Origin of the sequence: Sphingobacterium puteale, assembly GCF_003627955.1 — a bacterium.
Lineage (GTDB): Bacteria > Bacteroidota > Bacteroidia > Sphingobacteriales > Sphingobacteriaceae > Sphingobacterium > Sphingobacterium puteale.
Genome location: NZ_RBWS01000009.1, coordinates 173,015 through 230,685, shown reverse-complemented (window position 1 = coordinate 230,685; position 57,671 = coordinate 173,015). Strand labels below are relative to the sequence as shown.

The window sequence follows — 57,671 nt, the reverse complement described above, 5'->3', positions numbered from 1 at the left end:
ACTGCGGTATTATATTTTACACTATGCTTTTGCAGATCCGCTTCATATTGTTTTCGCTTCTCTTCTTCCCTCTTCATGTCGATGTTTCTTTTGTCTTTACCACCATTATAAAGATTAATGTTCAAGTTGTAACCTACTCCGTACCCATAACCTTTTACGGGTACATCCTGTGGAGAAGAGAATAATCCATTGTCGTAAATCAGAAATTTGGAATTGAGTTTTACGTCTCCACCTACCGAAAGTTCCGGTAACAAATGGTCTTTGGCTTCCAATATTTCTATTTTACTCTGCTGATGATTTAGGTCAGAGAGTTTCAGTTGACGGTTGTTCATTTCCGCGACCTTCCAAATTTCTTCCAAACTTAGGGGCTCGGCTTTTTCAGTATACTGGGCATGGATCGAATAGGGAAATAATAGCAAAAGTATGCTCAAAATCCGAGTTGTTTTATATCGTTGCATCAGCTTTCTATTTATAAATGATGATATCTTTCTTTTTCTTTGCTAACCATTGCTTTAGCATCTTTTTCAGCTCATCTAAAACAAAGCTTAAATCTATCATTGGAATAAAGGGACTAGCATAGGCGCAAGCCAGCCAGTAGATGTTTGCTTTATCAATTTCTTCGTCTGAGCGAAGGAATTGATGTTCTGATTTTTTAGCTTGCATTGCAAGTTCAAAATCTTTGTCAGGTTTTATGATTTTACGTTTCATAACGATTCTACTAGTATTAACACAGCAAAATTATTAAGCACGTCATTCTATGCTTTTATATAAATAGCCTAATATTTGCTATATTTGGCCACATGGAAATTCTTAGCCAATTAATACAAATTGTAGATCAAAATTTCGATTCCATCCTTGTAATGCGACAACAGACGGAACAGCGTTTGCCAGCTCATCAGCACGATAAAGCTCAGTTGTTATTGGTTTATGGAGGAATTGCTTACCTACAAACAGACGAAAAGGATCTGTATATTCCGGCTAATCATTATATATGGATACCCAAAAACTACCCGCACAACCTGATGTTTAATACACAGGATTTGTACATCATCAATATTTACTTTCCAGACGAAAAGGCAGACAGTTTTTATGGTGAACTGGGTATTTATCCAGTGAGCAAGCTTTTGGCAGAAATGCTCTCATTTAGTGATAAATGGCAAGGTGATTATTTTAAAGGTTCATGGGAATTTGAGTTTTTAACTACGCTGAAAGGCGTATTATCAAAAGAAAATCTAAAAAAATTTTCCATTCAACTTCCTACAACAGACGATCAACGGCTTAATGCTATAATCGACAGTTTTAGAAATCGGTTAAATGAAGATCTAAGCTTAGACACTGTTGCTCTACAATCGGGGATGAGTGTGAGAAGCTTGACCAGATTATTTCAAACTAAACTGCGCATCACTTTTGTTCAATACTTAAAAATGCTTCGTATTATCAGAGCGATGGAATTGATTAAAGATACGGATTTGAATATGACGGAGATAGCCTATGAAATCGGATATTCGAATGTATCGGCATTTAGTAACAATTTTCATCAACTGACCAATATGAGACCAACTGAATTTAAAATTAAATGAGAGATGCCGCTTCCTTAATTTTACGGTTACGATGTTTCTGATTCTGTAAGAACTACGACTTCAATACTGCACGGGTTTGAACGCTACCGTTGTCTTTAATTTTATAATGCCTTTGTTCTTGAAAGAGATTAATAAAAAAACTTATTCGGTTTAAGATGTTTCAAAAAAATTGATATCCTCAGCAAGCAAGCCGCTTTTTCCAGCATTTTCTAATTGTTTTTTTATTATCTTATAACGTTTATCGTGTCTGTCCATTAATCGCATTTGGGCTTTTTTTAGCGTTTTGATTTTTGCTAGAACTTCGGAAAAAACTTTTGCGGGCACTTTATCTGCGCTTAGCAAGACAAATAAATATTCGATATTTGAACTAATAAGTGTTTCGATTTCGTTTAGTTTGTGCATTGCGTTGATTTGTAATACCCTTAATTTTTTATTTTTACTAAAATCAGGTAACGCCGTTAATGCGAATTCATCTAAATATAACTTTTTTAATCCCGTCGCATTTGAAATAAAATCAATGTTTTGAACTTTTTTAATTCCAGAAAGTTGCAGATACTCTACACCGTTAGATAATAACACCGGAAAATTTTCGCTTGCCTGACAATCACTAACAACTAATACTTTTAAAGAAATGCCATGTAAGACGGAAAAATCAATTTGTTGAAAATCGGATATGCTCAATCCTTTTAAATTTTTTAGCCCACATAATGAAACTATTTCGGTGAATTTCCCTTGCAAATGGAGGTAATTTATATTGGGAAACTTTTCCACTAAACGAAGATCAGATCTTACATCCACATAAATGTACAACTCTGTTACCAACTCAATCCTAGAAAATTCGGTGAAACTTTGTTGAGCCGCAATCGAAAGACCTAGTTTCCTCACATTTGTCAGTTGCGATAATGTTTCAAAATCTTGTTTGGTATATGCATGATATTTATTGGATTTTTTAGGGTCTTGAAAAGGTAAGATAATGAGCTTTACATCGGGGCGCTTTGCGAACAATATTTTGTCTAAACTTTGTAAAGGTTTATCGCTATTGTCATTTAATCGAAAATAAAAAATTCCATCCTTACCAATAGCGTTGCAGGCGTGTGTTTCTGAATAGGATTTGCATAATTTTTCCCATTCCGAATAATTAATTATAGAAAGATATTTAGTTGCTTCCATTCTTTTTTTGTACAAAAGTTCAATTGAAAAAATTAGCGTCCCAAATTTTATACATCATCCCACCTGACTCAAACGTTGCGGCCCTCACGGAAGGCCCCACTTTTGGCGGTAGTTTTTTATCTTTTATAATTCGGTTCTTCAAGTAAAATCGGTATCGGATTAAGGATTACCCATTTTGTTGCTAGCTGGCATAAATAATTAAGTTCGTCCGTTTCTGCATCTCCATTTTTGCGAATGCTTTGTACAAGTGAAGTTAGTTTTTCTAGTTCATCAACTGACAAAGCGTTATTCGAAGCTAAATGCGCAAGAAATGCGTCCAACATTTTTTTGAAATAAAGATTCCAGTTCCCGCCACCGTTTCTGTATATTTCATCTCTTACTTTTCCTGCAATTCGCACAACTTCTCCTTGCACTGTTTTTGCAGATCCTTTTGATGGAATTAAAAGTTCCCACAATTCTTCAAATTGTGTTTGCCAGGTTGTTCCACTTAAAACAATTGGCGATACGCTATCGTGCATAATGCGTTTTCTTACCGGTGGAACATTATATATTTCGTAAAGTTTGCTTAGCGCTTCGTCAGTTTCTTGCAGATAATCTTTGTTGAAATTTTCACGATGAAACTCAAAATTTTCTCCGATACGGGTAATGTTATCTCGCATTTTTGGAGTTATCGCCGCGTTTTTCAGTAGGATACTCGATATTTCTACTAAATTTACGATATCGATATTATTGGCACGGTTCAGAGCTTTTTCAAGGGGTGTCTCTCCATTTGCATTCAGAACATTTGTATCCGCGCCGTATTCAATTAATTTTTTTACCGAAGTAATATTAAAACTACTTCCTGCTGCAAAATGCAAAGGTGTGTCTCCATACTTATCAACTGCATTGATATTTGCCCCAAGTTCTAAAAGTATCGTAACCTTTCCACTTCGGGCCATTGCGTGTTGATGCAGTGCCGTACGTTCGTAATAATCGACAGCCTCAATGTCGGCTCCGTTTTCTACCAGCCAACGAACTAGCTCGTCAGGAATATTGAAGAAACTAAGAGCAGTTGCTTTTCCATAACCGCCTCGTGCATCTAATTCACAGGTATCAAATACCTTTTTGAGATTGTCTATATTATTTTCGTTAATTAATCCGTCAAAATTTTTTGGAAGTGTTTTTTTCTTTTTAGCCATTTTGTTTCTCTTGATTTTGGGGTTCAGTAAAATTGATTAAAACGCTCTGGGGCTCTCTTCTCCGGCTCAAAATCAAAGCACACAAGCCGATAAAATTTCTCAAGTTCAATTGAAAAACTACTGTCGAACTTTGAAGTTTCACCCCCTACTGCAAATTTTTTATTACCAGCAGTAGATTTCTCAATTTTTTATAATTCAGATAATAATGGTAGTTCATTTAAAAGCTTTTCTTTATTTCCATTTTCCAAATATCTTGGTAAAATACGCAGTTTTTGCAATTTTTTAAGTGAACATAAAGCGCTGATGTCGTAACTCTTCGTTTCTACATTTAGTATAAAAGCAAGATATTTCAGATTGGTTAGTTTCGATATTGGCTCCATACTTTTGACGGATTGTCCTGTTCCGCTCATTTTTCCGTGGTCTAAATAAAGTTCTTCTAAGTTCACAAGAGAAGATAATGGTTCTAAATCATACATATTATTTATCTCGTGGATATACAGAGTTTTAAGATTGACTAAACCACTAAGATAATTGATATTATCTACTTTCTTGATACTGGAAAGAATTAGCACCTCCAGATTTTTCAAAGGCGTTAAGTCTGGTATTTCATTTTGTTTGTTTATGCTTATATGAAGATATTTTAGATTTGGTAATGTCGAAAATACACCAACTCGCTCATCGTCAATTTCTCCTAATATTATTGCTTCAATATTTTTATTTCCATTTAACGAAGAAAGGTTTGTATAAGTCAATTTGAACTTTTTTAAGGGTGTTGACATTTCCAAAATCTTTGTGCCAGTAGGAATTGTAGATAAGTCAAAAATTCCGTTCACAGCCCCTTTGAAAACGCCCAGATGTGCATAGTTGGCAACTGGGCTTTTCTGTTCTAATAAATAATTATTCCAATTCATTTGTTTTAGCGGTTTTTCAAAGTTGCAGTTACTCGAAGATTGGCGCAACTTTGTCTTTTTAATTATTTACTGTTGTTTGCTAAATCTTAAAATTAAGATATTTTGTGTATCAAGGGCAAACCATTTACAATTCACTGGGTTTCGTTTATGATTCGTAAAAAACGTATTTTGCACTTAGCCCACCTCTGATGCAGAATCCTTATTGGCGGTAGCTTGTTATCTTTTATAATTCGGTTTGTCAAGCAAATCTGGTGTTAGGTTAAGGAGTAGTTGCTAATAACTGGCTCGACGATAGACCCGCCAACTTAACAGAATAGATGTATATCACATCTGTATTATTTTTTGGCAGCTCATTTATTTTACTTTACTTTGTTTCATAAAAATAATGCATAATTGAACGATATAAATCTATCACATGATGCAAAGACGGAAGATGAGAGTCGTTATCAGGGTAGACACACAAAGTCTGGAAATGCCTTTCTGCATCGTAAGCTGCCTTCGGCAGGCGAAACCAAACGAGTAGTAAAAAAAGAGAGCTTTGGCAAACCTAACAGCAAATATGACCACTACATCGCATGATGTGATTAGCGAAAACTACCTTCGGCTTAACATTAGCTCGGGAGGCCTCCCCATAGGTTCTATTGATTTTATTTCGGAAAAGATCAATTTCAATATTAGTGGTCGATCTTTTTTTAAAGGCATGGCGGCTATAAACCAACTCGAATTAGAATATAGCGATGGAAAATTAATTTTTATATTCAAGAACAAAAAGAATTTAGCGTTAAATTGCAGTTTAAAAGAATTTGAAAAAGTATGTACACATATAAAGACTTATGGATATCGTAAAACATACTAAAAAAAATATAGATTAACAGAAGTAGCTTGAATTGGAAAAACGAAGTTGATCACCCCCATATTGACGGATAAGCACTTTTCTCGTTTTTTAGAAAGGAATTGATAACATGGAACTTGCTTTTAATTGTTGAATAAAATTGGTTTGGAAACGTATAAAAAAGAACTCGTCAGAATCTCGGCTATTTTCGAAAATTTCTATACTGCAAAGTTTGCCAGATATTCAACCTCTAAATTAAGAGTTGATCCTCGCTAATAAGTAATCAAGTAAATTGATCAGATGATGTAAACATTTGTCTACCATTTCAATATGTTAATAACTTTATGCCGATTATTTAATCATTGTTTCACAATAAAAATAATTTTATACGTTATCTTTAATAGTATAATAACGAATCGCATTTATCACATAAAATTTATAATAGAAAAAAATGGGAAAATTTGTAGTGAAAACAAGAAAAGATGGTGAGTTTCAGTTTAATTTAAAAGCAGGAAATGGTCAGGTAATTCTGAGTAGTGAGGGCTATAAAACTAAGGCAAATTGCTTAAACGGCGTTGAATCGGTAAAAAGAAATGCGCAGGACGATGATAAATTTGACAGAAAGACTTCGACAAACGGTAAACATTACTTCAATCTGAAAGCGACCAATGGTCAAGTTATCGGAACAAGTGAAATGTACGAAAGTGCAAATGGAATGGAAAACGGAATTGAATCCGTAAAATCAAATGCACCCAATGCTACCATCGAAGATCTCGATTAAAGTGTAAAACTTGATTTGCATAAGCAAATGATAAAAAGCCCGAAATTTACGCTCGGGTTTTTTTGGTTAATCGGCGGCGCTTTAAGTTTATTGAAAAATCAATACTTTAACATGCATTTAACGTTATCGTATAGTGTTGATTCAAATATAAAATGTAATTTCACATCAGTCAATCACTTTAGATTGCAAATTAAATACGAGAAATATCTCCACTTCAGAAATCACATGTCCCAGTCTGTTAAATTCGACAATGTTAATACATTGTTCTCCAAAGCGTTAAAGCAAAAAATCAATAATTATTTTAATAATTCGTTAAAGCAAAAGACTGGCAACCGAAGGATATTTCTGAAAGCCACTATTCTTTTGGCTACTTTTATCCTTTTATATATTCTCTTGGTCTTCGTTCCACTTCATTGGAGCATTGCTGTCGTGCTATGCCTTATTTTCGGAGCTAACTTAGCTGCTATCGGCTTCAATATCATGCACGATGCCGGACATAATTCGTTTTCGGATAACAAACGTCTGAATACGGTATTGTCCTACACACTCAATCTCTTGGGCGGCAATATCTATTTTTGGAAACTTAAACATAATATCGCCCACCATACGTATACCAATATTGATGGTGAGGACCACGATATTGAAATTAAATTTATGCGTATCCACCATGATCAGAAGCTGAAAAAACACCACCGCTATCAACGGTTTTACTTTCCGCTGTTATACGGTATCTCCTATTTAGCCTGGATTTTTTATCAGGATTATGAAAAATATTTCCGCGGCCGCTTGGGAAATCAAGCCGAGCGTTTTCATTTTCCGGTCAGGGAGCGTGTCATTTTTTGGCTCAGTAAGATCGTACATTTCTCGCTATTTGTGGTTCTTCCCATTATCTTTGTCGGTTGGCTTCCTACCCTCTTTGGTTTGTTAATTGCTGGCGTTGTCTGCGGAATGAGTCTGGCGACGGTATTTCAACTGGCACACGTTGTTTCCGGAACTGAATTTAAAACAGTTGAGGGAGCACGTGTGGAAGAAGAATGGATGATTCATCAGATCCAGTCCACGGCCAATTTCGCTACAAGGAGTAAGGTATTAACCTGGCTGCTCGGCGGACTTAACTTTCAGGTAGAGCATCATCTGTTTCCCAAAATAAGCCATGTGCATTATCCTGCACTCAACCGTATCGTAAAACAAACTTGCAAGGAGTATAAATTGCAATACAACGAATTCAGGACTTTTTGGGCAGCGTTTAGGTCGCATATCGGGGTTATTCATGCCATGTCAAAATAAACTTAGTCGAATGATTCAATATCGTTCTGCAAAGTAAAATTAAAAACTCCTTCTTCATGCGTGATTTCTATTGGAAGAAGGAGCTTTAATGCGATATTAAGGCAGTAAATGAATTTATTCTGAAAATAAAACACAAAATATACTATATACCAATATTTTATACCTATACTTGTATCATAATCAGGTTCCGCCCTTGCTTTTCTGAATCGTCAAGTATCCCTTTCCGCTCAGTTTTTGCATTTCCAGAAGCTAATTTTGTTTTCAAAATAATAGTGAAGTACCTTTTTGAACTTGCATAACACCAAGCCCATTAAATACAAAACATCATTTCTTGCAAACAAATGGATTATTTCTCGTTGTTGGGACAGAATCCTTTATACAACGTGTGTAAACAGAATAATTTAATACTAATATATAATACAATGCAAGAAGGAACAGTAAAATTCTTTAACCAGACAAAAGGTTTCGGTTTTATTACACCAGCTGATGGTGGTGAAGACATTTTCGTACATGTTACCGGTCTGATCAATGAAGTACGCGAAAATGATAGCGTAACATTTGATTTGGAAAATGGAAAAAAAGGCATTAACGCCACAAATGTACGTATCGCTTAATTAAGTAGAATAGTCAATCTGGGAGTTGCATGGCGCATCTTCTAACGACGTGTAGCAGATTTCTGCTACACGTTTTTTTGTCCATCGATTGCCTCCCATCTACGCCAGGTGCTTTAGGTTCAGGCGATTTATCTAAATGACTATCGGATTTCTAATTTTAGCGTATATTTTTTATTAAATTGGCCTTAGAAACTGATGAGCACGGACCAAGAAACATATCAAAGCTACAGGATTCCCGTTCCGGAGGAATTTGAAACAGTGTTTTCTCATTTTTACTTTGCAGCGAATACATCAGAAAACAATATTACAAAAACACTGCTACCATCATTTCAGACAATGATGGTGTTTAATTTCGGGACACCGGCCTTACTGATCTCCAAAGAAAAGGCAAAAATCAGCATTGGTAACTGCATTGTACTCGGCCCAGTTAAACAAGCCTTTTCTTACACTTTACTCCCGGGGACACAGCTATTGATCGCCAATTTCAAAGCTGATGCTTTTTTTCGTTTTTTTGGTAGACCATACCCTTCCGGGGATCAGACCATGGATCCTGACGAGCTCTTGTTGGACAATTGCTTTCACTATTTATGGCAGCAGCTAAATGAAATCGACGATGTGGCAGAGAAAGTAAAGTGTATCTTAAATTTTTGTAAGCCTTATTTGAGGTCGCAGGATGATATTTCTGCTCTACTTTTCCATTTTCAATCCGGGCCACTGAATCCTGTTAAATCTGTTGCCGGGCAAACCGGACACAGTGAAAGAAATATTCAGCTCATCCATAAAAAACATTTTGGATTCAGCGCCAAGGAATTGAGTCGATATGAGCGTTTTATCAAAGCGATTGGATTCATCCAACAGCTAGCCTCTTCAACAGGAAAGGTAAACTGGTTTAAAATAATCGAGGAATGTGGCTATTATGACCAAAGCCAATTGATTCATGACTTCCAACATTTTATCAATACTTCACCTAAAAAATTTTTAAAATTTCAGCGTGATGTCTGCAGGGCATCTGATGGATAGGCCTTTTCGTTTTCTTACAATTTTCCCGATTGCATTCCTGATAAATTTGTTCCATTCAAACAATTAAAAATAAAAACAATGAAACATCTCATCATCTATGCACACCCAATTGACAGCAGTTTAAATAATCACTTTAAGCAAATTGTTAAAGAAACCTTGCTACAAAATGGACAGGAAGTCATCGTAAGAGATCTCTACCAATTAAATTTTAATCCGGTATTGTCCCTTGATGATGTCAACGGCCAACGCCGGGGAATTGTGGATCAGGACGTAAAAAGAGAGCAGGACTATATTATATGGGCCGATTCCATTACTTTTATATACCCCATCTGGTGGACGGGTATGCCTGCCATTATGAAAGGATATATAGACCGTGTATTCAGTTATGGATTTGCCTACAGATATGATGCCGGTGTTCAAAAAGGCCTACTAACCGGAAAATCGGCATACATCATCAATTCTCAGGGTAAATCAATGATGGAATACCAAGAAACCGGAATGGACAAAGCCCTAAAATTGACCTCTGATAAAGGTATATATAGTTATTGTGGTCTTGAAATCAAGCAACACTTTTTCTTTGATCGGGCTGACCGTGCAGAAGATCATACTGTCGAAGCATGGGGATCACAGCTCAGACAGGTCTATTTAGAAAATAAACTAGCTGTTTAAATAAAAAACTACTGTGCTGCCTAGCAATGGACAAAAAATCCGGGAAACGAAACTGTTTCCCGGATTTTCCGGTCAATGGTTTCGATTTAAGCAGAGCCTTTAGGAAAAGAAGCTAATTTTCCCAATCTTTAAACTTGCATTGCTATACGTCCTTTCGATTTTCTGAATTCCGTCAGGCTCACTACGTGTGTCTTTTTAAAAAATTTATTCAGATGGCTCTCATCTGAAAAACCAAATTCGGACACAATTTCATTGATCCGCATATCACTAAAAAGAAGCCTATGCTCGATCAATCGCATTTTATAATTTAATATATAATGCTGGATAGTTTCACCACATTGCTTTTTAAAGTAGCTGCCAAGATAACTTTCAGAGAAGCCGAATTTATGAGCGATTGAAGATACTTTTAACAATGACGGATCATGGATATTTCCCTGGATATAATTAATAATGTCTAACACCCGTTTATCTGTATTGGATGCCACATGTGCTACTCTCATCTTTGAAATATTCCTTGCCGCAATAACAATCAATGCATTCACATAATGTAAGGTCAGCTCCTCCTGAAAGAGGTCCGGATGATTGATGCCATGGAGAAGCGAGGAAACAATCGAATCAACCAGAATAACATCAGGTTTATTCTGTAAAATGCACCCGGACAAATAGGAAGCCCCATATAATAGACATTCCATCGAATTTATGCTATTCCACTTGTAGTCTTTTACATACCGTTCGCTGAACTTAACGAGCAAAAATTCTGTATGTTCGATTACTTCCAAATTATGCTGATCATTTGGTGTAAGGAGTATGAGACTGCCCTTGCTATATGAAGCGGTATTATTGTTAATTTTAAGAAATCCTCCTCCACAAATGACATATATGATTTGAAAAAAGGAAAACTGGTTATCTTTTAAAGGACAGTTTACCACCTGATGGTATTCCACTTTGACCAATTGATCGATATTCTCTCTCCTCATAACGCAAAAATACCTATTTATCATTAATAAATACTGATTTTTCAAAATATTTCTGTTCAAATTTGCTACATCAAAACTTTAGATAGCAATGAAAAAATCAATCTACGTCCTGGCACTTGGTGCATTTGGCATAATTACAACTGAATTTGGAATAGTTGGAATCCTTCCGACAATTAGCCGCGAATTCGGCATATCATTAGATACTGCCGGATGGTTACTCAGTGCTTTTGCGATAACGGTGGCAGTTTCGTCACCTTTTATCACTTCCTTCACGACCAAAATAAATCGGAAACTTCTCCTATGTCTGGTTATGAGCATATTTGTCCTCTCAAACTTAATCTCTGCATTTTCTTCAAATTTCACTATGTTGATGGTGGCTCGCATCCTGCCAGCAATATTACATCCGCTATTTTGGAATATCTCTATCGCTATTGCCTTTAAAAATAGTGGGGCAAAGGGTGTTTCTACGGTCATGTTGGGTCTCAGCTTAGCCACTGTACTTGGAATCCCATTAACTACCTACGCGGTAGATCTATTTAATAATTGGCAGGCTTCATTTTTCCTTAGTAGCGCGATCAGTCTAATTGCTTGTATAGGTCTGTTGGTATTTATACCTTCTATTCCTGCGGACAATACAAAATCCACACAAAATCAGATCGCGGTACTGAAAAGTCCTCTTCTGTGGCTCAACCTGATTTCAACCATTTGTACACTAGCGGCGATGTTTTCCAGTTACACCTATCTTACCGCCTATCTGGAAGAAATTACTAAGATGGATGGCGCACAGATCAGTGTTATGTTACTGCTCTTTGGTGGCATGGGAACGCTAGGAAATTGGCTGATGGGCCTGGCGTTAAACAGAAACGTGCTATTAACAGCAAGATTCTTTTTGGCTTCTTTAATCGCAGTACAGGTGCTCGCTTACTACTTAGGCGGAATATTTGCACCAATGGTCATTATAGTCTCCATCTGGGGAATGATTCATACGGGTGGATTTCTGGTTTCAAATATTCGGACAACTCAGTCGATTCCCCATCACGCCCTTGAATTTGTGAATAGCTTACTTACTTCATCCTTCAATATCGGAATTTCCCTAGGTGCTTTTCTTGGAGGGATAATAAGCGTCTACTATGGTGTACATTATGTTTTATGGGTAAGTATCTTGCTATTAGCGATTACATTTGCGATGAGTTTTGTCACTTTCCCAAAAATGCAAACGCAGGATGAGGAAAGTATAGCGACAAAGCTTGCTCCATCGGTATGTAAACAGGCTTAGGAAATCAGCTCGCATAATAAGCTTAAATAAAAGTATCCCTTTTGTTGGGAAGGGGTATTTTTATTTAAGTACCACTAGCTTCTTGATTTATCACTTCAAAGTTATTCTGTGCAACCGGCAAAAGGTAATTTTAAGCGGCTCCGGTAGCAGTCAAAAATACCAGCACGCCAGCTAAGCCGCAGCCTAAGGCAATGCCAAAGAAAACAGTGGCACCTGCTGCTAAAACAACAGCAAAAAGCATAGCAACCAAAGTTGCTCAGAAAAACAGCCGCAGTACGGACTTATAGAAAAAGATATACCTTGCTAAGGCACAATTCTAAAAATCGGATACAGTAAATGTGATTTTTCATAATAATTCGAATGCTTATATATCCAATCCAATTGGGATTTTCCGTCAGCCGAAAATTTTGGATTACCTGCTTTTTCATTATCAAAGGCAGATTTTAAATCCTTATTTTCTTTTAAAAGTTTGGCTGCCGTATCTTCAAAAACATAGGCAGAATAATATTCTTTCTGCCCAAGAATCGCATCAAAGAAATTCCAGTTGAAATAGGAATCTATCGCTTCGGGTTCCAGCGTCTCCATAAGATACTTTACGCCATCCTGATCCAGCGGAACCAAAAAGTCTCCGGCCCTGAACCTCACTTCCTTCATTTCCCTGAGCACATCGGTATCATAATGAAGATAATGTCCCTCATAAGGAGCAGAAGTTGTCTTGAAATCGTTGATCCGGTATTGTTCCACAATTATGGTCGAATCTTGTTGAATTGGATTCATTCTGATGTGATTGAGCTTTAACAAGTCAATCACTTTCCATTCGGATTGTGGGATTACATAATACTTCGGAATAGTGACTTCCTTGGTTGGACTGTAAGTATTGTACAGCTTAACCCGTTTTGAGAATTTGGAATTTCGGTCATACCACAATCTTTTTTCGGAGGAAACATCACTTGGCTTATATTTTGCCTCAAATCCTTTAAAGTCTATATTTTCATATTTCGTTGTATCAAGTTTCCACGCAATGGAATATTTGCTTCCAATACGATACTGTTTTAAATTGTCGACTCTTTTCTGTTGAATAATCTTATGATTTCGCTCCATAAAATCAAGCGTATTTAGCATATAATGATACGTTGCCTTTACACGATCTTTATAGGGCTTCAACATATGTGTTTCGACCACTGTTCCAATGACATTGAAAAGACTCGTATAACCTGTTGCATATCTTGGTGAATCCATGAAAACAGGAAAACCAAGATCTGGAACATCATTGTGAATATTGACATAGGGGACTGAAATAAATCCATTTTTTTCAAGATCCGTCAACAGTACTTTTTGCATTTCGTTATTAGAATAGTTTCCCAAAATTTTCCCCAAACGTTCCTTATTGGTCGAGATATAAGTAAACGTATATTGATAATCTGCGCCATTGCTGACATGGTTGTCAATAAAAACATCTGGTTTTATCCATTGAAAAATCTGCTGAAAACTCCGCGAATTTTTTGTATCTGTTTTGATAAAATCCCTATTGAGATCATAATTCCTTGCGTTTCCACGAAAGCCATATTCTTCGGGTCCATTTTGATTCGCTCTGGAAAACCCGTTACGATTTAACATTCCGCTGACGTTATAGCTCGCTATCGCAGCTATAATAACATGCTTAGGTGTTTTTATCCTGCCCGTTGCCAGATCTCTCATAAGCATCATGGTTGCATCAATTCCATCGGGCTCTCCGGGGTGAATGCCATTATTAATAAACAGTACCGATTTATTTTCTCTTGCCTCCTCCCGGCTTTGTTGTGATGGATTGAAGATGACAACATCGATCGGGGCCCCGTTGTCATCTTCTCCCTTTGTTTCATAACTGATTGCGGGAAACTGATTCGCCAATCCCTGATAAAATTTGCGCATTTCCTCAAAAGTCGTCGACTGATTACCATTACCTTTCTCGTAAGGTGAGAGATTTTGAGAATAGCCCACATTTGAAATCAATAAAAAGAATAGAACTGGAAGTCTTTTCATAAGATCAATTTAATGTCCTAATTTAAAAAAAACTTATTAAAGTCGGTTTCTTTTGATCAATACCTGTACCAAAACTCTATATGATGCACTTCCCAGTGGGGATATCCACATTTCTACCCTCGAGAATTTTATTGGAACTTTCAAAGGTAGATGAAACAGGGCTCATTTGCCAAGAACTGTTCGCTTATAAGGTTTTAACAAGAGAAAGATCTACACCTAGCCCCTTGAGCGAAGCAAATGTGAGCTTGTCCATCATTGCCCCGTCGAAGCGAATTGTTTGGAGTGTTTTGTAATACCTGTTCGTCAAGGTAGAAGTGGACCGAAATGAGACATTTCTAAATGTCGCTCCCTGAAAAGATGCACCTGTCAGCGCGACACGATCAAACATGACATCAATAAAGATCTGTCCATCGAGGTTGATGCCGCTCATGTCACAGGATTTAAATGTCGCACCTTTAAACGAACAGTTTTCAAATACTGTTTTTCTGAGATCAGTAGATGTGGTCTTAACATTGATCAAGGAAGACTCCGTAAAATTTGCTTTGTTAAGCTCGGAGGCATAGAACTCCGTGTCCGTAAGGATAGTCTTGTTAAAGCTGGTGCCAGTGAGATTGTTTACAGAAAATTTGCAGCCTCTCAAATCGGTTTCCTTGAAATTGGCTCCGGATAGATCACTTCCTTTAAACGAGCTACCGTTGAGATCAGCGTTCGAAAAATCAGCATTCCGCAGATCACTTCCCAGAAATTTGCGTTTGGGGGCATAGACACCCACAAAATCAGTTCCTGCTAAAGCACTGCCGCTGAAATCAGTCAGTAGTGTTCGTTCCGGCTCCGTGCTAGGCTCCACGTCGCGGCTCTTTCCGGCTAATATACCATCAGCATTGTAATCCGTAAGTTTAGGAAGCTCCCTGCCCCGTTCCACCAGAGTGCTGTCAGAAAAATAGTCCAATCCCACGGCAAAAATATCGGCCAGTTGATGGATTGTCATAAAATCAGGGATGGATTCTCCACGCTCCCATTTTCCGACGGCCTGTGGACTAATAAACAAAAGCCCTGCGAGTTGAGCCTGAGACATATTTTGTGATTTTCGCGCATTGGCAATTCTATTGCCTAATATCTTTACGTCCATAATTGTAATTCCGTTTATGTTTGACTCTGCAAAGATACACGGAGCCATGGTCGAATAGAATAAAATAACGACTACTTCTAGTTGTTATTGCACTACTTATAGTTGCAATTATCATCCTATAGTTGCAAAGCAGCATATATTGCATCGGTCAAAGACAAATCGTTGCTACTTGTTGACTTTCTCATCGACAAGCGCAAATTCTTCCCACAACTTGTTGATTGCTGTTGTTGGCAACCTTTTTTTGTTTGATGAAATGAGAATACGATACCGAAATGTAACTGAATTGCCCTTTTCCAGTTTAAAATTCAAGACTTCATTCCCATTACTAAAAACTTTTTGTCCAAGTGGGTTGGCAGCAAATAAGCCGTAGCCCCGTGCGTGCCAATAAGTTGGATAGCCGACATTATCCGGATGGTCCATAATCACTATACCAATGGTATCTTTTCCCTTTTGTCCATAAAGCATACACCATTTCCCCTGGGTGCCCCAAGCATCGTCCCCTGTCTTATTCTCACTGGTCAGGTATTGGCCTGTAACATTATGCTCAGAATTGCGCTTAACTGTTGTTGCGGAACCGTGGATATCTGTAAACTGCCGTTCTTCTTTGGACGGCAGTTCCAGTTCGTGTGCGACACGCAGACCTAATAGCCCATCCTTGACATCGGCAAAAGAAACCGCCTCCATAGCAGTAAATGTTGTTGTCCGGTCGATGATTCTAATATTCGTTGTTGCCGTAAAAGTGAACGCGGTATGTTCTTTCAACAGCACATGTTTTTTGATGTCGCACCAGTCTGCCGTGTATTTTATGACACCGGCTCTACCACTTTTAGTTTCGGAGATAGCCGTTGTTTTGATCCAGCCATATTTGTTTTTCTTAACCTCCGGTATGGCAGATGAGTTATTCCAAAAATCAAGGCCATTGACACTTTCATAGTTCATCCACAAGCCGATATGGTGTGGGTGATCTGTGGGGTCCCCCGCACGTGGAGCCAGTGGAAACCCTCGGGTAATAACTTCGCCATTGGCGGCAAAAATCGGATACAATATCGGTTTTTCCAAATTATCCGGATAGATAAATGCGGTAAAAGGGCTATCATTTGCCGTAACAATAATTTCCTTACGCGCGCTGTCTTGCCGAACAGTTATAAATTGTTTTTTTTGGGCGGACACCAGGGGTATAATGACCGCTAGCGATAGAGTAAGTAAGAGTAGTTTTTTCATTTGTCGGATTGATCTGAATTAAACCTCGTTAATATTTGAATGCTTTCCCCCCTGCAATCACTTCTTGTTGCTTGTCATCGAAAATAATTTTTTCTCCTGTCCTGTACGCTGCATTTGCCATAATAACCGCAATTGAATGGTTATACCCCGCTTCAATTGGCGCATTGGGTTCTTGACGGTTACGGACACATTCCATCCAATTGCGTATATGTGCCATTGTAACAACATCCCCGCCGGTATTCGCCGCCGTACCGACACGGATATTATTCAAGGCGATATCCGGCAACAAATTTGCCTTCATTCCCATTGCACTAGCGTAGGCTTCAGTTAGACCGCCGGTAGCCGATATTTTATTGGTGTCCAAATTGAGCGTCCCACCGTTGCTGTAATAAATTTCCTTCACCTCCTCTCCGTTCAGGACGCCTGAATTTGTCTGCCTGGATTTAAACAATACCTGAAACCCTTTAGTCAGATCGTTTAATGGACCGTAATCAAATACAGCAGTAAAGGTATCCGCATTTTCCCTACCATCTTTCCAAAGGTAATTTCCTCCATTTACCGCTACGCTACGAGGGTGCGGAAGACCTGTAAACCAATGCACTGTATCAATCTGATGGCATAGCCATTGTCCGGGAATGCCAGATGAATAGGGCCAGAATAATCGATATTCCAGATAATGTCTGGCATTGAAAGGTTCTTTCGGGCGATTAAGCAAAAATCGCTTCCAGTCGGTATCTTCTTCTCTTAGTTTGCCCACTAGATCAGGTCTACGCCATCGTCCCGGCTGATTGACGTTCCAGGTGAGTTCTACCATGACGATATCTCCAAATTTTCCGCTTTTAATAAAATCATTTGCCGCAAAGTAATTCAAACCGCTCCGACGTTGTGAACCGATTTGCACAATCTGTTTACTATCTTTCACCGCCTTTAATACCGCACGGGCATCTTCCATTGTTTCGGCCAGTGGTTTTTCGACATAAGCATCTTTACCGGCGTGTACCGCTTCTATCGCATGTAGCGCATGCTGAAAATCAGAGGTCGAAATAAATACCGCGTCGACATCCTTAATGTCGTACAAGGCCTCATTATTCAGGCAAGGTTTAATGGCATGCCCCAGCTTTTGTTTCCAGAAATCCACGCCTTCCTCCCGACGCAGCTTCCAGATATCGCTTACAGCAATAATATCAAAATTCAGCTCTTTATAGGCTGCAAGAAATGAGGGAGCGTGTGCTCCTTTATGTCGATCTGAAAATCCAACCACCCCAATATTGATGCGGTCATTTGCGCCAATAATCCGTCGATAACTTGAAGTACTGAATGCATGTGTTCCTGTATACACACCTGCAGTCAACAGCCCAGCTTTCTTTATAAAATCTCTACGTGAATTAATCATATTTTAAGTTTATCTAAGTTTAGTTACTTAGTAAAAGAATATTTTTGATATTTTGTTTTCTTTTGACTACTTATTATCGGTTCGGCAGTGAACAAAAAGCATTTTTTGCGGCTAAAGATCTTCATTAATATTGCCTCCTTACTTCTGGGAAATATTTGCCTACAAAGCAAGTTAACAACTTCCCGATGACTACGACATGTGCATTTTTTTTATTTCTGCTTTCTAACCAGGGATATTTTACCCAAAAATATATTCCGCAAACCGATTATTTTATGTTAATATAATTTTAGTATTTAACAATATCTGTTTATATTTAACTTGCAATCGCGACAGCAATTAATTAAATGCCAAATGAAAAAAATAATTCAAGAAGAGGAACTAATCACGGTTGGAAGGATGCAAAAAGATCCTTTTATTATGGCCATGGAAGAAAAAACAGCTTGGAAAAAAGAGCTAAAACAGAAAATCCGTAGTTACGTCTTTGCCCGACAGCAACCTTTGATTTACCGGAAAAATGGACAGATGGTCGCTGAATATCAAGATGGAACAATTCAAAGCATCTAAATATGGCAACAATATATATCATAGCCGGCCCACCTAACATCGGTAAAAGTACTTTCGGACCAGACTTTGTTCCTGAGGGTATAAAAATACTTGATCCCGATCTTATCGTGCAGCGTTATCGCGAGCTCGGCATCAGGAGTGGGTACAAACGATTTGAAAAAATGTTACAGCATGAACTTTCCGCCAACCGGGACTTTGCGATAGAAGTCAATTTAGGATTGAGAAAACATTTCGACATGTTGAGAATGGTCAAAGCTTTTCATTCCGATAATAGAATAGAAATATTATTCTTCTACACCGATCATCTCGATATTTGTCTGGCCCGGGCACAGGGTCGAAAAGATCACCAAACCCATCGTAGTATGGAAACTATTGAAGATTTATACGTTCGGGCCCTGCCACTGCTCAAACGAAATCTGGATATTTTTGATACGCTAAAGGGTGTGGACGTAAGAGAAAACTCCATAGAGCCTGAAATCATTTTTCATTATCAACAGTCCTCAGCCACTATCGAGGTCTTTAAAGAACGACCGCGATGGGCAGGTTAATAAAATTAAAAAAATATTTGTACAGCAACTGAATATTATTCTATCTTTGCAATCATCAGATGATATGACTATATGAAAACTGAACACATTGTAAGAAGATCTTTGGCTGAGGAAGTTGCTGCTGCGATTGAAGAAAAAATTAAACTGGGCAATTTCCCGATTGATTCGAAACTCCCCACTGAGCCGGAATTAATGAAACAGTTTGCGGTAGGAAGATCAACAATTCGCGAGGCCGTTAAATATTTAAGTCAATCCGGTTATCTGCATGTACAACAGGGGTTAGGAACTTTTATCAAGAGTGTGACTGGACATCACGCACTTGACGCAAAAATTGAAAAGGGTAATTTTAACGATATTTTTGAGGTAAGACATGTCCTGGAATTGAAAATTATTGAAAAAGCAGCAGTAAATCGAACAGAAAACGGACTGAAAGATATGGGGCTCGCACTTAAAAACAGAACAAAATATGCTACAGAAGGAAATCTTATTGCTTGTGTGGAAGCAGATATCGCTTTTCATAGCGCTATTGCTGAATCTTGCGGCAATAATATTCTGACAGCCTTATATAATACCTTATCGGTTCACGTTAATAAATTTTTCATGGAAATTTATAAGGATACCACACCATTTCTCGCCTCACAAAAGCAGCATGAGGATTTAATGCAAGCAATTAAAGATAAAAATATCCAGCAGGCTGTTGTAGTAGCGAATCAAATTATCCAACATAAATAATTTTATTAACCTTTTATCCTTTATGATCCCGACAATCAAATAACAATAAATCACGAAAGAAAACATCAGATGACCTGATGTATTAATTTATGAAAACAGAATCTTTAAAAGCGGATGGTTCTTGGAATAGTTCCCAGACAGTCTACCCTATCTTGTTTGCAATTAGCATTTCCCATTTGTTGAATGATCTTATTCAATCGGTTATTCCGGCTGTTTATCCCTTACTAAAGTCTAATTATGCGCTTAGTTTTACCCAAATTGGTATTATTACCTTAGTGTTTCAGCTTACAGCTTCCATTCTGCAGCCTTTTGTCGGACTTTATACCGACAAAAACCCCACGCCAAGATCACTAGCTATTGGAATGTTGTTTTCCCTGGCCGGTTTACTTTGTATTGCCTTCGCTTCCAGTTTTATTTATATCCTGCTTTCAGTGAGCCTGATCGGGATGGGCTCCTCAATTTTTCATCCCGAGGCCTCTCGTGTTGCCCATTTGGCTTCCGGCGGCAAAAAGGGATTGGCGCAGTCAATCTTTCAGGTGGGCGGCAATGCCGGTGGTGCGATCGGGCCGCTTCTTGCCGCCCTGATTGTTATCCCCTTTGGTCAACAATATATCGGTGTTTTTGGTGTATTGGCAGTTTTAGCTATCTTAATCCTTACCTATGTGGGAAATTGGTATCAATTGCACCTTAGACCGAAATCTACTGTGGCGACACATGGCAATGCACAGATAAAGTCGAACTTTTCCAAATCCAAAATTATCTTTGCGCTGATTATCTTGCTGATTCTCATATTTTCAAAGTATTTCTACATGGCCTCCATGACCAGCTACTTTACATTTTATCTGATCGATAAGTTTGGTATTAGTGTACAAGAATCTCAAATTTATCTTTTTGTTTTTCTGGCATCGGTTGCGGTCGGAACAATACTCGGCGGCCCCCTGGGCGATCGTTATGGGCGCAAACTGATTATTTGGATTTCAATACTTGGTGCCGCACCTTTTACGTTGCTTTTACCACATGTAGGGCTGACCTTGACCTTGCTACTGTCTGTTATGATCGGACTGATTATATCTTCTGCTTTTTCCGCTATCCTGGTATACGCAACGGAATTGATCCCGGGCAAAGTAGGTATGATCGCAGGGCTCTTCTTTGGACTTGCCTTTGGAATGGGTGGAATAGGCTCCGCCCTTCTGGGATGGCTGGCCGATAAGACCTCCATTGAACATGTGTTCAATATCTGTGCTTACCTTCCCTTAATCGGTGTTGCAACAGGGTTATTACCCAACATTGAACGTCAGAAAAAGGCGCAATAAAAAAAGCAGCTCTCCGGGACTTTTGGAGAGCTACTTTTCATGATCTTTAGTATCCGGGATTCTGGATGAGTTTTGTATTTCTATTTATTTCGTCGCGATGTAGCGATGTAAAATACATCTTATCGTTCCAGCTTCTATTTTCAATTCCGGGATCAATATTGCTTACAACGTAATTGTAGGTATAATTGCTTGGATCGTATTTATACAGTGTTACTTTTTTGTTGTCTTTCAGTGTGCCGGTGATATTGATGATATTGGCTTTACGCCCAATCGTTTCGGCAGCTATCATCCAGCGTCTTGCATCAAAAAAACGATGTTCTTCATAAGCCAGCTCTATCCTGCGTTCATTGCGATAGCGATTTTTAAGCGCGGCTCCTGTTTCTTCAATTGCAGGCATTCCTGCTCTGAACCGAATTTTATTTAACCAGGCTTTTGCTTCCGCCTCTTCCCCCAATTCAATACAAGCCTCCACGTAGTTTAGTACAGCTTCAGTATAACGTAACATGGGCCAAGGGACACGCTGCCTTGTATTCTGATCTTCCTGAGCAGGATCGGGATCAACAAACTTACGCATATAATATCCTGTTCTTGAGCCATTCCAATCCTCAACGGGGCTTTTTCTGGTATCTAAACCAAAATGGGTGACTTTAGCCCCTTCCGCATTGATAATTTCATATTGACCGGTTTGGATCTGGTTAACGGGATCTCTTTTTGTCACATCTGCTGGCCTTGGCTTCCAGTCAGCACCGTCATATAAAATTGTGGCTTTCAGTCTCGGATCACGATTTTGATAAGGAGCCGCCGCCATGGCAGCGTTTGACCAGTCAAACTTTTTACCGTCATTCGTCTCGTAATCATCTACGAGCAATTGTATTGGCGTATTACCCGCCCAGTTATGATATCCGTTGGGTCCGTTGTCACGTCCTACCCAGCCGCCGCGTTCGTCTTTTTCGTCAACAAAATAACGGCCTAAGATCATGTCCCTTGCAGCTACGGCATCTGCCATTTTACTTCCACCGCCGAGGGATAGGGCCATATAGTTTGCTGTACCTTCTTCGGCAGAAACTGCGGACGTCAAATCCAGTTTATAGGCAAAATCGGCCCGGTTCAAAACAGCTTTTGCCGCTTCCTTTGCTTTTGTCCAACGTTCGGTCTGGCTGCCACTGGTATACATCAAATATTCTGGTTTTGTGTAAGCTTTTAAGAGCGCAGATTTGGCCCCCGCCTTATTGGCGTCGTGGAGGTCACTAGCTGCATATAATAGCACACGCGATTTTAATGCTAGGGCAGCGGTTTCACTCGCGCGTCCTTTAGCAGCCTTTGAATCTTTTAAAAGAAGGCTTGCGCTGTCCAGATCATTGACGATGGCATCAACACACTCGGCATAGCTATTTCTCGGCACCATATAATCTTTATCATTCAAGGTATAGATCTTATTATCTATCGGTATACCGCCATAGAAACGTAGGAGCTGCTGATAGTAGTATCCGCGTAGGAAATATGCTTCTCCCAGTAATTTATTTGCCTTTTCCTGATCAAACTTGGCCTGTTTCAAATTTGAGATTGCAATATTCGTGGCGCGAATACGCACATACATTCGTCCATATTCATAGGTATCCATGATACGCCCCTGATCTGCTGGATTGGATCGTGACTCGGTTACGGTATTAATGCCGCGATTGGGATGCGTGAACAAAGCCTCATCTGTCATGGATGCCATTTCTTCTTCATAGAAACCGCCAACACCAAAGCCATTGTAGATATCGACGACGAAGGCCTCAGACAGTCCTGCGTCGGACCATACCAATTCATTGGGAACCTCACTCAGCGGCTTTGTATTCACAAAATCGTCATTACAGGCTTGGAAACCAGTCGATAACACAAGCAAGAGCAGAGATATATTTGCAATTTTTTTCATTTTATTATCTGATTTATATTTCTGAGAATAAGTTTTCATAGGCCTTTCGTTATTTTGGTAACTCGCATATACAGCAAGATTACACTGTAGCCCCTTTTTTATCTTCATCTTCTTTAGCATTTAAAAGGATAGTAACACGCCTGCATTAATTAACCTAGCCTGCGGATAATACTGTCCTAATGCATTTACCGCTTCTGGATCATACATCTTGATCTTGCTCCAGGTGATTAAATTCATACCATTTGCATAGACACGCAATGATCCGATACCGATTTTATCGCAGATCGTCGAGGGTAGGTTGTAACCTAATTCCACATTTTTTAGACGTAGATAATCCGTACTCCGCATCCAATAGGTATTGTTATACGAGTAATATTGGTTACTGCGATCCGTTAGTCGTGGATATACGCTACTCGGATTAGTTATGCTCCAACGCTTATCGTAGAATTCCTCAAGAAAATTACCGATAGAGCCCGATTCATCTGTACCGACGCGGATTTCTCCACCCGTTGCTCCCTGGAATAAAACGGACAAATCAAAATCTTTATAGCTCAAGCTGAAATTGAATCCGCCCTGAAATGTTGGGTCACTATTTTTGTCTCTTCTGACTTTATCATCTGGCGTAATTTTTCCGTCACCATTAACATCCTTATATCTCATGTCTCCGGGGCGCAAATCACCATTTTTTCGTTTTTCGGCCCCAACAATAGCACTATAGTCTAATTTATCATTGTTGATATCATTTACATCGCTAAATACGCCATCATAGATATAGTAGATATCTGTTTTGATCGGTTTGCCCGTGCTTTGTTGCCATGCCGGAGCACCTGGCGCCTCATCCCAGAATATAATTTTGTTCTTCGCATAACCGCCGTTAACACCAACCGTATACCCGAGTTCCCCGGCCTTACCTTTATAACCGAGATTAAATTCCCAGCCCTTGTTATCCACTTTACCAATATTTTCTGCCGGAAGAGTCATACCAGTACTCTGTGGAACAGAAGCATTTTTCCTCCATAAAATGGAGTTCCTGCGGTTTTTGAAGAGATCAAACTCCAGATTTAATTTGCCCTGTAAGAATTGAAAATCGAAACCTAAGTTATAATTATTGGCAACCTCCCAAGTGACCATTTCATTTGGCACACGGCTTTCAAAGAGTGTTTTAGCCAGTTTATCGTCCACAATATAGGTTCCGAATGAATAGGTTGAAAAATATTGATACTCCTGTAATTTATCTTCCCAATAAATATTGTCGTTCCCCATTTGACCATAGGATGCACGAATTTTGAAGTAATTGATGACAGGAATGTTTTCTTTCCAGAAGTTCTCTTCAGATACGACCCAGCCGGCCATTGCTCCAGGGAAAAATCCGAAGCGTTCACTCTCCGGGAACATATAAGAGCCATCATAGCGCCAAAGAAACTCGGCAATATATTTGCTTTTGTAATTATATCCAAAACGACCAAAATAATTCAGGCGCGCGCGCTTCCATGCTGTCCCATCGTTATTTTTCTCTTGCTCTCCCCCCGCAAAAAGGTAATCGATACTGTTCGATAAAAAGTAACGTCTATAGGCGCTAAACTTATCGTTGTCAATAGTTTCCCGGTTTACACCTGCGATCGCATTCACTTGATGATCTCCAAATTTTCGGTCAAAACTTAAAATACCGCCTAACAGGATATTGAGTTGATCTTCGTTGCTTTGGTTTAGGTTCGGGTCCGCAGGACCACGTCGACCGGCCTGTAACAAAGGTGTTTTACCGTCGGCTTCATAGCCTCCCGGCCAGGAATATAAAGTCCAGGGTGTCCCCCATGTTTTTTGATTTTTCACATATTTGTCCACGGAGGCATTTAAGGTTAGCTTAAGGCCGTCGACCCAGGGATTTGTAATATCTACCTGTCCATTTGTCTGGAAGTAATAGCGCTTGTCGTGATCGTACCCAGTGGCATTTGTCGTAATAACGACAGGGTTTTCGCCGTTCTCGATATCAGGTCCGGGTTTACCGTTTGGCCAAATTGCAGGTTGCGTCGGATTTCCGCGCATCAGCATCCGAAAGATCGTACCTGCACTTTTAGTTGGATAATTACGGTTTTCCTGCCTACCTAATACGCCGAATTGGGTTTTGATATACTGACTTATATTGGCGTCCAAGTTGATCCGTAAATCATACTGTTTGTAACCGGTTGCAGAATTTTTGTAATAAGCATCTTGATTTTGGTACCCCAATGACAAAAGGTATTTTACATCCTCAGTACCGCCATTGACCTGGAGATTATGACGTTGCTGGGGAGACCAATCTTTCAATGTGGATTTATACCAGTCTGTATTCGGATGCCCCCAAGGATCTGAACCATCTTTAAATTTTTTAATATCATCCGGTTTGAAAGGTGCTCCCAGAACAGTTCCATCCTTTTTTGTGTAGGATCCTGTCTCATTTAGGGCATTCAATCCAGCTGACCACTCATCTACTGGAAGGTTGTAGATCTCAAGTTCGTTACGGATTTCAGCAAATTGTGTCGCATCCGTCAATTTAGGAATCACCGTTGGTTGGGAATACCCTTGGTTAAAGGTATAAGAAAACTGCGGTTTACCAGTTTTTCCCCGACGTGTGGTCACAAGAATAACACCATTGGCTGCTCTTGCACCATAAATCGCCGCTGAAGCATCTTTTAGGACAGAGATATTCTCGATATCCCTGGGGTTAAGTCGCTCAATCCCACCTTCACGGGCCGGTACGCCATCAATAACTATGAGCGGACTACTATTCCCCAAGGTGTTTGTACCACGGATCTTGATCGTGGACCCATCGTTTCCGGGCTCAGCACTACCATTGGTAGCAATAACCCCCGGTATTCTTCCGGTCATTGCATTGGAAATGTTCAGTGCCGGTGATTGAGCGAGATCACTCCCTTTCACAGTAGCCACAGCTCCCGTTACTGTTTCTTTCCGTTGTTTGCCGTAACCGACCACAACGACTTCATCGAGACTTGACTGGGAGTTTAGAAGTGTTACATCTATGGCTCTTCGTCCATTGACCACTTCGTCCATCGCCTGTTTACCGACCATTCTAAAATTGACCGTGCCATTGGCTGGAACTTTGTCCAATTTGTAACGACCTTCATTGTCCGTCTTGGTGACTAAATTAGTTCCATTGACTGACACGGTAACACCTGATATTGGCGATCCTCCTTCATCCCGTACGACCCCAGTAACACTTAATTCCTGTTGAAAGAGATTTCCATAATGCGCAAAGCTCGCGGCGTCTACAGAGTGAGGACTTAGTGCTACTAAAGAGCACAACGAGCCAGTCCAAAACGCTCTCTTCCATTGATTTGAGAAATAATGGCAATTAATCATAAAAACTGTTTAATGGTTTAAATTGTATGTTTATTAGTTATTTATTTGCTTTTACAAGACACTCGGTTTAGAATCTTATCAAAGGCGGTTTATAATTGAATTTTTAATGATATGAAAATACAAAAATAAATAAACAAAGCAAGTGTTATTTTCACACAATTAACAAGAATAAGTGTAAATAATTGTTTAATAGATAATTACTCTAAAAAAGCACCTTAAACTCTCGCTTTTTTATTCTTTCAATGTTACAATGCCAAGGCAGTCCCAAACATAAGAAACGCGCTAATAAATTATATCCGGAAGTATTTAACAAAATATCGTCCTAATACATGAAATGACAATATTTTACTCAAAATAGAACTGTTATATTCTGAAAATACCAAGCCATTTATTTTAATTATTATGATGACATAATTATATGGAAATACGTGATTTTACGATAAAGGTTTTTTTATTTCATAATTTTAATAGCAATAGTAGCAATAATATAGAAATATAGGTTTCCAAAACAAAACTTCATAACAATGAATATTCAAATCAGACAAGAAAGCAAAGTCGATTATCAGTCAGTTTTTGAGCTTATTCGGAAAGCGTTTGAACATGAAGAATATAGTGACCATCAAGAGCAATTTCTCGTCGAAAGATTACGTCTGTCGAGCGGATTCATTCCGGAGCTTGCCTTAGTGGCAGAAATTCATGGTAAAATCGTTGGCTATATCTTACTGACAAAAATCAAAATTTGCAATGAAGCAAAAAAACGAGAGTATCCTTCTCTTGCTTTGGCGCCGATTGCGGTGTTGCCGGAGTTTAAAGGAAGGGGAATTGGGGGTAGATTAATCGCGGAAGCGCATCGAATCGCTACAGAACTTGATTTTGGATCCATTATTCTATTGGGCCATGCCAGTTATTATCCAAAGTTTGGCTATGTGAGAATGGCCAAATATGGTATTAAAATGCCATTTGAGGTTCCAAATGAACATTGTATGGTCATAGAACTCCGCCAACAGGCATTAGCCGGAGTACAAGGAACAGTCGTGTATCCAAAAGAATTCGAAATAGCCTAAAAAATGGCCGACAGAATGTGTTCGCAATAGTCGACCATTTTATTTTAATATTTAATTGGATAATCTTGCATAAATTCAAATTGATACCCATCTTTTTTAAGTGCATCTATCAAGGCCGACAACTCCTGCTGTCCCTTTTTTGTCTGGAACATATCATCATGCATTAAAAACACCACATTATTAGGAACCATCGAACTCTTATTGTTCATAAAGTTATGGATATGGGATAATGTCGCTTCCTGAGGTTGAACAGGAACTCCCGTAATACTGTTCAAACGCCATTCTACATCCCAACCAAAAATACGATAACCATTTTTGTGAAGCATATCAGCCGTTGTAGAGCCATTTTTCAGATCTATCTTTCGGACATCATCGTACATCCAAATATTTCTGCCCGGGAGTCTAACAATTTTATGCTTAAGGTTAAGATCCTTTTCATTTTTTTCAAAATCAGCAAATGCCTTTTCCGCATTGTTATAAAATCTTGAATATTGATTATTGGCATGTGTATAGCTGTGGTTATAACAAGCAATCAAGGGATTATTTTCATATTTTTCAAGATCCCGCTTTCTACCTTTGCTCATATTGGCATGTTTGCCAATTAAAAATACGCTTACTTTTATATTTTTCTCTTTTGCCAACGAATCAATGGCCGCACTTCCGATCAAAGGACCATCATCAAATGTCAGATAGATATGTTTCGGATGAGCATCAAAAGCTCTCCGCAACGAATCCTTCAGATTACGCTTTTGTTGCTTTACAGAGATAGGGTGCAAACTATCAACTACAAAATGTAGCTGATTTCTTTGGAGAGAATCCCATTTGTTCAACAGAACGGGCACTTTTTCCTTGTGGATCAATTTTTCATTTAGCGTATCCCTATCGCCTTCTTTGCCACTGCCCAATACTTTATTTGAGAAATCTTTACATGACACTGAACATAAGGTCACACTACCCATGAACAATGCAATCAACAACCTTCTACACTTCATAATAACTTAAGTGATTTTTTACGTTTCAAAAATACCATAAAAAGCCACTCTAAAAGTATAATATTTCATAAATCCCTATTTTCCGTGATAATCAGCTACAAAAACGATTAAATTATTTGTCTTAAAGGTTTATTAAACCTATACTGACACCGTTAAAATGGTCCCTCAGCTTTGCCTTCACAAAGTATTATTTCTTCTTAAAGATTAGAGCCCTGTTATATTCGAAATTCATTCGGGCAATGTTTAGCACAGATATCCCCTGTGGACATTCAACCTCGCAAGCTTCGGTATTGGAACAGTGGCCAAAAGATTCGGCATCCATTTGCCTGACCATATTCAGTACACGTTGACTTCTCTCTTCCTTTCCCTGCGGGAGCAACGCCATGTGCGTAATCTTTGCTGAGGTAAACAGGGCTGCACTCCCATTTTTGCAGGTTGCGACACATGCACCACATCCGATACATGCCGCTGAATCGAAAGCTTCTTCTGCCAGTTCATGTGAAATAGGAATAACCGTAGCATCGGGCGCCTGGCCCGTATTGATGGATACAAACCCACCAAGAGAAATAATTCGGTCAAAAGCGGATCGATCCACTTTCAGGTCTTTTTTTACCGGAAACGCCGACGAGCGAAAAGGCTCAATCACAATGGTGTCATTATCCTTGAACGAACGCAGATGCAACTGACAAGTCGTCGTATGTTGTAACGGACCGTGTGCGATACCGTTAATCATTACACCACATTGGCCACAGACCCCTTCCCTGCAGTCATGGTCAAATTCAACAGGCTCCTCTCCATTGACAATGAGCTTCTCATTCAATGTGTCCAGCATTTCAAGAAAAGACATATGTGGGTTAAGCCCCTGTAGATCATAGGCTACGAGCTTACCTGCTGATTGATTATCTTTCTGCCGCCAAATTTTAAGATGTAGATCCATAATTGTTCATTTTATTTGTAGCTTCTTACTGTAGGTTGTATTTCCTCAAAAGTCAATGGTTCTTTGATCAGTTCGGGCTCCTCCCCGTCTCCTTTCCATGCCCAGGCAGATATGAATTGGAAATCAGCATCATTTCGCAAAGCTTCTCCATCTGCTGTTTGGTATTCCTCTCTAAAATGGGCACCGCAGGATTCCTTACGGGTCAATGCATCATAACACATTAATTCACCTATTTCAAAATAGTCTGCGACACGTCCGGCTTTCTCCAATTCAGTATTTAATGAATCTGGCTGACCACTGACCATGACATTGTCATAAAATTCTTGTTTAAGCTTCCTGATTTCTGCTATTGCATATTGAAGCCCCTGTTCACTCCGGGCCAGACCACAATAGTCATACAGCAGTTTGCCCAGTATCTTATGAAAATGATCAACAGTCTTATTCCCTTTAATCTGCAACAATTCTTCAATCTGTCTTTTAACGGCGAGTTCAGCCTTTTCAAATTCTATATGATCTGTAGAAATCTCTCCGGTGTGAATTTCATTCGACAAATAATTGGCGATTGTATAAGGTGCAATAAAATAACCGTCCACCGAGGCCTGAAGCAACGAGTTTGCCCCTAGACGATTGGCGCCATGATCAGCAAAATTAGCCTCACCCAGCGCAAATAGTCCCGGCAAAGTCGTCATCAGTTCATAATCCACCCAGAGTCCACCCATCGAAAAATGGGCCGAGGGTGAAATCATCATCGGTTCGGAATACGCATCATAACCTGTTATCTTATGATACATATCAAAGAGATTACCATATTTTTCCGCAATTTTATGTTTCCCCTGTTCCTTGATTGCTTTAGCAAAGTCAAGGTAAACGGCATTCTTTAAAGGACCTATTCCAAAGCCTGCATCAATCCGTTCCTTAGCGGCTCTCGATGATATATCCCTGGGAGCGAGATTGCCAAATGCAGGGTATCTACGCTCCAGATAATAGTCTCTATCTTCTTCGGGAATATCATTTGGTGCCCTTTTTTCATCCAGTTTTAACGGCACCCAAATGCGTCCATCATTACGTAAGGATTCTGACATCAGAGTCAACTTGGATTGATAATCCCCCGATTGCGGCAAAGAAGTCGGGTGAACCTGAATCCAGCTCGGGGATGCCATCAATGCACCTTTTTTATGTGCCCGCCAAATTGCCGATCCATTGCAGCCCATTGCGAGTGTGGATAAATAATAGATTTTACCGTATCCACCAGTAGCGAGTATAACCGCATGGGCAGCATGTCGTTCAATCACTCCGGTATCTAAATCACGAACAATAATACCGCGCGCCTTCCCGTCGATGACAACAACATCCAGCATTTCGTGGCGGGAAAATAACTGAACAGCCTTTTTACCTACCTGCCGCATCAATGCCTGATAGGCTCCCAATAGCAGTTGCTGTCCTGTCTGCCCCCGTGCATAGAATGTGCGGCTCACTTGGACACCACCAAAAGAGCGGTTATTCAGATAACCGCCATATTCACGTCCAAAGGGAACACCCTGCGCCACGGCTTGGTCTATCAGATTTAAGGAACATTCTGCCATTCGATAGACGTTAGCCTCACGGGCACGAAAATCGCCCCCCTTTAAGGTGTCCACAAACATTCGATAGATACTGTCGCCGTCATTCTTATAATTTTTTGCAGCGTTGACTCCGCCCTGGGCCGCCACGGAATGGGCCCTTCGGGGACTATCCTGAAAACAGAATGATTTGACCCGGTAGCCCATTTCGCCAAGAGATGCAGCGATCGAACTTCCCGCTAATCCCGTTCCCACAACAATGACATCCAATTTTTTTCGGTTCGCTGGGTTTACAAGCTTTGCCGTTTTTTTATAGCGTGTCCATTTTTCTTCCAAAGGTCCCGCTGGTATTTTTGAGTTTAAAATCATGTCTTCGCCTTTAGTTAACAGTAAAAAATATATAAATTGGCATCAATGCAAAACCAATGCTGATAATAATGGAATAAGTAATCCCAATTGCTTTAAACCAACGGACAAATTTTGGATGATACAGGCCCAGGGTCCGCACCGCGCTATGAATTCCATGGATAAGATGATAACATAGGGCCACCATTGATAAGACGTAGATAAGTACGTACCACCATTGTTGAAACACCGCAATAACCAATATATAGAGGTCCTTATTTCCTTTTGCATCCAATGGCGGAGCGCCAAACTTATATACATACCAGAAGTTCTGGAAATGGATCACCAAAAAAATAAGAATAAGTGTCCCCAGAATCCCCATGTTCCGCGAGTACCATTTGCTCGCTCGTCCACGACCGTCTGACTGATAGGTACTGGCCGCTTTCCTATTCTTTATCGTGATGACCAATCCGTCAATAGCATGCAGTATAATACTCAAATAAAGCACATAGGAAACTATTTTTATCAGGATGTTTCCCGACAAAAAATGTGAATACGCATTAAATTGTAAATGCGCTTGCTCCCGGGGTAAAAATAATTGCAGGTTTCCTAAAAAATGGATCAGCAAAAAGAAGGCGAGAAATAACCCCGTTAAACACATGAGCATCTTCTTTGATAAGGTCGATAGCATAAGCTTTTTTCTTTAATAATAACCAATGACTTTCATCCATAATCCTCCTATGCCCATATAGATAATAAGTAGGACGATTCCGATTTCAAGTCCACGCAACCACCAGGACTTGAGATCAACATAACCGCTACCAAAGAATACCGGTGCAGGCCCGTGCCCGTAATGTGTTAATACGCCGTATATGGACCCGAGGAACCCAAGCATCATGGCCAATAACATGGGTGGAATACCTAATGATACCCCAACGCCTAACAAAGCTGCATACATTGCAGCGACATGGGCTGTAGCACTCGCAAAGATGTAATGGCTAAAGAAGTACACCAAAATAATTACCGGAAAAGCAACTTGCCAGCTCAGCCCTCCAATCTGTACCTTGATCAAATCACTAAACCAGCCGATAAATCCAAGTTCATTAAGCGAGCTGGCCATCATCACCAAAACGGCAAACCAGACAATTGTATCCCAGGCCCCTTTCTCCGCCTTTACATCCTCCCAAGTCAGTACCGAAGTCAGCAAGAGCAAAGTCAGGCCGATAAATGCGGTTGTGGTCGCATCAATAGATAGTGATCCGCCGAAAATCCAAAGCACTAGGAGAATAAAAAATGCCAATAACATCAACCATTCATTTCTGGATATTGGTCCCATTTCCCTTAATTTTTCTGCGGCCATTTTAGGTGCATCGCCCGTCTTTTTTAGCTCCGGTGGATAGAGTTTATAGAGTACCAGTGGAACAACAAAAAAGGCTACTATTCCAGGAATAAATCCAGCTACAGCCCAAGACATCCAGGTAATGTCAATTCCAAGATTGGCGGCAAACTTCTGACACATTGGGTTACTCGCCGTTCCGGTTAAAAACATAGAGGATGCAATCAAATTCATGTAGTAGCTGTTCAATGTCAGATAGGAACCTAATTTTCGATGCGTCTCAGGTTTATCAGGTACAGAATCGAAGCTAATGGCCATGGATTTCATAATCGGATAAATGATTCCACCCCCTCTGGCCGTATTGCTGGGTATCGCAGGGGCCAAACATACATCTGCCAACCCCAAACCATAAGCCAGTCCAAGCGAACTTTTTCCAAATACACGAATAAAAAGAAATGCGATACGATTCCCCAAACCCGTTTTGATAAAACCTCTCGCAATGAAAAAAGAAATTCCGATCAACCAGATAACTTTGTCTCCAAAACCGGTCAGTGCTTTGGTAATCGATTTACCGGCATCTCCCGGCGCGAGTACTTGCGTCAGTGCCGTGAAAGCGATAGCCATCATGCACATGGTACCCATTGGCGCTGCCTTCAGAATGATACCGAGTATCGTAGCAGCAAATATGGCAAACAGGTGCCAAGCTTCAGGACTAACGCCCTTCGGGACTGGAATAAACCACAAAATGAGCGCAACAATAAAGGTGATGGCCACATTTCTGATACTAATTTCTTTCATAAGAATTGCGATTTAAAAGATTAGAATCTACTTTGTACTTGAACAATAAATAAATTTCTATTGTATTCATTGGTATTCGGAGTCTGCTTTCTATAGCGGTCGAGCTGCAGACCGAGCTGTATCCGGGCACCGTAATTTTTTAAAAACTCTAGACCAAACATGGGTGTATACGTCTGCCTTCCATTTGCATTTAATTTATAGTTTGGGTCAATATATTCGTAACGACAGGAAAGCTCAAATGCACTGAGATTGTAATAGTTAACCTCGTACCTTAAATTGGGAAGGAAGTAGATACCCCGAACGAGATAATCACTTAGCTTTGATGTCCGCGCTTCCTCATTCTGCGTATAGTATAAGTTATGATTTATGGCCTGTTTCGCTTCCAGTTGCATATCTAGGTTCCATCGCTTTCCAAAATCCACATTCCCGCTCAGATCTATTCCCAGTGCATGAACCTGCTTTTTCATGACCTCACCAATCCCGCCATTTAACCCGAGATTGACGTTATATTTTTTTGAAAGCCCGAATACCAGACGTGTTGAATATTGTTTTCCGTTATCATTATCAGCGACTTGATTTTTACCGTTTCCATTGACAACGGAAAGGGAATAACTGAATGGCATATCTCCTAAATTAACTTCCCCTGTTGCGGCCATCCCGATCTGAAAACTTGCCCAGCCCAACTTGCCAAATTCAAGATATTGATTTGACCAATCCAAGGATTTTATAATATCTATCGGATAGGTTTCTTCAATGCCAAACCAAGGTCGGAATTGACCAACTGTAATGGCCAGCTTAGGGCTAAAAGTATATTTTAGGTAAGCGTTTTCAAGTACCTTGGTTTTTGGGTCGCTTTTAAAATCAGCTAGGTTGGCAAGCACAGCCACTTCAGTGCGCTTGCTAATCTGCGCACGCATCTGCACCCGCATATACTTTACCATAAAATTATTGTCTGTCCCTGTGCCATCGCTGTGATGAAGCCCATTGACATCGACATCTTTCGTTGTGCTCACAAGATACCGTGCCTGAAAAAGTCCCTTGATCTGCAGTTTAGGATAGGTTACCTCTCCTTTGCTTTGCTGTAAAGAATCTTTTTTTGCCGGCTCAACCGACCCCGGCTCCTGCCCATGGACAGTTGTATGGAGCAATAAACACAAGACAAAAATTGGAATATAAAATTTCCTCATATCTAAAATAATTAGCTATTCACTGGTAGCCCAGCACACTTTTCAATGTCAATAATGTATATTAATTATTCTTGCTCTATTAACATATGAATGAATGAATGGTTTTAAATTTTTAATAAAATTTATAACTCAAAGAAAATGATTGCAAATTATATTGGGAAAGGAGTAAATTCCCCGTTTTTGTGTATTTTCACGGTGGATGTAAAATGGATGCTAAATTCTAAACCACGGTCAATATAACCTTAAAGATTTTCATGAATTGGCGGCATCCTGTTGAATAAATTTTAGAATCAATAAATCATATGAAAGAACAATTAATCAGAAAATGCCGTATCTGTCTACTATTAATTATCTGTGGATTTTTAGTCCCTGTTTCCAAAGCCGCAGAGCACGAGAAACCGGCAATGTTTTGGACCTGGCTTGATTATAATCCAAACATAAATTTTGACTCGATCTGTAGGGAGATGAATTATTTGGGAATAGATGGGGTTATGCTAAATGCAGCAAGTCCTGATGAATATCGCGTTGCAATTCCAATTGCAAAAAAATATGGCATACAGGTAATTGCATGGTTGTGGACTATGAACCTGGAACATGATCGCGATAAAATTCTAAAAGAACATCCAGATTGGTTCAGTGTCAATAGAAATGGAAAGAGCCTGGCTGATACCACCGCCTATGTAGGTTACTATAAATTTCTTTCGCCCGTGGTACCAGAAGTTAAAGACTACATTAAACAAAAAATTCAGTCTTATTGTGAAGTTGAAGGTTTAGCAGGAATATCCATAGATTATAACCGCTATGTCGATGTTGTATTGCCGACGACGCTATGGCCAAAGTACAATATCGTCCAAGATCGCGAATATGCCGCGTGGGACTATGGATACCATCCAATTGCGATAGAAAAATTCAAAAAGCAATACGGTTATGATCCAAGAGCTCAAAAAGATCCTTCAAAAGACTTAAAATGGAGGCAGTTTCGTTGCGATCAGATCACTGAAATGGCTAATATGATTGCGGATGTTGTACATGCGTACGGAAAGACAATGGCCGCCTCTCCTTTTCCTACTCCCAAAATGGCTTCAAGAATGGTTCGCCAAGATTGGGGGAAATGGAATCTAGATCTTGTATTTCCTATGGTCTATAGTAACTTTTACACCGAAGATCCAAGCTTCATAAAAGATTGTACCTTGGAAAATGTGCGGGATAAAGCAAACCATACCACCCTTTATTGTGGTTTAATGGCTAAAAACAATGATGAAATGTTTGTCGATATGGATGAGGCATTGAACAATGGTGCCCAGGGTATTTCTATTTTCACCATACATAGTCTTCAAGATCCAAAAATTAAGGAGCGTTTTAGAGCCTATACAGCAGCTGCGAAATTAAAAAAAGAAAAAAATAACGGTACTTTATCTCCAATTCAGGGGCATAAAGTTGAAAACGATCCTTTCAGAAAAGTCGGTATTATGAAATTGATCACGCAAAAAATTCAGGACATGGTAAAGGCTGAAAATCCGGCTGCCCGTCCCGTAGCGTTGTCAAAATACAAACAGGTTGACAACTATGATGTAACAAAAAAATATCTTGTGAAGGATAAGGTCAGTAAAAAGAATTTCTATGTCACCTTCTTCTTCTATGGCGACATTCTTTCAGGCTGGAATGTTGATCCTGTACCGCCGAATAGCTAAAAATAGGCCTACTTTGCTAACTTTGGGATTTCATAAAAAGATTGAAGACATGAATAAAACTTTTGGTTTGATAACAGCGCTGTTTGTCCTGAGCTATACAGGCGTGACAGGCCCCTGCCTTGCGCAACGAACAGCGACTGAATCGACAGTACGGGATACGACAACCTTAGATCAAGCAACTTTAAATACCATTCTCGAAAAGAACCGTCTATATTATAAACAAGGAAAAGTTGCAGATTATATACCCGAACTGGGCAAAACAAATGCGCAATCCCTCGCACTTTCAGTTGTCAATAGCAATGGTACCGTCGTCAGCGCCGGAGATATCCGGCAGAAATTTACAATCCAGAGTATATCGAAGATCATCGCGCTGATGATTGCGGTCCGGGAAAATGGCGAAGAAAATGTTTTTGATAAAATGGGTTATTTTGGTACAGATAAGCCTTTCAATCATTTTGGCAATCTAGAGACAATGGGAAAACCGCTTAATCCGATGATGAATTCGGGTGCCATACTGACCACAGCTCTTATTAAAGGAAAGGGTGAGGAACCATTTATTAAAATCCTTAATATGATCCGTTTCATCACAAACAATGAATATATTGATTATAGCCATGCTGTGTATAACTCAGAACGGGAAATGGGGCATCGAAATCGCGGTATGTTCTATATCATGCGAAACAATGGCTTAATTGATGGCGAAGGAGAAGAAAAACTCAATAACTATTTTAAACAATGTTCGATCGAAATCACCGCCGAAGATCTGGCCAAAATAGGTTATTTTTTTGCCAATCACTGCGTTCGTTATGATGGAAACCGACAATATCGGGACCCAAATCTATCCCAGCTAATTCAGTCACAGATGTTAATTGCAGGCATGTACGAATTCAGTGGTGAATATGCACGTACGGTTGGCTTGCCTAGTAAATCCGGTGTCGGTGGCGGAATCACGGTCAGTGTCCCCGGTAAAATGGGGATAGGTGCCTTTAGTCCCGCTTTAGACCAGCATGGCAATTCGCTTGCAGGTTACCGCATGATCCTTGATCTGGTAAAAACCATGCAACTCAGTCTTTTTGATTAAAAGATTAATATCTGTTAATTAACCCTTTATAAAACCGAATTCCTATTTCACTTGTTTATTCCTCGGCCGACATAGCTATATGAAGGCTAAGGAAATATTAAATACCAAAAATTAAACCAATGGTCAGAACAGAAACAATAATCGCTGTGGAAAGTGTTCCAGCAAGTTCATTATTTTATCAGAAACTACTGGGCTGCAACAGCGCACATGGTGGCGAGACTTTTGAGATACTAACAGTCGATAACCATGTCATTTTATGCCTTCACAAATGGGGTGAACACGCACACCCTACACTACTCCAACCCAAAAATGCCGGAAATGGTCTCATCTTATTCTTTCGGGTAGCCAATCTCCAGGAGGTATTTGAAAATGCCACCAAACTCGATGCTACTTTCGAAAAGGAAATTCATTACAATGAAAACTCCCTAAAAAATCAGTTTATTCTTCGGGATCCGGACAACTATTACCTGATGATATCTGAATAAGAAGATTTGTCCGTGAATAATTCTTATCGACGAAGATGCTAAATGCGGCTTTGACTGGCTTTCTTAAACCAGTTTAAGTTTATTATTCAATCTTTCCTTCAACTTTGTCGTATAAAAATATAACACAATGACAGCACGATTAAATATTGCAAAAGTAGACGCCACAGCGTACAAAGCAATGATGGGTTTAGAAACCTATCTTACCGGGACTTTTTTAACTCCTATCCAAAAAGAGCTTATTAAGATAAGGGCATCGCAAATTAATGGATGTGCTTTTTGCCTGGATATGCATACAAAGGACGCATTAAAATATGGTGAAACTCCACAACGGATATTTTTGCTGAACGCTTGGCGCGAAACCGAATTGTTCAATACCGAAGAACAGGTCTTATTGGAGATGACAGAGGAAATCACATTAATTCATCAAGAGGGCTTAACGGAACAAACCTATCAGAAAGCAAAGAATCTTTTTGATGAAAAACAAATTGCACAGATCATCATCGCTATTATTACGATCAATGCCTGGAACAGAATCGGAATAAGCACACACTTAGAATTATTGAAATAGCGAATAACCCCGTGTAAACATACAAGACATTGACAAAAAAAAGTATTTAGAACGCATTCAAATGTGCTCTAAATACCTTTTTTATTTTTCTTGAAGACAAACCGAATTAACGGCGGCTCATCAGAATACGCAAGATATACCAAAACAGCAACATAATCGAAGAAAATAGCTGCAATGCTGCTCCGACATATTGCTCATTGCCATAGTTATATTTTAGATTTTGTGTCTGGTATAAGATGCTACCGGAAGCGATCAAAACCATGAATACAGAAAACCACAGCCCTAGTTGAAATCCAAATATTGCACCGGCGACAATTGCACCTAAAGCCAGGAAGCCCCCAATAACAAGGATGTTTTTCAGAAAAGAAAAATCCTTATTTGACATAAAGGCCACTGCTGTCAGCGCTGTAAACAGGGCAACAGTCATGATACTTGCCTGATAAAGCATACTCGCTCCATCAGTCATCGCTGCAGCAATGAAAATCATCGGCAGGAAAATAATTGCCTCCAACACGATGTAGAATGCCAGACCCATATACTGAGTCTGTCGGCTTTGGGCTAGGGTCCATCTGGAAGAAAGCGATGCTCCCAGCCAGAAACAACCAAGAAGAAATAACCAGATAAACTTTCCACTGACCATCCATACGATAAAATCATAAGGCACTAATTTTATCAAAAGACTTTCTAAAACGATAAATGCCAAAATGGAAAGGGCAACATGAAGATATGTTTTCTTATAGAAAACGCCCCTTTCGGCCTCATCGTTAACAAGTAAATATTCTTGTGATTCCATAAAACAAATAAAATAAGATACATTAATATAAATTAAAAATAAGCATTAATTCTATTTTTGCAAGAAATAACTTTAGTGGTGAGGACAAAAAAAGAACCCCGCCTAGCGGGGTCCATTCAAACAAACAACTTATTTCCAGCCTCCTCCCAAATCTTTGTAGACATTGACCACAGCATTCAGCTGTTGCTTCTTAGTTTCTATTAATTCAAGTTTTGAATCCAGTACGTCACGTTGTGTCATCAGCACTTCCATATAGTCGGCACGTGCCGATTTAAATAGATCACCTGAAACGGTAACCGAATTATTGAGCACCTCAACTTCTTTGGTCTTAAAATCATAACTCTTTCCAAGATTCTCGATATTGGATAGTTGTGTGGATACTTCGAGATAGGCATTTAGAATCGTCTTCTCGTAGTTATAGACCGCTTGTATCTGTTTTGCATTTGCGGTATTGAATTCTGCTTTCAGCCCATTTTTGTTCAACAGCGGCGCTGCCAGCTCACCTATAATATTGTACAACATGGATTCGGGCATTTTAAATAGGTAGGACGGTTTAAAAGCTTGCAAGCCAAGGGCAGCCGATATCTCCAGAGATGGGTAAAACTCTTTTCTTGCAATCTGTACGTCCAATTTAGCAGCCACCAATTCATATTCTGCCTCACGAATATCAGGTCTATTGCTCAACAATTGACTCGGTATCCCTGCTTGTACTTTGGCCGGTACCATATCTACGAAACTGCTTTTATCACGCTTTATCTCCTGCGGGAAACGTCCTAAAAGGAAATTGATCCGGTTTTCTGTTTCTTTAATCTGTTGCCGTGTCTCGAATTCCATGCCCTTAGTTTTCAATACTTCGGCCTGAAATTTCTGAACAGCAAGTTCCGTTACACGTGCCGCTTGCTTCTGTAGTTTGATTACTTCCAGCGCATTGTCCTGCACCTCGATATTTTGTTTGATGATCGTCAGTTGGTTATCTAACGCCAACAGTTCATAATAAGAGCGGGCAACCTCTGCAATAAGGCTGCTCAGAACAAAGTTTTTACCTTCGACTGTCGCAAGATAACGGTTCAATGCTGCCTGTTCGGAATCTTTTAGCTTCTTCCAGACGTCAATCTCCCAGCTGGCATAAGCCCCTATCGTTAAATCACCCAGTGGATCGGGCATTTCCTTGCCGGGCGTTATCTCTGTGCTGGCATCACCTGCCCCTTGACTGGTATACCGGCCGACTTTTTCCACCCCCCCACCGGCGCGCAAACCTATACTTGGTTTCAATGCTCCTTTTCGCAATAAGATATCGTTTTTGGCGATTGCCAATTCCTGCAAAGTCACATTTAACTCCTGATTATTTTTTAATGCGGTGTCAATTAAGGTGACTAAATTGGGATCGCTGAAAAAATCGCGCCATTTCACGCTCGCCGAATTCATTGTATCCAGTGCCGATGCTTCGGCAAATTGTTGTGGCACCTGCTTATTTTCTTGAATCTGTGTCGCTTTAGGGACTTTACAGCCGGTCACCGCCGCTGACAAAAGAACTCCTATCACCAAGTGTTTATATTTTTGATTAGCCATTGTTATCGATTTCTTCTGTTAATGGATTTTCATCCTCATGTTTGATGAGCTTGCGTTTGGAAGCAATTGTTCCAAAAACAAAGTAAAGACCCGGTATGACAAGGATACCAAACACAGTTCCGAATAACATACCTCCTGCTGCTGCCGTACCGATCGTCCGGTTGCCGATCGCTCCTGGTCCGGAGGCCAACACCAATGGAATCAAACCTGCAATAAATGCAAACGATGTCATTAAGATAGGTCTAAACCTTACTTTGGCACCCTCCAATGCCGCTTCGATAATACTTAGCCCCTGCGCATGCCGCTGTGTGGCAAATTCAACGATTAAGACGGCATTCTTACCGAGCAAACCAATGAGCATAACCAAGGCTACCTGAGCGTAAATATTATTCTCCAGTCCAAGGACCTTCAACAGGAAAAATGCACCGAAAATACCAATTGGCAAGGAAAGCAATACCGCAAACGGCATGATAAAGCTTTCATACTGTGCCGATAAAATAAGGTAGACAAAGCCCAAACAGATCAGAAAGATATAAATAGCCTGGTTACCCCGCCCCACCTGGTCTTTGGAGATACCGGCCCAATCTATGCCATAGCCCTGTGGTAAGCTTTTAGCAGCAACTTCGTTGATTACCTGAATCGCTTCGCCACTGCTATATCCCGGGGCAGCAGAACCCGAAATCTCGGAGGCCATGTACATATTATGCCGTGTGATCTCAGAGAGTCCATATACCTTTTCCATATGCATAAATGCGGAGAAAGGTACCATCTCATCCTTGTCATTTTTCACATATAATTTCAAGATATCTTCAGGAAGAGCTCTATACTGTGGCAACGCCTGCACCATGACCTTATATTGTCGGTCATATTTAATAAAGTTGGTTTCGTAGTTACTGCCCACCAAGGTCGAGAGTGTATTCAGTGCATTATCAATCGTAACACCTTTTAATTGAGCCATATCATTGTCAATATGAAGCATATATTGTGGAAAGCTCGCACTATAAAAGGTAAAAACAGAGGATAGCTCAGGTCGTTTATTCAATTCCCGGACAAAATCCTTACTCACGGTCTCCATTTTCTTGTAGTCACCAGAGCCGGCTTTATCCAAAAGCCGCAATTCAAATCCTCCGGCGGCACCATAGCCCGGTACTGCTGGTGGCTGAAAAAATTCAATGGAAGCACCGGGAATATTTTTTGCGGCGTTTTCCAGCTGTTCGATAATTTCCTGTGAGGATTCCTTACGCTCCTCCCAGCTTTTTAGATTGATCAGACAAGTTCCGGTATTGGCTCCGGTTCCCTCAGTTAATATCTCATAACCTGCCAACGAAGAAACGGACTGTACACCATCAATACCCTCCGCTTCCTTCTGCAAGGTTTGAGCGGCCAAATTTGTCCGCTCTAAAGTCGAACCTGGCGGCGTTTGGATAATAGCATAAATCATTCCTTGATCTTCATTTGGAATAAAACCTGCCGGTACGGCATTATTTAAAAAATAAGCTCCGATACAGAATCCGATCAACACCACAAAAGTAAAGAGACGCCTGTCGACAATGCCTTTCAGCAAGAAGACATATTTGTTTGACATTTTATCGAACATGCGATTGAAGGCGTCCAAAAATTTGTCCACAACGCTTTTTTTGCGTGCCTTTCCATGGTTGTTCTTTAACATAATGGCACAGAGTGCAGGCGTCAGCGTCAGAGCTACTATACCCGATAAGATAATAGAAGTCGCCATTGTAATGGAAAACTGGCGATAAAATATACCGACAGGTCCAGACATAAAAGCAACGGGTATAAATACTGCCGCCATTAAGAAGGTTATCGCAATGATCGCTCCACTGATTTCGTGCATCGCTTTCTTCGTCGCCTGATAAGCGGAAATATGCAATTCCTCCATCTTGGCGTGTACCGCCTCGATAACGACAATAGCATCATCAACCACCACGCCAATGGCCAATACAAGGGCAAACAGAGTAATCAAGTTGATTGTTATACCAAAAAATTGCATAAAAAGAAACGATCCTACTAAGGAAACCGGCACCGCAATAGTCGGAATCAATGTGGAGCGCCAATCCCCCAAAAATAGGAAGACAACGATTGCCACCAAAATAAATGCTTCAACTAGGGTATGAATAACCTTTTCCATTGAGGCGTCCAAAAATTTAGAGACATCATAACTGATCTCATAGTCCAGTCCCTTTGGAAATGAGCTTTTCAGTTCTTTCATTTTGTCTTTAACATCCTGGATAACCTGAGAAGCATTACTGCCATAGGATTGCTTCAGCACGATTGCAGCAGACGGTTTTCCATTTAAGGTTGAATAGATATCATACATTGCCGAACCGAATTTGATGTCCGCAATGTCCCTCAGACGCAACATTTCACCGTTGGCATTTGTACGCAATACGATATTGCCGTAGCCTTCTGTCGTGGTAAAACGTCCGGGATATTTCAGCACATATTCAAAGGACTGTGACGTAATACCCGATGATTCCCCGGCCTTACCCGGAGATGCCTCCAAGCTTTGTTCTGAAAGAGCTTTCATTACCTCCTCCGCTGAAATTTTATATGCTGTCATACGATCAGGTTTCAACCAGATCCGCATGGCCAATTCCCGTGTTCCGAGAATATTTGCCACACCAACGCCATCGACACGCCGCAGCTCAGAAACGATGTTCATATCCGCGTAGTTGTACATAAAATTTCCATCGAGATCTTTATCCTTACTAAACAGGTTGATATACATCAACATATTGGATTCTTCCCGTGTAATCTTTACCCCTTCACGGACAACAATGGGGGGAAGTTTATTGACAACAGAAGCCACACGGTTCTGTACGTTCAAAGATGCTTGATTTGGATCCGTGCCCAGGTTGAACACCACCTGTATGCTAGCCTCGCCGTCGTTACCGGCGTCTGAAGCCATGTATTTCATTCCGGGAACACCATTTATGGCACGTTCAAGTGGAATGATCACTGATTTGATCATCAATTCCCCATTCGCCCCCGGGTATTCCGCTGTAATATTTACTTTAGGTGGCGATATGGACGGAAACTGAGTTACCGGAAGTTGTACCATTGAAAGAATCCCCAGAAACACAATGATCAGTGATATGACGATCGAAAGTACAGGTCTATTTATAAAACGACTAAACATGTTATTTAAGATATGGGGATTTATTCTGTTTTTAACTTCAAATTAGAAATGGCATCTATTGGCTGAACGAAACTATAGTTGATTTTTTCATCCTCTTTCACTTTCTGTATCCCATCCAGTAAGAATTTGTCGTCTTTTTGAAGTCCACTTGCAACCACATAAAGATCAGGAAGGGAATTACCTATGTTAATGTGGCGGGCTTTTAGCTTGCCGTCTTTGTCCACAACATAAACGTATTTACGATCCTGCAATTCATAGGTTGCTTTTTGCGGTATAATTAATGCCTGCTTCAATGGGAAATTCATCACGACCTTTCCGCTTTCACCGTGTTTCAGTAAACGGTTGGGGTTTGGGAAGCGAGCTCTAAACGCAATATTACCTGTTTCACTGTCAAATTCACTCTCGATGGTTTCTACCACGCCATGCGCCGGAAGCAATTCATTATTGGCAAGCAACAATCCGACATGGGTATCCCCCCGTTTACTGACATTCGTTTGATAATTAAGATACTCTGGTTCCGAAACATTGAAGTAGACAAGCATCTGGCTATTGTCAGAAAGGCTCGTCAACAGCTCCCCTTCATCCACCAGACTTCCTAATTTCAATGGAATTCGGTCAATTGTACCATCGAATGGTGCTCTGATCTCTGTAAAAGAAAGGTGCAGTTTAGCAATAGCTGCAGCGGCTTTAGCCTGTTCCAATTTAGCTTTGGCCATGGCAAGTTCATTCGGGGACACCACATTTTTATCCGCTAGACTCTTGGTATTCTGTACTTCGATCTCGGCAACATTCACTTCAGCCATGGATTTTCTAAACTCTGCTTCATACATTTTGGGCATAATGCGGAACAGCAGTTGTCCTTTGTGTACAAATTGTCCTTCGTCCACAAAAATTTGTTCAAGATATCCTTTTTCCTGTGCGCGTAATTCAATATTACGGAAAGACTTAATCTGGGATACAAAATCTTTACGGATAGTTGTATCCATTTGTACCGGAGAAGTCACATTAAATTTTTCTTTCTCTTCTTTTTCTTCCTTTTTGGAAGTACACCCAATTTGGCATAATACGATAGCCAAATTAACGAGCATAAATACTCTTTTCATTTGTAAGCGTCTAATTAAAAATAAGTTTGATTGTTTGTTTGATATGGGAATTGAAACAACCTATCCTAAGCTTGTTGTAAGATGCAAAAACGGTAAAATCATTAACGGAGAAATGAAAATCCGATTGATACAGAAATAAAAAAGAATAAGGCTAAGCTATTTCGGAGGATTGGCCATTAAATTCTCCAGTTTTGCTGGAAGATATACCTTTGGGGATATAAATAAGCAACAAAATTGCAAAAAGGGATTTTCTTTGCAAACCGAAACACAAAAATGAAAAATACGACTGCACAAAGCAATAATGCGACAAAATCAGAGGCTGTCTGAAGATCTTTGGTTAATTGGAAATTCTCACTGTTAAATTCTTCAATGACGGGATTTTCATCGTGTACGCTTCCTGCAATAAGGGGATCAATGCGGGAAGTTAGCGAAGTAATCTTGTCCTTTAAATTTGCCTCATTATGCTGATACATGAAACTGATCGCAGGACGGTCGGACTCGTTTAGCACAGCATGGCTATTACCGCTCCTAATTAATAGGAAGACTATAAAACATAGAATTGTAATAACCGCTTTCATTTGTGAGCAAATATACTAGCGCAGAAATAATTTTAATAAGGTTTAACACAATTTAACAAAATGATTACACCGCCGATCTTACTCAAAAAAGTGAAAGCTGTTTTCCTGTTTCATCAGGAGGTTTTGCGCGAGCAAAGACTGTCCGGCCATTATATCTCCAGGAATTTCTGCGTTCTTCCTCTATTATCTGCTGAATATCAAACTGAGGCATAAAATTATGTTCTGCTTCCAGAACGATCTGATGGAGCTTATTCATCGATTTTAATTTATCCCTATTGCCCAGCTTTGACTTTTCAATACCTTTTTGTAAGATCTGAATACTTTGATCATAAATATCTAGAGGAACAGGAAAGGGATGTCCATCCTTTCCACCATGCGCAAAAGAGAAGCGTGCGGGATCATTAAATCGCGCAGGAGCTCCATGGATCACTTCGCTGACAAGTGCCAGCGATTGTAAGGTGCGGGGTCCCATGCCTTTTAATAACAAAAGATCCTCAAAATTTTTAGGCTGATTTTCCCGTGCAACATATAACATCGCTCCTAACCTTTTGAGATCAACATCCGGAACCCTAACGTCATGATGAGAAGGCATCATCAATCTTTTAAATTCTACTAAGACATCTGAAGAATCTTCATTGAAGAGCGTCATGATACCTGTCCTATTGGGAGCTGCTCCAGATGCCGTTAAATTTAAAATTATTCCTTGTGGACAACCGTTTATACCTGTATGCGGCTCCTCGACGAAGGAACGGACGTTCTCCGAATGCCAATGGTAACGACGGGCAGTTCCATCATGATCGTGCATACCCTGTTGTACCACAGCCCAATGACCGTTCTTAGCGACAATAAAATTATGCAGATACAACTGATAACCGTCTTGTATCGCCGTGTTATCTACTTTTGCGACCAACTTGCTTGTCCGAACCAAGCTATTACCATCCAAACCAGTTTTGTCCGCGAGGTAAAGTAGTTCTTGTGGTGTATCTTTGGAGAATTTACCTTTACCGCCGCATATATAGAGACCAAATGCGTGCGCGCAGGGATTAACGGCGCGTTTTAAAGCCCCCATAACCGACGTGGTAATACCTGATGAATGCCAGTCCATACCCAGTACCGCACCGAAGCTCTGGAACCAAAACGGATCTGCCAATCGTCTGAGCACCTCATCCTGCCCATAGTCCATCAGGATCACCTCTACAATGGACTTGCCCAATGCGCTCATCCGCTCATAGAGCCAGGCAGGCACCTTTCCATAGTGCAGTGGCAAGTCTGCCGTCCCTGAATGCTTCATAAATAAAACTAAATTTATTAGCACAAAGATAACTTTTTTTGTTTAGCAAACGATATTTTCAAAAAAATAGCACAAAAATTAGAACACTTCTTTTGCGCTATATTCAGTGGGAGCTGTCAGTCAATACCTACGACCTAAAAAAGCTCACAACATACAGAATAAATAATAAAAAAATGGCTGGATAATTGGGCAATATCCAGCCATTTTCTATTTCAATATTGAATGTGTAACTCCCGTTCAAATTTAAAGATTTACTTTCCAGTGAAAGCTGATAATAATCCAGCACGGAAAGACGGATCTTTTTCAGAAAATTCAATAGAATGTTTATAAGTATCCACATTAAAAAACAATTCCGCCGGTTCTGCTTTTTTATTTTCTAAAAAGAGTTTAAAGCTATATGCAGTTTTCTTTGATAAATCAACATTCATTTTATTGGATGAGAAAACATTGGGCAGTACTACGTCTTTTGTAAAGCCATCGCTGGTTGGCATTTGAAACAATTCACCCAAAGCTTTGACTAGATTATTGGATTGCGTTCCTAGACTAGTGATTTTAATTTTCCCTTTTGTAAATCCTACGTCGTCACTTGGTTGCCCATCAATAATACCAGCAGGTATAAAATCAATGATTTCAAATTTAGCACCGACCGTATCTTTGTTAAAAAGTGATTTAGTCGTATAAATACGACTCGAATCTGTCTTTACTTCATCGGTGATACGCAAAAAGAAATTCTTTTTTTCAGGTCCGGGAGTGCCGTTCGTAAATTTTTCGATGCGCACCCGCTCAATGGTGTTTGCCGTTGCAGTATCACTTCCATCGTTTTTCTTCTGATTAGAATTTCCACAAGCAGCCAACATCAGCGTAGCTGTTGCGAGAATGGCTATAGATTGAATTTTGTACATGGTGATTTGTTTATTATCAGTAATCATTGAAATATTGCTCTTATAATATTACTATTATTACTGATAACAAACAACCATTGGCAATGTTTTTATTTTATTTCAATAAAGCATCGTATAAAATTTCAACAGGATGGAACGATTTTCTGCCGGCACCATCTTTAATCTGATGCCGGCATGAGGTACCCGCTGCTGCGATTAAAGTTGTGGTATCTGTTTTGCGTACAGCGGGCAATAAAACCAATTCCGCCACTTTCATCGAAACGTCATAATGTTCGGCCTCATAACCAAAGGAACCCGCCATACCACAGCAGCCCGATGGAATGATTTCAACGGAGTAATTTAACGGGAAAGACAATACTTGCTGGGTAACGCCCACCAAATGAAAAGCCTTTTGGTAGCAATGTCCGTGCAATTTAATTTTTCTGTCACCAGCAGTAAACTGTTCCCGAAGAATACGACCTGCCTCAATTTCCGCCAAAAGAAACTCGTCAATCATAAGTGCATTTTTTGCTACCCGAAGGGCATCACTACGCAGATTTTCATCAACTAAGCTTAGGTATTCGTCTCTGAATGTAATTATTCCCGATGGTTCAATACCTAACAGCGGGGTGTCATCTGTGATCAGGTCCTTTAGAAAACTGATGTTCTGGTTAGCAATTTTTTTTGCTTCTTTGACAAATCCTTTGGAAAGAAAAGTCCGCCCACTTTGCACATGTTTTGGAATAACCACCTCGTAACCCAAGGTCGTTAACAGTTTATAGGCCGTGATACCGATCTCAGCATCATTATATTCTGTAAACTCATCAGAGAACAGATAGACACGGCGTTTAGCCCGTGGCACGATCTTTTGCTTCCTGACCCATTGGCTTAATGTCGTTCCGTTAACTGTAGGAAGTGAACGCTTTGCAGCAAATCCGACCGTTTTTTTAACCAAACCGGACAGGAAATCGTTCTTCACGACAAAATTGTAAAGTGGAGCGACCAGCGAACCCAGTTTTTGAGAGTCGGTAAAATTAGCAATCAGTTTCGTTCGGAAGCCAGCGCCGTGTTCATCGTAATAGTGCTGTAAAAATTCTGCTTTCATTTTAGCGACGTCCACACTTGAAGGGCATTCTGTTTTACAGCCTTTGCAGCTCAAACATAGATCCATAACTTCCTTGATTTCCTCATGATCAAAGCGGTTTTTCTTTGTGGAATTGGTCAAAAATTGACGTAGCATATTTGCTCTGGCCCGTGTTGTATCCTTCTCATCACGGGTCGCCATAAAAGAAGGACACATGGTGCCACCGGTAATTTCCGTTTTTCGACAATCCCCCGATCCAGAGCATTTTTCCGCCAAACGGAGAATGGATTCATCTTTAGAAAAATCGAAATATGTTTTTATAGCTGTCCTATTCTTGTCGTTATCGTAGCGCAGATGGGCATCCATTGGAGGCGTGTTAACAATTTTATTGGCATTAAAAATCCCCAATGGATCGAAAATGACCTTGACTTCTTCCAAAAGCTTATAGACCTTTTGACCAAGTACCTTGCCTATAAACTCACCTCTTAAGCGCCCATCACCATGTTCTCCGCTTAATGATCCATTGTACTTTAAAACGAGGTCACTTGTTTTTTCCAGTATGGAGCGGAAAGTACGTTTACCTTCGTCTGTTTTCAGATTTACAAAGGGTTCAATATGCAATTCACCTGCTCCGGCATGCGCGTAGTAAGACGCATGTACACCTTCCTCAATCAATAATTTTTGAATGTCACTGACATATTCGGGCAGATCTTCCGGAGAAACAGCACAGTCTTCGATTAAATTTACAGGCTGACTGTCCCCAGGAAGATTACGGATAAGACCGAGCCCAGCTTTTCTGACATCCCAGACTAGGTTTGTCTGCTCAATTCCAGTAATATAAGGATAAGCATAGCCCAAGCCCCTTTCCATCAGCTCGGCCTTTAAAGCCATGGCTTTAGCCGCGGTCTCAGCCTCCGTATCGCCTCTAAATTCAACGATTAACAATGCCTGCGGATCGCCTTCTATAAAAAAACGATTATACTTATAAGTTGGATGTCCAACCGTAAAATCCAGAATATACTTATCTACCAGCTCCGAAGCCTCAGGTCTATGGTTTAATGCGATTACATTGCCACGCATACATTCGACCATATCGGAAAAATGAACACACAATAAGCCTAATTCTTTAGGCGGTAAATCCATCAAGCGTAGCTTCGCCTCCGTGACAATTGCTAGGGTACCCTCAGAGCCGGCCAAAAGATTACACATATTAAATGGCTGACTCCGATCACTTAGCACATCCAGCGCATAACCTGTATTTCGACGGGTTATCGAACGCTTGGGATAACCGGTCTCAATATCTGCCAGATTTTGAGGATCGGTCAACAAGTTATTCATGTGGCGATAGATATCCCCCTCGCGATCTGTCTGTAACAGTTTTTTAAAGTAGCTTTCCTCGTCTAGTGAAGCAAAGCTTACCTCGGATTTATCATCTAAAAGCACATTTGCAGCAATCAGGTTATGACGCGTATCACCCCAGACAATAGAATGAAGACCGGAAGAATTATTACCGATCATTCCTCCCACCATGGCCCGGCTGGCGGTAGAGGTTTCGGGACCAAACATCAACCCAAATGGTTTAAGGTAGTTGTTCAGATCATCACGAATGACACCCGGCTCCACACGCACCCATTTCTCTTCCGCATTCAATTCGAGGATGCGGTTAAAATGACGGGACATATCCATGATGATACCATTTCCGACGACTTGTCCTGCCAACGATGTGCCAGCCGTACGCGGAATTAAAGTGGTCCGGTTTTTCCCCGCAAAATCAATCAGATTCTTTACATCATTTATATCAGATGGAATAGCCACTGCCAACGGCTTTTCCTGGTATACCGAAGCGTCCGTGGAATAGGCAAGCAACATGGTTTGGTGTGATGCTTCCTCTGTATAGTACAACTCCCCTTTCAGTTGAGTTGCCAATAAGGCTAATTGATTCTGATCTTTCACTGAATTTGCTTTTTTAAATGTAGAAGACAAATTTAGTTAAATTTCTCCTTTGGAAAAAGGAACAATTGCAAGAAACATACAATTCTTTCAGACAAAACGCACAAAAACGCATACACAAAATGCAACAAACCTGAATTTTATTTCGCGCCTTCATCATTTGCTCGTATTTTTGTAATAGCAACACGATTTAATGAATTAACATCTCTTTGTTATATGCGTAATCTTATCCTTCGATACACATTACATTCAGATTTTATTATATATACAATACGGGTACTGAGCGGGTTTTTACTGGGCTATATCCTATTTATATCCTTTCCGGAATACTCTGTTTCCTGGACCCTTATTTCAATTATCCTGGTCATATCCCCACAGGAAAATGAATCAAAAAAAATTGCTATCGATCGTGCTAAATCAAATTTTATCGGCTCAGCTATCGGACTTAGCCTGTACTTCGTCCCTATCCCGCAACTTTATGCGATGATTATTGGTATACTTGCTTCATTGGCTATTTGTAAGGCGCTGAATATTATGGCTGTGGCGCGCACCTCCATGGTCGCGCTGATTATCGTCTATTTACATGAGCAAGAAAGCCGCTCCTATTTTGCTGCACTAGACCGCTTTGGCTGTGTGTGCGTAGGGTGTTTGATTGGATTGGGCGTCATTCTATCTACCAGAAATATAATTATTAAATTAAGAAATCGGTATAATTGTTGAATGCAGCAGACTACAGCATCTTCGCAATTCCTTTTTACCCAATAAATTAGATCCAACTCCAGCAATACCCTCCACTTTATATCGAATAAAATTCACGACAAAAACCTTAACAGCAGAATATTATTCTTAATTAACATAAAAATTTTGAATATTCTACATTTCTCCTTACCTTTGCAGGCGAAATGACAAAAGTAGAATATAATTTAGATCAAGTAGATTACAAAATCCTTCGTTTGATGCAGGATAACGGGCGTATCAATAATGCTGATATCGCTAGGGAATTAGGTATGGCTCCTTCGGCAATACTGGAGCGTGTTAAAAAGCTTGAACAAAAAGATGTGATCTTAAAATACAGCGCCAAAATCAATCCTGCTGCTGTCGATCAGAAACTTTTATCATTTATTTTCATCAAAGCGAATGACATTATCGGTGAACAGCGCGTTGGTCTAGCCCTTGCTGAAATCCCAGAAGTACAGGAAGTGCACGACATAGCTGGAGATGATGGTTATCTTATCAAAGTAAGAACCGCTGATTCGACAGGTTTAGTGGATTTAATGCGCAATACGTTAAGTAAAGTAGAAGGAATAATTTCCACGCGTACCACAATCGTACTTCAGACGGTAAAAGAAGATCAACAGGTTGTTATACCTGAATAATAGAAAGGAGGTTTCATTATGTTACAAGGACACAAAAAAGCTGCAAGCCCACTGATGGTTGTAGTTGCTTATTTTATAATTTACGTGGTATGGGGGTCAACCTTCTTTTTTATAGAAAAAGCCTTGCATAGCTTTCCACCATTTATATTAGGATCATTTCGATTTGTTACCGCAAGTGCAATCCTGATGAGCTATTGCGCGATAAAAGGTTATAAATTATTTAATAAACGTTCCATATTAGAAGCTTCCTTTGTCGGATTCCTCCTCTTGTTCGTCGATATGGCCGGAGTCATCTGGGCGGAGCAATATGTATCCGGTGGAGTGGCAGCGATAATCGCCGCAGCAGCAGCCATCTGGTTTATCTTACTTGACAAACCTAAATGGAAGGAGAATTTTAGCAGTATCACTACTGTAGCCGGGGTTGTGCTCGGATTCGTTGGAGTCGTTATGCTATTCGCCGAACAGATTATGGCATCCAACGACAATGCAAATGGAAATTTGAAAATCATTGCTTTATGCATTTTGGTATTGGGCTCCATTGCCTGGACAGTAGGTTCTTTAGCATCTAAATATTTCAAAAAGACAGAAGCGCAAGAAAAAGAAGACTTACATGTTATGGTCAAAACAGCCTGGCAGATGGTCACTGCAGGCGTTCTTTTTAATATCACGGCACTTTTTACGGGCGAGTATGCATCATTTGAATTAAGCAGCGTCGCCCCTGTAGACTGGTTCAATTTAGGCTATTTGATCACATTTGGTTCTATCCTCGCATTTAGCTCTTACATTTGGCTTTTACAGGTGCGCCCGGCAATGGAAGTAAGTACTTATGCCTATGTAAATCCGATCATTGCGTTAATATTAAGTCATTTTTTCACGTCACATGCCGTAACCTCCCTACAGATTGTAGGTTTGGCCGTGATTTTGTTCTCCGTTTTACTGATGAATTGGAAAGCTTACCGCATCAAATTATCAGCTAAAAATAAAAACAAAAAGATCCTTCAAGGAAACACATTGGATACATTGGCGAAAAACAATGACCGTCAAACTCCCATAGATGATCTCCCGGAAGCAGAATTGGTTCACTAGGTTGTTATTTTTCTAATTATATGATAAAGCTTAACGTAGATTTATGTTAAGCTTTTATTGTTTTTATGTTTTTGGCAAAATTAGCGTATCAGGAATAAGATTTCTTCGTATTTAATTGGCTAACTTTGCTCCAATATTTGGTTAAACTAACTATAATGAATATATCAAAGCAAATTGCCTTTATTGGTAGTCTTGGAGTCGCTTCGCTTTTGATGGTCGCCGGTTGCTCAAAGCAACTCCACCCTACACAGAAGGACTTCCAGCAATATCATATTAATAAGGACGTACAAGCAGATCCTACTGTCGTTTCCATCTATGAGCCGTTCAAGCAAAAGATGGAAGCTGAAATGAGCCGCGTTATCGGACACGCGGACAAGGCCCTCACGAAAGAGAAAACTCCAGAAACCTTAATGGGAAATTTTTTCTGTGAAGCGTTATTATGGATGAGTGCACATTATGCCCATAATACCGCAGATCTGGCCTTTGCAACCAAAGGGGGAATCCGTAACGATCTCAAGGCAGGAGATATCACCGTAGGGCATATTTTTGAAGTAATGCCATTTGAAAATACATTGACGATTATCGAACTAAAAGGCAGCCAAATACGTCAGCTTGCAGATTATATCGCCACCACACATGGCCAGCCCATTGCAGGCATGACCTTAACTATAACAGGCAATAAGGTACAGGACATCAAAATTAAAGGACTGCCCATCGATGACAACAAATTATACAAACTGGTCACCTATGATTACCTTGCCAATGGTGGTGATAATCTCGTGTTATTAACGCAATCGGTCTCCAGAACCAACTATCCCCAACGGATGCGTGAAGGTTTGATAGCGTATGTAAGTGAATTAACAAAAGCAGGTAAACAAGTAAATGCGGATTTAGATGGAAGAATTAAAATCAATTAATCGGAGAACGTTTATCAAGCAAGCCGGTGGATTTTCCGCTGCACTTGCTTTGGGTTCATTACCTTTTCAGGCGGCAGCAGAAAGTAAAAAGATCAAATTGACCATTTTACATACGAACGACGTGCATAGCCGTATTGAACCCTTTCCAATGGACGGTGGTAAGTATCAGGGACTGGGGGGTGTGGCTCGCCGCAGTACTTTGATCAATAAAATCCGTAAGGAAGAAAAGAACCTCCTGTTGCTGGATGCCGGCGACATGTTTCAAGGGACACCGTATTTTAACCTTTTTGGAGGTAAATTGGAATTGGACCTCATGACGAAATTGGGATATGATGCCGGGACTTTTGGTAATCATGAGTTTGACAATGGTCTGAACGGGCTTGTCAAATATCTGGATCACGCCAAATTCCCTTTTCTGACCGCCAACTACGATTTTAAAGGCACCGTGCTCGAAGGAAAGACACAAGATTATACCATTTTCCATAAAGGCGGTATTAAAATAGGTGTATTTGGACTTGGTGTTGATATCGAAGGTCTGGTAGATCCTAATAATTATAAGGGTATGAGCTATCTGGATCCGATTGAAATCGCGAATAAAATTGTTAAAATCCTTAAGGAAAAACATAAGTGCGATCTTATAATCTGTCTTTCACACCTAGGATATCAATATGAGAACGATAAGGTTTCAGATCTGGTACTTGCCTCCAAAACATCAGATATTGATCTGATCATCGGCGGTCATACTCATACTTTTTTAAACGAACCGACCTTAGTCACAAATTTAAAAGGAACGCAGACAGTGATCAACCAAGTGGGGTTTGCAGGCATTAATCTCGGCCGAATTGATTTCATTATGGAACCCGGTTCAGGTAAAAAACAGATGATAGCAAGTACCTATCAGGTTAACCCGTCAATCGAAGAGTCACTATTGGCATAAACGTTATCAATTTATAATAGATGCCAAATTGACCAATATCAATTTGGCATTTTTTTATCAAAATGAGTTATCGCTTTTATAAGCCCGGGGGCTCCTCCTATTGGAATGACAACAAAGCGCTTATAAAAATCAACACCGTCTAAAAAGCAAATTATTTGCATGAAAAAAATTATATCCATATACCTGGATTCTTTTAAAGGCCTTTCGCAGGCAGCCTGGCTTTTGGCCATTGTTATGTTGATCAATAGAATGGGTAGCATGGTCATCCCGTTCCTGGGACTTTACATGACGCAGGTACTTCATTTTGATATTAAGCAAGTCGGAATTGTCCTGATGAGCTACGGTATAGGTTCCGTATGTGGCTCCTATATCGGCGGATGGCTGACAGATCGGATCGGCAGTTTTAAGGTACAATTCGGGAGCCTGGTATTGGCTTCCCCCTTATTTTTATTAATCCCCTATTTTAAAGAAGTTCCGTCCCTGTCCGTCATGATCTTTACACTAAGTCTGATTTTTGATGCCTTTAGGCCGGCGAACTCTGTTTCAGTGGCCAGCTATGCAAAGCCCGAAAATATAACCCGTGCCTTTTCACTAAACAGACTGGCTATCAACCTAGGCTTTTCAATTGGTCCCGCCGTTGCCGGTTTCCTCGCCACAATTTCGTTTAATTGGATTTTCTACGGAAACTCCTTTGCCGTGCTATGTGCAGCAGTAATTTTCTTTATCTTCTTTAACAAAAGACAAAAAAGAACGGATGTTAAAGCAAAAAAAGACGCTTTGCTACACAGCGAAGTAGCAAACCAAAGCCGCAACCCTTATACGGATGTTCCCTTTGTGCTGTTTAATATCTTCTGCTGTATTTTTTCATTTTGTTTTTTCCAGTTAATTACAACCTTGCCGATATTCTATCGTGAGGTCCATCACTTGGATGACCATCAGATCGGATTCCTCTTGGGTTGGAGTGGTTTTGTGATTGTTTTACTGGAGATGTTTGTTGTTCATGTCGCCGAAAAGAGGTTTTCACTGATCAGCACCTTGGTGTTCGGTACATTTCTATGCGCCAGTTCGTATGCCATGCTGAATTATATGGGCGGACTTGGCTGGTTATATTTCACCTTCTTTATTTTTGGCCTCGGTGAGATGCTGACATTGCCATTTATGGCTACTGTATCCGTGAACCGCTCTACCCCAAAAACACAAGGCGCATATATGGGCTTCAATTCATTAGCTTTTTCCGCGGCAAATATTTTTTCGCCACTGCTCGGGACATCTATTGTTGACTCCTTTGGTTTCACTACACTATGGTGGGCAACAGCGCTGACACTTTCCTTCACGGGACTTGGCTTCTACCTTGTTCTAAAATGGATGCGATAAACAGCAAGGGGGAATTTCAAATGAAATTCCCCCTTGCTGTTTATCAATAAGATCCATAGATTTTCCTACCAGATCTTAATACGTTTGTCCATCGGGACAAACATCTTGTCACCCTCTTTCGTTTCCCACGCTGCATGGAACGCATCTAAATTGATAATCGGCGCAAAAGCCCGATATTGCGCAGGGGAATGTGGATCTGTTTTCACCTGATTCACAACAAACTCATCGGTTGTTTTTGTTCTCCAAATAGTAGCCCAAGAAAGAAAAAAACGCTGATTTTGTGTAAATCCATCGATCAGACCGGGATTTCCTTTATCTTTTAAATAAAGTTGCAGTGCATCAAAGGCAACAGAGGAGCCGCCCAAATCACCAATATTCTCACCTAAGGTGAAACGGCCATTCACAAAAACTCCGGGAACCGGTTCATAGGCTTCAAATTGTTTCACCAAGGCATCTGCAGCTGCTTCAAATTTAGCCTTGTCGCCATCCGTCCACCAGTTATTCAAATTTCCGTTTCCATCATATTTTGCTCCCTGGTCATCAAAACCGTGCGATAGTTCATGCCCTATGACGGCACCGATACCTCCAAAATTAACGGCTGCATCCGCTTTGTAATCATAGAAAGGAGGCTGAAGAATTGCGGCCGGGAATACAATTTCGTTAAACAGCGAACTATAATAGGCATTGACTGTCTGTGGTGTCATGCCCCATTCAGATTTATCAACTGGTTTGTCCTGTTTCGCAAGGTTCTCGTAAAAAGACCACTTGCTGGATGATAGGACATTCTCGTAAAGCGAAGTACTAACATCAAGTTTGCTATAATCTTTCCATTTATCCGGATAACCGATCTTCACTTTAAACTTCGACAGTTTTTCAAGCGCCTTTACTTTTGTGTCTGCGGACATCCATGTTAAACCATTGATATGTTGGCCAAATGCTTTTACAAGGTAGCTTACCAGTTCTTCAGCGTCAGCTTTCGCCTGTGGCGGAAAATTCTCTTTCACATAAAGCTTTCCCAAAAGTTCTCCGGCAATAGAATT

At 40.1% G+C, this 57,671-nt stretch carries 49 protein-coding genes (2 of these 49 running past the window's edge); 22 read left to right on the top strand and 27 right to left on the bottom strand.

Going from position 1 to position 57,671, the window contains the following annotated elements; all coding sequences use genetic code 11:
* On the bottom strand, positions 1-458 hold the 5' portion of the coding sequence (locus D7322_RS13590) for a TolC family protein (protein WP_121124731.1). It extends 877 nt beyond the left edge of the window; only the first 458 of its 1,335 coding nucleotides appear in the window; it begins with the start codon at positions 456-458; its stop codon lies off the left edge, out of view.
* A 7-nt stretch (positions 459-465) separates the two neighbouring features.
* Positions 466-708: a hypothetical protein gene (locus tag D7322_RS13585; protein WP_121124730.1), complete on the bottom strand. Its 243-nt coding sequence runs from the start codon at positions 706-708 to the stop codon at positions 466-468.
* A 92-nt stretch (positions 709-800) separates the two neighbouring features.
* On the opposite strand from D7322_RS13585, the gene D7322_RS13580 reads away from it, so the two are divergent.
* Positions 801-1,580: an AraC family transcriptional regulator gene (locus tag D7322_RS13580; RefSeq protein ID WP_121124729.1), complete on the top strand. Its 780-nt coding sequence runs from the start codon at positions 801-803 to the stop codon at positions 1,578-1,580.
* Positions 1,581-1,730: 150 nt separating this feature from the next.
* Here the strand turns inward: D7322_RS13580 and D7322_RS13575 are convergent, their stop codons facing one another.
* The 3 genes from D7322_RS13575 to D7322_RS13565 form a co-directional block, all read right to left on the bottom strand.
* Entirely contained in the window at positions 1,731-2,750 is a 1,020-nt protein-coding gene (locus D7322_RS13575) for a leucine-rich repeat domain-containing protein (RefSeq protein WP_121124728.1), read from the bottom strand.
* Between the two features lie 116 nt (positions 2,751-2,866).
* On the bottom strand, positions 2,867-3,928 hold the full coding sequence (locus D7322_RS13570; RefSeq protein ID WP_121124727.1) for an ankyrin repeat domain-containing protein: 1,062 nt from the start codon (positions 3,926-3,928) through the stop codon (positions 2,867-2,869).
* A 188-nt stretch (positions 3,929-4,116) separates the two neighbouring features.
* On the bottom strand, positions 4,117-4,839 hold the full coding sequence (locus D7322_RS13565; protein ID WP_121124726.1) for a leucine-rich repeat domain-containing protein: 723 nt from the start codon (positions 4,837-4,839) through the stop codon (positions 4,117-4,119).
* Between the two features lie 1,283 nt (positions 4,840-6,122).
* On the opposite strand from D7322_RS13565, the gene D7322_RS13550 reads away from it, so the two are divergent.
* The 5 genes from D7322_RS13550 (at position 6,123) to D7322_RS13530 (ending at position 10,042) form a co-directional block, all read left to right on the top strand.
* A complete protein-coding gene (locus D7322_RS13550) occupies positions 6,123-6,452 on the top strand; it encodes a YegP family protein (protein WP_121124723.1) in 330 nt (109 codons plus the stop codon).
* A gap of 225 nt (positions 6,453-6,677) precedes the next feature.
* Complete coding sequence (locus tag D7322_RS13545; RefSeq protein WP_121124722.1) at positions 6,678-7,739, top strand: fatty acid desaturase family protein; 1,062 nt, start codon at positions 6,678-6,680, stop codon at positions 7,737-7,739.
* A 422-nt stretch (positions 7,740-8,161) separates the two neighbouring features.
* Positions 8,162-8,353, top strand: a complete 192-nt coding sequence (locus D7322_RS13540; protein WP_104381945.1) for a cold-shock protein — start codon at positions 8,162-8,164, stop codon at positions 8,351-8,353.
* A 195-nt stretch (positions 8,354-8,548) separates the two neighbouring features.
* Complete coding sequence (locus D7322_RS13535) at positions 8,549-9,373, top strand: helix-turn-helix transcriptional regulator (protein WP_121124721.1); 825 nt, start codon at positions 8,549-8,551, stop codon at positions 9,371-9,373.
* A 78-nt stretch (positions 9,374-9,451) separates the two neighbouring features.
* Complete coding sequence (locus D7322_RS13530) at positions 9,452-10,042, top strand: NAD(P)H-dependent oxidoreductase (RefSeq protein ID WP_121124720.1); 591 nt, start codon at positions 9,452-9,454, stop codon at positions 10,040-10,042.
* Positions 10,043-10,170: 128 nt separating this feature from the next.
* Here the strand turns inward: D7322_RS13530 and D7322_RS13525 are convergent, their stop codons facing one another.
* Complete coding sequence (locus D7322_RS13525; protein WP_121124719.1) at positions 10,171-11,019, bottom strand: AraC family transcriptional regulator; 849 nt, start codon at positions 11,017-11,019, stop codon at positions 10,171-10,173.
* Positions 11,020-11,107: 88 nt separating this feature from the next.
* Between D7322_RS13525 and D7322_RS13520 the strand changes: the two genes are divergently transcribed.
* Complete coding sequence (locus D7322_RS13520) at positions 11,108-12,295, top strand: MFS transporter (protein WP_121124718.1); 1,188 nt, start codon at positions 11,108-11,110, stop codon at positions 12,293-12,295.
* Between the two features lie 303 nt (positions 12,296-12,598).
* On the opposite strand, the gene D7322_RS13515 is transcribed toward D7322_RS13520, so the two are convergent.
* The 4 genes from D7322_RS13515 to D7322_RS13500 form a co-directional block, all read right to left on the bottom strand.
* On the bottom strand, positions 12,599-14,317 hold the full coding sequence (locus tag D7322_RS13515) for a M14 family zinc carboxypeptidase (RefSeq protein WP_121124717.1): 1,719 nt from the start codon (positions 14,315-14,317) through the stop codon (positions 12,599-12,601).
* A gap of 184 nt (positions 14,318-14,501) precedes the next feature.
* Complete coding sequence (locus tag D7322_RS13510) at positions 14,502-15,446, bottom strand: pentapeptide repeat-containing protein (RefSeq protein WP_121124716.1); 945 nt, start codon at positions 15,444-15,446, stop codon at positions 14,502-14,504.
* 165 nt (positions 15,447-15,611) lie between these two features.
* Positions 15,612-16,667, bottom strand: a complete 1,056-nt coding sequence (locus D7322_RS13505; RefSeq protein WP_121124715.1) for a DUF6807 domain-containing protein — start codon at positions 16,665-16,667, stop codon at positions 15,612-15,614.
* A gap of 28 nt (positions 16,668-16,695) precedes the next feature.
* Positions 16,696-18,060, bottom strand: a complete 1,365-nt coding sequence (locus D7322_RS13500) for a Gfo/Idh/MocA family protein (RefSeq protein WP_121124714.1) — start codon at positions 18,058-18,060, stop codon at positions 16,696-16,698.
* Positions 18,061-18,411: 351 nt separating this feature from the next.
* Here D7322_RS13500 and D7322_RS13495 point away from each other — a divergent pair, with 351 nt between their 5' ends.
* The 4 genes from D7322_RS13495 (at position 18,412) to D7322_RS13480 (ending at position 21,217) form a co-directional block, all read left to right on the top strand.
* On the top strand, positions 18,412-18,624 hold the full coding sequence (locus tag D7322_RS13495) for a hypothetical protein (protein ID WP_121124713.1): 213 nt from the start codon (positions 18,412-18,414) through the stop codon (positions 18,622-18,624).
* A 2-nt stretch (positions 18,625-18,626) separates the two neighbouring features.
* The gene (locus D7322_RS13490; RefSeq protein WP_121124712.1) at positions 18,627-19,172 is read left to right on the top strand and encodes a hypothetical protein; all 546 of its coding nucleotides are present in this window, start codon (positions 18,627-18,629) and stop codon (positions 19,170-19,172) included.
* 72 nt (positions 19,173-19,244) lie between these two features.
* Positions 19,245-19,904, top strand: coding sequence for a FadR/GntR family transcriptional regulator (locus D7322_RS13485; protein ID WP_121124711.1), 660 nt, complete (start codon positions 19,245-19,247; stop codon positions 19,902-19,904).
* 89 nt (positions 19,905-19,993) lie between these two features.
* Positions 19,994-21,217 carry an MFS transporter gene (locus tag D7322_RS13480; RefSeq protein ID WP_121124710.1) on the top strand — a complete coding sequence of 408 codons (1,224 nt, stop codon included), beginning with the start codon at positions 19,994-19,996 and terminating at the stop codon, positions 21,215-21,217.
* 46 nt (positions 21,218-21,263) lie between these two features.
* Here D7322_RS13480 and D7322_RS13475 read toward each other — a convergent pair whose 3' ends face one another.
* Both D7322_RS13475 and D7322_RS13470 read right to left on the bottom strand, forming a co-directional pair.
* Positions 21,264-23,135: a RagB/SusD family nutrient uptake outer membrane protein gene (locus D7322_RS13475; RefSeq protein ID WP_121124884.1), complete on the bottom strand. Its 1,872-nt coding sequence runs from the start codon at positions 23,133-23,135 to the stop codon at positions 21,264-21,266.
* 120 nt (positions 23,136-23,255) lie between these two features.
* The gene (locus tag D7322_RS13470; protein ID WP_121124709.1) at positions 23,256-26,492 is read right to left on the bottom strand and encodes a SusC/RagA family TonB-linked outer membrane protein; all 3,237 of its coding nucleotides are present in this window, start codon (positions 26,490-26,492) and stop codon (positions 23,256-23,258) included.
* A 524-nt stretch (positions 26,493-27,016) separates the two neighbouring features.
* Here D7322_RS13470 and D7322_RS13465 point away from each other — a divergent pair.
* Positions 27,017-27,556, top strand: a complete 540-nt coding sequence (locus D7322_RS13465; RefSeq protein WP_183078698.1) for a GNAT family N-acetyltransferase — start codon at positions 27,017-27,019, stop codon at positions 27,554-27,556.
* A 44-nt stretch (positions 27,557-27,600) separates the two neighbouring features.
* On the opposite strand, the gene D7322_RS13460 is transcribed toward D7322_RS13465, so the two are convergent.
* The 6 genes from D7322_RS13460 to D7322_RS13435 all read right to left on the bottom strand — a co-directional run bounded on the left by D7322_RS13460 (position 27,601) and on the right by D7322_RS13435 (position 34,710).
* Positions 27,601-28,548 carry a polysaccharide deacetylase family protein gene (locus D7322_RS13460; protein WP_245971341.1) on the bottom strand — a complete coding sequence of 316 codons (948 nt, stop codon included), beginning with the start codon at positions 28,546-28,548 and terminating at the stop codon, positions 27,601-27,603.
* 187 nt (positions 28,549-28,735) lie between these two features.
* On the bottom strand, positions 28,736-29,485 hold the full coding sequence (locus tag D7322_RS13455; protein WP_121124707.1) for a succinate dehydrogenase/fumarate reductase iron-sulfur subunit: 750 nt from the start codon (positions 29,483-29,485) through the stop codon (positions 28,736-28,738).
* Between the two features lie 11 nt (positions 29,486-29,496).
* Positions 29,497-31,413 (bottom strand): fumarate reductase/succinate dehydrogenase flavoprotein subunit, encoded by a 1,917-nt coding sequence (locus D7322_RS13450; protein ID WP_121124706.1) that lies wholly within the window; start codon positions 31,411-31,413, stop codon positions 29,497-29,499.
* A 10-nt stretch (positions 31,414-31,423) separates the two neighbouring features.
* The gene (locus D7322_RS13445) at positions 31,424-32,080 is read right to left on the bottom strand and encodes a succinate dehydrogenase cytochrome b subunit (RefSeq protein ID WP_121124705.1); all 657 of its coding nucleotides are present in this window, start codon (positions 32,078-32,080) and stop codon (positions 31,424-31,426) included.
* Positions 32,081-32,092: 12 nt separating this feature from the next.
* Positions 32,093-33,523 carry an anion permease gene (locus D7322_RS13440; RefSeq protein ID WP_121124704.1) on the bottom strand — a complete coding sequence of 477 codons (1,431 nt, stop codon included), beginning with the start codon at positions 33,521-33,523 and terminating at the stop codon, positions 32,093-32,095.
* A gap of 20 nt (positions 33,524-33,543) precedes the next feature.
* Positions 33,544-34,710 carry a porin gene (locus tag D7322_RS13435; protein WP_121124703.1) on the bottom strand — a complete coding sequence of 389 codons (1,167 nt, stop codon included), beginning with the start codon at positions 34,708-34,710 and terminating at the stop codon, positions 33,544-33,546.
* A gap of 302 nt (positions 34,711-35,012) precedes the next feature.
* Between D7322_RS13435 and D7322_RS13430 the strand changes: the two genes are divergently transcribed.
* The 4 genes from D7322_RS13430 to D7322_RS13415 all read left to right on the top strand — a co-directional run bounded on the left by D7322_RS13430 (position 35,013) and on the right by D7322_RS13415 (position 38,535).
* The gene (locus tag D7322_RS13430) at positions 35,013-36,401 is read left to right on the top strand and encodes a family 10 glycosylhydrolase (protein ID WP_121124702.1); all 1,389 of its coding nucleotides are present in this window, start codon (positions 35,013-35,015) and stop codon (positions 36,399-36,401) included.
* Positions 36,402-36,450: 49 nt separating this feature from the next.
* Positions 36,451-37,482: a glutaminase A gene (glsA, locus tag D7322_RS13425; protein ID WP_121124701.1), complete on the top strand. Its 1,032-nt coding sequence runs from the start codon at positions 36,451-36,453 to the stop codon at positions 37,480-37,482.
* 119 nt (positions 37,483-37,601) lie between these two features.
* A complete protein-coding gene (locus D7322_RS13420) occupies positions 37,602-37,967 on the top strand; it encodes a VOC family protein (protein WP_121124700.1) in 366 nt (121 codons plus the stop codon).
* Between the two features lie 127 nt (positions 37,968-38,094).
* Positions 38,095-38,535: a carboxymuconolactone decarboxylase family protein gene (locus D7322_RS13415; protein WP_121124699.1), complete on the top strand. Its 441-nt coding sequence runs from the start codon at positions 38,095-38,097 to the stop codon at positions 38,533-38,535.
* Positions 38,536-38,641: 106 nt separating this feature from the next.
* On the opposite strand, the gene D7322_RS13410 is transcribed toward D7322_RS13415, so the two are convergent.
* The 8 genes from D7322_RS13410 to D7322_RS13375 all read right to left on the bottom strand — a co-directional run bounded on the left by D7322_RS13410 (position 38,642) and on the right by D7322_RS13375 (position 50,944).
* Positions 38,642-39,328: a Bax inhibitor-1/YccA family protein gene (locus D7322_RS13410; protein WP_121124698.1), complete on the bottom strand. Its 687-nt coding sequence runs from the start codon at positions 39,326-39,328 to the stop codon at positions 38,642-38,644.
* A gap of 129 nt (positions 39,329-39,457) precedes the next feature.
* Positions 39,458-40,897 carry a TolC family protein gene (locus D7322_RS13405; RefSeq protein ID WP_121124697.1) on the bottom strand — a complete coding sequence of 480 codons (1,440 nt, stop codon included), beginning with the start codon at positions 40,895-40,897 and terminating at the stop codon, positions 39,458-39,460.
* Positions 40,890-44,054 (bottom strand): efflux RND transporter permease subunit, encoded by a 3,165-nt coding sequence (locus tag D7322_RS13400; RefSeq protein WP_121124696.1) that lies wholly within the window; start codon positions 44,052-44,054, stop codon positions 40,890-40,892. The genes D7322_RS13405 and D7322_RS13400 overlap by 8 nt, the downstream gene beginning before the upstream one ends.
* 20 nt (positions 44,055-44,074) lie before the next feature.
* On the bottom strand, positions 44,075-45,157 hold the full coding sequence (locus D7322_RS13395; protein ID WP_121124695.1) for an efflux RND transporter periplasmic adaptor subunit: 1,083 nt from the start codon (positions 45,155-45,157) through the stop codon (positions 44,075-44,077).
* A 176-nt stretch (positions 45,158-45,333) separates the two neighbouring features.
* Complete coding sequence (locus tag D7322_RS13390; RefSeq protein ID WP_183078697.1) at positions 45,334-45,666, bottom strand: hypothetical protein; 333 nt, start codon at positions 45,664-45,666, stop codon at positions 45,334-45,336.
* 151 nt (positions 45,667-45,817) lie between these two features.
* Positions 45,818-47,026 (bottom strand): DUF763 domain-containing protein, encoded by a 1,209-nt coding sequence (locus tag D7322_RS13385; RefSeq protein WP_121124694.1) that lies wholly within the window; start codon positions 47,024-47,026, stop codon positions 45,818-45,820.
* Positions 47,027-47,277: 251 nt separating this feature from the next.
* Positions 47,278-47,955, bottom strand: coding sequence for a hypothetical protein (locus D7322_RS13380; RefSeq protein ID WP_121124693.1), 678 nt, complete (start codon positions 47,953-47,955; stop codon positions 47,278-47,280).
* A gap of 67 nt (positions 47,956-48,022) precedes the next feature.
* On the bottom strand, positions 48,023-50,944 hold the full coding sequence (locus D7322_RS13375) for an FAD-binding and (Fe-S)-binding domain-containing protein (RefSeq protein WP_245971340.1): 2,922 nt from the start codon (positions 50,942-50,944) through the stop codon (positions 48,023-48,025).
* A gap of 213 nt (positions 50,945-51,157) precedes the next feature.
* Between D7322_RS13375 and D7322_RS13370 the strand changes: the two genes are divergently transcribed.
* The 6 genes from D7322_RS13370 (at position 51,158) to D7322_RS13345 (ending at position 56,631) form a co-directional block, all read left to right on the top strand.
* On the top strand, positions 51,158-51,661 hold the full coding sequence (locus tag D7322_RS13370; RefSeq protein ID WP_121124692.1) for an FUSC family protein: 504 nt from the start codon (positions 51,158-51,160) through the stop codon (positions 51,659-51,661).
* Positions 51,662-51,843: 182 nt separating this feature from the next.
* Positions 51,844-52,317, top strand: a complete 474-nt coding sequence (locus D7322_RS13365) for an Lrp/AsnC family transcriptional regulator (RefSeq protein WP_104381980.1) — start codon at positions 51,844-51,846, stop codon at positions 52,315-52,317.
* Positions 52,318-52,335: 18 nt separating this feature from the next.
* Positions 52,336-53,403: an EamA family transporter gene (locus D7322_RS13360; protein WP_121124691.1), complete on the top strand. Its 1,068-nt coding sequence runs from the start codon at positions 52,336-52,338 to the stop codon at positions 53,401-53,403.
* Between the two features lie 155 nt (positions 53,404-53,558).
* A complete protein-coding gene (locus tag D7322_RS13355; protein WP_245971339.1) occupies positions 53,559-54,320 on the top strand; it encodes a 5'-nucleotidase C-terminal domain-containing protein in 762 nt (253 codons plus the stop codon).
* Positions 54,298-55,257, top strand: coding sequence for a bifunctional metallophosphatase/5'-nucleotidase (locus D7322_RS13350; RefSeq protein WP_121124690.1), 960 nt, complete (start codon positions 54,298-54,300; stop codon positions 55,255-55,257). The genes D7322_RS13355 and D7322_RS13350 overlap by 23 nt, the downstream gene beginning before the upstream one ends.
* A gap of 159 nt (positions 55,258-55,416) precedes the next feature.
* On the top strand, positions 55,417-56,631 hold the full coding sequence (locus tag D7322_RS13345) for an MFS transporter (protein WP_121124689.1): 1,215 nt from the start codon (positions 55,417-55,419) through the stop codon (positions 56,629-56,631).
* 65 nt (positions 56,632-56,696) lie between these two features.
* Here the strand turns inward: D7322_RS13345 and D7322_RS13340 are convergent, their stop codons facing one another.
* A protein-coding gene (locus D7322_RS13340) for a M13 family metallopeptidase (RefSeq protein WP_121124688.1) crosses the window boundary here: on the bottom strand, positions 56,697-57,671 show its 3' end. 1,029 nt of this gene lie beyond the right edge of the window; 975 of the gene's 2,004 nt are visible here — the last part of the coding sequence; its start codon lies beyond the right edge, outside the window — the gene reads right to left on this strand; its stop codon occupies positions 56,697-56,699.

Bases quoted from the DNA above. Each gene is read 5' to 3' on its own strand.
- D7322_RS13585 (WP_121124730.1), bottom strand. From the start codon at position 708: ATGAAACGTAAAATCATAAAACCTGACAAAGATTTTGAACTTGCAATG.
- D7322_RS13580 (WP_121124729.1), top strand. From the start codon at position 801: ATGGAAATTCTTAGCCAATTAATACAAATTGTAGATCAAAATTTCGAT.
- D7322_RS13575 (WP_121124728.1), bottom strand. From the start codon at position 2,750: ATGGAAGCAACTAAATATCTTTCTATAATTAATTATTCGGAATGGGAA.
- D7322_RS13570 (WP_121124727.1), bottom strand. From the start codon at position 3,928: ATGGCTAAAAAGAAAAAAACACTTCCAAAAAATTTTGACGGATTAATT.
- D7322_RS13565 (WP_121124726.1), bottom strand. From the start codon at position 4,839: ATGAATTGGAATAATTATTTATTAGAACAGAAAAGCCCAGTTGCCAAC.
- D7322_RS13550 (WP_121124723.1), top strand. From the start codon at position 6,123: ATGGGAAAATTTGTAGTGAAAACAAGAAAAGATGGTGAGTTTCAGTTT.
- D7322_RS13545 (WP_121124722.1), top strand. From the start codon at position 6,678: ATGTCCCAGTCTGTTAAATTCGACAATGTTAATACATTGTTCTCCAAA.
- D7322_RS13540 (WP_104381945.1), top strand. From the start codon at position 8,162: ATGCAAGAAGGAACAGTAAAATTCTTTAACCAGACAAAAGGTTTCGGT.
- D7322_RS13535 (WP_121124721.1), top strand. From the start codon at position 8,549: ATGAGCACGGACCAAGAAACATATCAAAGCTACAGGATTCCCGTTCCG.
- D7322_RS13530 (WP_121124720.1), top strand. From the start codon at position 9,452: ATGAAACATCTCATCATCTATGCACACCCAATTGACAGCAGTTTAAAT.
- D7322_RS13525 (WP_121124719.1), bottom strand. From the start codon at position 11,019: ATGAGGAGAGAGAATATCGATCAATTGGTCAAAGTGGAATACCATCAG.
- D7322_RS13520 (WP_121124718.1), top strand. From the start codon at position 11,108: ATGAAAAAATCAATCTACGTCCTGGCACTTGGTGCATTTGGCATAATT.
- D7322_RS13515 (WP_121124717.1), bottom strand. From the start codon at position 14,317: ATGAAAAGACTTCCAGTTCTATTCTTTTTATTGATTTCAAATGTGGGC.
- D7322_RS13510 (WP_121124716.1), bottom strand. From the start codon at position 15,446: ATGGACGTAAAGATATTAGGCAATAGAATTGCCAATGCGCGAAAATCA.
- D7322_RS13505 (WP_121124715.1), bottom strand. From the start codon at position 16,667: ATGAAAAAACTACTCTTACTTACTCTATCGCTAGCGGTCATTATACCC.
- D7322_RS13500 (WP_121124714.1), bottom strand. From the start codon at position 18,060: ATGATTAATTCACGTAGAGATTTTATAAAGAAAGCTGGGCTGTTGACT.
- D7322_RS13495 (WP_121124713.1), top strand. From the start codon at position 18,412: ATGAAAAAAATAATTCAAGAAGAGGAACTAATCACGGTTGGAAGGATG.
- D7322_RS13490 (WP_121124712.1), top strand. From the start codon at position 18,627: ATGGCAACAATATATATCATAGCCGGCCCACCTAACATCGGTAAAAGT.
- D7322_RS13485 (WP_121124711.1), top strand. From the start codon at position 19,245: ATGAAAACTGAACACATTGTAAGAAGATCTTTGGCTGAGGAAGTTGCT.
- D7322_RS13480 (WP_121124710.1), top strand. From the start codon at position 19,994: ATGAAAACAGAATCTTTAAAAGCGGATGGTTCTTGGAATAGTTCCCAG.
- D7322_RS13475 (WP_121124884.1), bottom strand. From the start codon at position 23,135: ATGAAAAAAATTGCAAATATATCTCTGCTCTTGCTTGTGTTATCGACT.
- D7322_RS13470 (WP_121124709.1), bottom strand. From the start codon at position 26,492: ATGATTAATTGCCATTATTTCTCAAATCAATGGAAGAGAGCGTTTTGG.
- D7322_RS13465 (WP_183078698.1), top strand. From the start codon at position 27,017: ATGAATATTCAAATCAGACAAGAAAGCAAAGTCGATTATCAGTCAGTT.
- D7322_RS13460 (WP_245971341.1), bottom strand. From the start codon at position 28,548: ATGAAGTGTAGAAGGTTGTTGATTGCATTGTTCATGGGTAGTGTGACC.
- D7322_RS13455 (WP_121124707.1), bottom strand. From the start codon at position 29,485: ATGGATCTACATCTTAAAATTTGGCGGCAGAAAGATAATCAATCAGCA.
- D7322_RS13450 (WP_121124706.1), bottom strand. From the start codon at position 31,413: ATGATTTTAAACTCAAAAATACCAGCGGGACCTTTGGAAGAAAAATGG.
- D7322_RS13445 (WP_121124705.1), bottom strand. From the start codon at position 32,080: ATGCTATCGACCTTATCAAAGAAGATGCTCATGTGTTTAACGGGGTTA.
- D7322_RS13440 (WP_121124704.1), bottom strand. From the start codon at position 33,523: ATGAAAGAAATTAGTATCAGAAATGTGGCCATCACCTTTATTGTTGCG.
- D7322_RS13435 (WP_121124703.1), bottom strand. From the start codon at position 34,710: ATGAGGAAATTTTATATTCCAATTTTTGTCTTGTGTTTATTGCTCCAT.
- D7322_RS13430 (WP_121124702.1), top strand. From the start codon at position 35,013: ATGAAAGAACAATTAATCAGAAAATGCCGTATCTGTCTACTATTAATT.
- glsA (WP_121124701.1), top strand. From the start codon at position 36,451: ATGAATAAAACTTTTGGTTTGATAACAGCGCTGTTTGTCCTGAGCTAT.
- D7322_RS13420 (WP_121124700.1), top strand. From the start codon at position 37,602: ATGGTCAGAACAGAAACAATAATCGCTGTGGAAAGTGTTCCAGCAAGT.
- D7322_RS13415 (WP_121124699.1), top strand. From the start codon at position 38,095: ATGACAGCACGATTAAATATTGCAAAAGTAGACGCCACAGCGTACAAA.
- D7322_RS13410 (WP_121124698.1), bottom strand. From the start codon at position 39,328: ATGGAATCACAAGAATATTTACTTGTTAACGATGAGGCCGAAAGGGGC.
- D7322_RS13405 (WP_121124697.1), bottom strand. From the start codon at position 40,897: ATGGCTAATCAAAAATATAAACACTTGGTGATAGGAGTTCTTTTGTCA.
- D7322_RS13400 (WP_121124696.1), bottom strand. From the start codon at position 44,054: ATGTTTAGTCGTTTTATAAATAGACCTGTACTTTCGATCGTCATATCA.
- D7322_RS13395 (WP_121124695.1), bottom strand. From the start codon at position 45,157: ATGAAAAGAGTATTTATGCTCGTTAATTTGGCTATCGTATTATGCCAA.
- D7322_RS13385 (WP_121124694.1), bottom strand. From the start codon at position 47,026: ATGAAGCATTCAGGGACGGCAGACTTGCCACTGCACTATGGAAAGGTG.
- D7322_RS13380 (WP_121124693.1), bottom strand. From the start codon at position 47,955: ATGATTACTGATAATAAACAAATCACCATGTACAAAATTCAATCTATA.
- D7322_RS13370 (WP_121124692.1), top strand. From the start codon at position 51,158: ATGCGTAATCTTATCCTTCGATACACATTACATTCAGATTTTATTATA.
- D7322_RS13365 (WP_104381980.1), top strand. From the start codon at position 51,844: ATGACAAAAGTAGAATATAATTTAGATCAAGTAGATTACAAAATCCTT.
- D7322_RS13360 (WP_121124691.1), top strand. From the start codon at position 52,336: ATGTTACAAGGACACAAAAAAGCTGCAAGCCCACTGATGGTTGTAGTT.
- D7322_RS13355 (WP_245971339.1), top strand. From the start codon at position 53,559: ATGAATATATCAAAGCAAATTGCCTTTATTGGTAGTCTTGGAGTCGCT.
- D7322_RS13350 (WP_121124690.1), top strand. From the start codon at position 54,298: ATGGAAGAATTAAAATCAATTAATCGGAGAACGTTTATCAAGCAAGCC.
- D7322_RS13345 (WP_121124689.1), top strand. From the start codon at position 55,417: ATGAAAAAAATTATATCCATATACCTGGATTCTTTTAAAGGCCTTTCG.